We start from the raw sequence: 40,689 nt of genomic DNA, 5'->3' as shown, positions 1-40,689 counted from the left end.
CAAGAAGGTCGACCAGTTGTTCGTGCTGACGATGGCCGCCTACAACCTCGTGCGCATGCGGACCTTGGCAGAAGTCCGTCCGTTGGCCCCGTAGAGGGGAAACGAGAGCCGAGAACGGGCCCTCGAAGCGGGATAACGGCGACGGCAGCGAGCCTGAAACGTCGAAATCCGCAACCGCCCACTTCAGGACGCCGGATGACTGCCGCGCGCCTGGTACTTCAGCAGCCTGCTAGTGCGCGAACGGCTGCCGCCGCGTCATCGGCCATGTCCTCGATGCGGGTGCGAGGGGTGCCGCTGGAGGACGCGATGCCACGGCCGTTGTAGAGGATGACCTCGCGGCCCTCGGCAAGACCGTCCGTCATCAACGGGTCCCAGTGGTCCATGCCGCCACGGAAGTGCTGCACGAGCAGCAAAGGCGGCTGCGAGGTGTTGGCGTTGCCCCAGCGGCGGTAGGCGAATCGAGTGCCACCGACCTCCACAAACTGGGTGGGTGCGGTCAGATGCGTGACAGACATCGGGGTGTCCTTGAATGGGAGAGTTGAGATGCAGCCCGGTGCAGAAAAGCCGGCTCCGAATCACTTCGCCAGGAAGGCCAGCGCCTTGGGCACGAAGTCCTCGTGGTACTGGAAGATGCCCCCGTGGCCCGCATCGGGGTAGACGATCAGTTCGCTGTTCGGCAGGCGCTTAGCCAGGTCGTACGTATTGCTGGTCGGCACCATCCGGTCGTCGTCACCATTGGCCACCAAGACCGGCTGCTTGACCACCGACAGGTCGGCCGGGCGTTTCTGCCCCCACGCACTCAGCGCCTGAAGCTGGGCCACATAGGCACCTACGGCGATCTCCTTGTCCCGGTTCTCGGTGCGCTCCTGCAGGCGCTTCAGGAAGGCCTTCCCGGCCTCGATACCGGTTGGCGTGCGCGTGAAGAACAGGTACTGCTTCGGGTCCTGGCCGGTGAACGTCGCGCGCAACAAGTCGTAGTTCGACACGCCCGCCACGGTGCTGATACCCGGGCCGCCCGCAGGTCCCGTCCCCGTGAGGATCAGCTTGCGCACGAGTTGCGGCTCCTTGAGCACGATCTCCTGGGCGATCATCCCGCCCATCGAGAAGCCGAAGAGATCCACCTGCTTGAACCCCTTGGCCTTGATGAAGGTGATGGCGTCGTCCGCCATCTGTTCGATGGTGTTGGCCGGCGAGCCGGTGGAAGCGCCGACGCCGCGGTTGTCGAACGCGACAACGTGATGTTTCGCGGCGATGCCATCCACCACGCGGGGATCCCAGTTGTCCAACACGGCGGCCAGGTGGACGAGGAAGATCACCGGCGTGCCGCCGCTCTTCTGGCCCAGCTCGCGGTAGGCGAAGTCAACGCCGCCCGCGGAGATGAGCTGCGTCGGCACCCCCCTCCATACCGTGCTCTGCGCTGTGGCGATCTTGGTAGGGGCACCCCAGGCCACCGGCGGTCTGTCGGCCGCGGCGCAGACCGACAACAGGATGGCAGAAAGTACGAGCAGGCACAAGCCGACTCGTGATAGGTGAAGCATGAGGTCTCCGTTTGGATTTGTGAGGGATCGGTGAGGAACTGGCCGCAATCAGAGTTGCGATTGATAGCGCTCGGCTGCGTGGGCTTGCCGGATGTCCGACAGCAGCGCCTGGCGCGCAGCGTCCAGTGCATCCCAGCGCCCGGCCTCGTGCAGCGGCGGGATCGTGACCAGCTCACGGCGATCGAAACCGACGAGGGCCGCATCGACCAGTTCGCCGACGTCCATCACGTCGGTGAGCGTGTTGACGTCGATGCCAGCGCGGCCCCAGATCTCCGTGCGGGTGGCCGCGGGCAACACGGCCTGCACGTAGACCCCCTTGGCAGCCAGCTCCAGGTTCAGACCCTGCGACAAGAACAGCACGAACGCCTTGGTGGCGCCGTAGATCGACATGCCAAACTCGGGTGCGAAACCTACCACCGAGCCGATGTTGACGATCGCACCAGTGCCCGACTGCACGAAGCGAGGAGCGGCTGCTGCGGCCAATCGGGTGAGCGCCGTGGTGTTGAGCGCGACCAACTGGTCGATGCTCTGTGCGGACTGCTGCAGGAAGCCGCCCGATTGCGCCATGCCGGCGTTGTTGATCAGGATGCCGATGCGGGCGTCGTCGCGCAGGCGCGCCTCGACCACCGCGAGTTCAACCTGCTGGGTGAGATCGGCTTGCAGCACGTCAATGGCGACCTTGGCCTCATCACGCAGGCGCGCCGCCAGTGCTTCCAGTCGCACCTTGTCGCGCGCGACCAGCGCCAGGTCGTGGCCCCGGCGGGCGAAGCGCTCGGCGTAGGTGGCTCCGATGCCGCTGGAGGCGCCGGTGATGAGGACGGTGGGCAGTGTGCTCATGGATTCTTTCTCTGCAGGTCGTTGGTTGCTGCGGTCAGGAGGCGGTGTCGATTTAGTCCAGGAACAGCCCCGTGTGGGCGACGAACAGCTCTGGGTACTGGAATTGCGAGCCGTGACCCGAGTCCGGGTACAGGATCAACTGCGCGTTGGGGATGTGCTGCTGCAGCGTGAACGAGTTGATGCTCGGCACCATGATGTCGTCGTGACCGTTGACGACCAGCGTGGGCTGCTTGATCTCCTTGAGGTAGGCATAGCGCTCACCGCGCGGCTGCGTCCACTCGACGATGGATGCGAACTGGGCCTTCAGGACCTCGACGGAGGACGCCGGATCTGAGTCCTTGCGCTCCGTGCGTCGCTTCCAGAACGCGCGGCCAGCAGCTTGACCGGTCTCGGACGGCGAGAAGAATAGGTACAGGAAGTCTTCTTCTGTGGGAACGGGATTGCCCGCGACCTGCATCACGCGCGGATTGGGGTTGGACTCGCCGTTACGCGGTCCGGTGCCCACCAGCACCAGCCGCCGCACGAGTTCGGGGTGGCGGTGCGCGAGGCTCTGGGCGACGAAGCCGCCGATCGAGAAACCCAGCACGTCCACCGCAGTCAACAGGCCCAAAGCCTGCACGAAACTTGCGATGCCGTCAGCCATGCCATCGACGGTGGTGGCCGGCTCTCCGCCAGAACTGGCCACGCCGGCATAGTTGACCAGGATGACCGGGCGGCCCTGCGCCAGGCCGTCGGTGACGAGCGGGTCCCAGTTGTCCATGCCGCCACGGAAATGTTGAAGGAACACTAGCGGCGTGCCGGTCTCGGCGCCAAAGCGCCGGTAAGCGAAGCGAACACCATTCGCGTCAACGAACTGGGTGGGCGCGGTGAGATGGATATGAGTCGTCATGTGAACCTCGTTCTAGATAAGCCGCAATGGGGACCCACCGTCGAGTCCCACGTGAATCGCCCGATCTCAGTCAGCAAGCGCCGGGTAGTCCGTGTAGCCCGCAGCCCCTCCGCCATAGAGCGTGGCCGGATTGAGCTGCGCCAACGGTGCGCCGGTCTTCAGGCGTTCGACCAGATCGGGGTTGCTGATGAACGGGCGGCCGAAGGCGAACAGGTCCCCCTTGCCCTCGTTGAGCCGGGCAGTGGCGAATTCCAGGTCGTAGCCGTTGTTGGCCAGGTAGGTCTGCTTGAACCGGCGGCGCAGCGCGTCGTAGTCGAACGGGGCGACATCGCGCGGGCCGCCGGTCGCGCCCTCGACCACGTGCAGGTAGACGATGCCCAGCGCGCTGAGTTGCTCGGCGATGTAGTCGTATTGCGCCTGCGGGTCGCTGCTGGAGATGCCGTTGGCCGGTGACACGGGAGAGATGCGCACCCCGGTGCGATCGGCACCGATTTCTTTCACCACGGCGCCGACGACTTCCAGCAACAGGCGCGCACGGTTCTCGATGGAGTCGCCGTAGGCGTCCGTGCGCTGGTTGGCGCCCTCCTTGATGAACTGCTCCAAGAGGTAACCATTGGCGCCGTGGATTTCCACGCCATCGAAGCCGGCAGCAATGGCGTTGGCCGCGGCTTGGCGAAAGTCGTTGACGATGCCCGGCAGCTCGCTGATTTCGAGGGCGCGTGGCTCGGACACATCGGCAAATCCGTTGTTGACGAAGGTCTTCGTCGCCGCGCGGATGGCCGAGGGCGCGACCGGCGCAGCGCCGCCAGGCTGCACGTCGACGTGCGAAACGCGGCCCACATGCCAGAGCTGCACGAAGATGCGCCCACCCTTGGCATGCACGGCTTCCGTGACCTGGCGCCAGCCCGCGATTTGCTCGGCCGTATACAGACCCGGGGTGTCCTGGTAGCCCTGGGCTTGCGCCGAGATCTGGGTGGCTTCCGTGATGATCAGGCCGGCCGAAGCGCGCTGGGCATAGTAGGTCGCGGCCAGTTCGCCGGGCACCAGCCCGGCGCCAGCCCGGTTGCGGGTGAGCGGGGCCATGACGATGCGATTGGCGAGCGTGAGGCTGCCCAGGGCATACGGTTCGAAGAGCGTGTTCTCGGTCATGTTGGTTCAGCGTCCGTTGTTGGGAGAAGCAGCAATGATGACGAACATAATCTAAAATGTCAAGACTTTGATTATGGTCGACATCAATGTATAGTGAAACCTTCAAGCAGGCATAAACCCACCGTCGACGAGAAATGAAGATCACCAAGGCACAGGCACAGGCCAATCGGGCGCACGTGATCGAGACGGCGTCCACACTGTTTCGGGAGCGTGGCTACGATGGGATTGGTGTTGCCGATCTGATGGCTGCTGCTGGCTTCACCCACGGCGGCTTCTACAAGCAGTTCCGCTCCAAGGCCGACCTCGTGGCCGAATCGGCAGCCTGCGGCATTGCTCAGACAGCGGCGCTGACCGCCGGCGTGGACATTCCGGAGTTCGTGAATGTGTACCTCTCGCGCGAGCACCGCGACGCCCGCGCGAGCGGCTGCACGATGGCTGCGCTGGGCGGGGATGCTGCGCGTCAACCGGAAGCGGTCCGGACCACGTTTGCGACCGGCATCGAGAGCCTGCTGGCTGCGCTGAGCCGCGAGGGGCTTGCGTTGGACGATGCAGCCTCAGGCAAGGCGAGAGCCAAGTCTCTCGACATACTGGCGCGCGCGGTCGGCGCCATCGTCATGTCGCGCGCCTGTCCGGACGATTCACCGCTGGCTGACGAGATCCTTGAGGTTTGCCGCGACGAGATCCTCGCGTCGCTGAGGCTTGCTGTGAGTCCGTCTGTGGCAGCGCGCGTACCTGTGCGCAAGCGGCGCACGGGTTGATCTTCGGCCTTTAGCGAGCGGCAACTGGTCGAGCAGATCCAATGGCCAAGGGTGCGGGGGCCACGACCTTGCAGGGCAACCTGACAGCACGGCTGGAGCGCGGTGAGTTCGATCTGGTCGCCCTGAGCCGCGTACTGATTTCAGACGTGCAATGAGCGGACAGAGTTCGCGAAGGGCGCACGCAGGAACTGAAAGGCTTTGATGCCGCCAATCTGGCCGCGCTGGCCTGACCGGACGGCGCTGGATGGCACTGCCCAGCGCGTGTTCCCACGGTCTCATGACCGCAGATGCGCACTTCGCTGCTGCGAAAGCCGGGCTGCGGGTTCTGGTGCAATCTGTGTCTCGGGATAGGCTACCCGTTTTGTGAACTACGGGCAGGTCGATGGCGAAGAAGCTCCAGAGCATGGACGATCTGTTCAAGGGACGGCTCTTCGAGCGAGAGATCATCGTTCTATGCGTCCGCTGGTATCTGCGCTACAAACTGGGCCTGCGTGACCTGGTGGAAATGATGGCCGAGCGCGGCCTTGCCCTGGCCCATACGACGATCATGCGCTGGGTCCAGCGTTTCGTGCCTGAGTTCGAGAGGCGCAGGAATCGCTTCGCCCGCAAGGCCGGTCGCTCGTGGCGCGTGGGTGAGACCTACGTCAAGATCCGAGGCAAGTGGACCTATCTTTACAGGGCTGTCGATCGAGACGGCCAGACCGTGGACTTCCGCTTGAGCGCGAACCGCGATGTCAAGGCGGCCAAGGTGTTCTTCTGCAAGGCGCTGGCGACTCAAAACGACCTCCAGTGACCATCACGCTGGACGGCTACGCTGCCTCGCATCGCGCCGTGCGGGAACTGTCCGCGCAAAGCACCCTTTGGAAGCGCACACGACTGCGGTCGTCCAAGTATCTCAACAACATGGTCGAGCAGGACCATCGGGGCGTGAAGTCGCGCATCAACCCCATGCTCGGCTTCAAGGTCTTCGATCGAGCGGGCCGTGACGATCGCCGGCGTCGAGCTGCTGAATCGCATTCGCAAAGGCCAGTTCAGTCTCCGCCGGCTGCGCGTCAAAGGCCAAGCCGCGCCCGCGGTCTGGAATGCAGTGCTCTCAGCATGATCAGCGCATCGCGCTCACGAAATTGTTCGGCCGCGCGGAAGATTTGCACCAGAACCGTCGTCAACCCATCGCGCGCCAATCCTTAACGCGTGCCAGCAGGTCTAAACCGGTTTTCAAGAAAATCAAGCAGTGCACGGTGCACCGCCGTGCTGTGTCGACGCTGCAGGTAGACGGCGGAAAGCCACATGTCGCTGCGCACGAAGTCCGACAAGACGGGTACCAGTCGTCCGCTCTCGACGTAGGGTTCGAGCATGACAGAAGGCAGATAGACGACGCCAGCCCCCAGCAGTGCGGCCTGGATCAGTGGGCCGGCTTCCGTTGCATCCAGCCTTCCGTGAACCGCGACCTCGACTGGCTGCCCGTCTGCTTCGAACCGCCACTTCGGCAGAGGATTCAGATGGGTACTGATCAGCGCGACGTGGTGAGCGAGGTCGCTGGGATGAGCTGGCACGCCGTGCTTGCGCCAGTAAATGGGCGCGGCGCAGACACTGAGCTCCATTGCCACCAGCTTTCTGACGATCAGGTTCTCGTTGGCCGAAGCGCCAAATCGGAGAGCGATGTCGACGCCATCCTCCGCAAGATCGACCATTCGGTTCGTGAGAACCAGACTGATGCTGACTTCGGGGTAGTGGCCAAGGAAGGCGTTGATCAGTGCCGGCAACTCCGTCAGGTCCATGCCGTGCGGCGCCGAGATGCGCAGGCGCCCGCTGGGGACCCGCGCGCGGTTCTGCAGTTCGGCTTGCGTGACGTCGGCCAGCTCAAGCATCGGCTTGCTTCTTTCGAGAAGCAGGTGGCCGGCGTCCGTCAGGCTGACCGCACGGCTGGTGCGGTTCAGCAGCCTGACACCGAAACGGCGTTCGAGGGTTGCGATGTACTTGCTGATGGTGCCCCTCGACAGCGACAGATGCTTGGCGGTGCGGGAGAAGCTCCCGGAAGAGGCGACTTCGCTGAATGTGCGCAGGAGGTCCAGGCTGTCCACGATGTTCTCCGTCTTTGATGGGCGATGTTCGTCAAGACGCTTGAGCGCCCGGCCCTCAGGCGAGCCCGAGTTTTCTTCGCAGGCTCGCATCCACGGGTCCGGACGGCAGGAAGCGGCGCAACTTAGTTAGAAGCGACGCTTGCCCGGGGGGGGTGTAACGCATGCGCCACGGGCCGAGGCCCGCTTCGACGACGGTGCTCGCCACCCTGTGCGGTTCGGGCGCATTGTTGACGCTGTCGGACACCGAGACTGTCACCAGGTCCCGTTCGCGGTCGTAGCCCGCGATCCGTGTCTTGGCTCGGGGCGCATTGGCGTCGAGGTTGGTCCGCGTGAAAGCCGGCTGCACCAGGGCGGCGCGAATGCCGAACTGGCGCACTTCGTGATCGAGCGATTCAGACAGCCCTTCCACCGCATGCTTGGTGGCCGCGTAGATCCCCATGTACGGCGCGGGCAATACGCCGAGTACCGAGCTGACGTTGACGATTCGCCCACGACGATGCGCACGCATGTGAGGGAGTACGGCGCGCGTCATGCGGAGCATGCCGAAGACGTTGGTGTCGAAGAGCGCCACGGCCTCGGCCGTCGAAGTCTCCTCGACCGCGCCCATCATCATCATCCCCGCGTTGTTGACCAGCACGTCGATGCGCATGGCACGGTCAATCACGGATTCGACGCCGAGTTGAACCGAGCGTTCTTCCCGAACGTCGATCTCGACGAACTCGACACCGGCCAGTGCGGGCGCATGGCGAAGGTCGCGCACGGTGCCGAACACGCGGCAGCCCCGCGCGACGAACATCTCCGCGGCTACGCGCCCGATGCCCGAGGACACTCCCGTTACGACGACAACTGATGAAACTGACATGGTGGTTCTTTCGGTCTTGAACGAATGGTGAGGAAGCGCCATCAATGCGTGGCCGGGTTGCCCTTGCCGGGCCGGATCCTGAACCAGATGGCATACATGGCCGGCAGGAATACCAGCGTCAGGATCGTCCCCGCGAGCGTCCCGCCGATCAGCGTGTAGGCGAGCGCCCCCCAGAACACCGAGTGCGTCAGTGGGATGAACGCGAGGATCGCCGCGAGCGCCGTCAGGATCACGGGGCGGGCACGTTGCACGGTCGCCTCTACGACAGCATGGAACGGGTCGAGCCCTTGCTCCTGATTGTGGTGGATCTGCCCGAGCAGAATCAGCGTGTTGCGCATCAAGATGCCCGACAGCGCGATGAGCCCCACGAGCGCATTGATGCCGAAGGGCTGCTGGAACAGCAGCAAGGTCGGCACGACGCCGATCAACCCCAGCGGGCTCGTGAGGAACACCATGACCATCGCGGATATCGAGCGCACCTGGAAGATGATGATCAATAGCGTGATCGCCAGCATGATCGGGAACAGAGGCAGCATCGCCTTGGTCGCCTTCTCCGATTCCTCGATGGAGCCGGCCTGGATGATGTGGTAGCCGGCCGGCAGCTTCTGCATCAGGGGCTGCAGCTTCGCGGTGATCGCGGTCGACACATCGGGGGGCTGCAGCCCGTCGGCGATGTCGCCCTGCACCGTGATCGTGGGCATGCGGTCGCGTCGCCTCATGACAGGTTCTTCCATGCGCACCTCGACCTCGCCGACCTGCGACAGCGGAATGCGCTGGCCGCCAGTTCCGGCGAGCGTGAAGTCCACGACCTTCGCGGGATCGAGCCGGGTGCCGCCGGCGGAACGGGCCACCACCTGCACCGTGCGGATGTCTTCACGTACGGTGGTCACCGGCACGCCGCTCAGCAGGAATTGCAGTTGTTGCGCCACCGCGCTGGAGGTCAGCCCGACGGCCTGAAGGCGGTCCTGGTCCAGGGTGAAATGCAATGTCGGCGTACGGGTGCCCCAGTCGGTACTGACGGTGCGCATCATCGGGCTGGCATCCATGACTTGGCGCACTTCGTCCGCGATCTTGCGCAGCTCGTTCGCATCGGGCCCGGTGACACGGTAGGCGACAGGAAACGGCGAGTACGGGCCGAACACGAGCTGGGTCACGCGCACCCGCGCCTCGGACGCGAGGCCGTCGGCAATGGCATGACGCAACCGGTACTTCAAGGACTCGCGTTCCTCCTGGCTGGCCGTGCGCACCACGATCTTGGCGAACGACGGATCGGGCAGTTCGGGCCCCATCGCAAAATAGAAGCGGGGCGCGCCCTGTCCTATGTATGACGTGACGATCTGTGCCTCCGGCTGCGTGGAAAGCCAGGCCTCGACCTTGGCCGTGGCGTCGCTGGTCTGGGTGATCGAAGTGCCGTAGGGCATCTGCACTTCGACGAGCACTTCGGGCCGGTCGGAGATCGGAAAGAACTGCTTCTTGACCACGCCCATGCCGAGAATCGACACGATGAAGAGGCCCACCATGGCGCCCGCCACCAGCCACTTGCGCGCAATGACGCGTGCCAGAACACGACGCAGCCGGTTGTAGCGTGGTGTGTCATAGATCGCGGCGTGGCCGCCTTCGATCTTCTTGAAGTTCGGCAGCAGCTTGATGCCCAGGTAGGGTGTGAACACCACGGCGACCACCCAGGATGCGATGAGCGCGATTCCGACGATCCAGAACATATTGCTGGTGTACTCACCCGCGGTCGACGGCGCGAATCCGTTGGGCATGAAGCCGACGGCGGTGACTAGCGTGCCCGATAGCATGGGCGCCGCCGTGTGGCTCCAGGCGTATGCAGAAGCGGCCACATGGCTGTAGCCCTCCTCGATCTTCACGACCATCATTTCGATGGCGATGATGGCGTCGTCCACCAGCAAGCCGAGCGCGAGGATGAGCGAGCCGAGCGTGATCCGGTCGAAATTCTTGCCGGTCGCGGCCATCACCACGAAGACCACCGCTAGCGTCAGCGGCACTGCCGCGGCCACCACGAGGCCAGCACGCCAGCCCATGCTTAGAAAGCTCACCAGCATCACGACCAGCAAGGCCGCGAAAAACTTGATCATGAACTCGTCGACCGATGCGCTGATGTTCACCGACTGGTCCGTGACCTTGGTCAGACTCAGGCCCAGGGGCAACTCCGCGTTGATGGCACGGGCCTCCATGTCCAGCGCCTTGCCCAGATCGAGGCCGTTCCAGCCTTCCCGCATGACCACGCCGATCAGCAAGGCAGGTTCGCCGCCGTTGCGGATCATGAATGTGGCCGGGTCTTCGTACCCGCGCTTGACCGTGGCAACGTCCGATAGCTTCAAGGTACGGCCTTGCGCGATCACCGGCGTATCGCGGATCTTCTGTAGCGTGTCGAATGCGCCGTCCAGTCGAATGAAGACCTGCGGGCCGCTGGTTTCCACCGACCCAGCCGGGCTCAGCGCGTTCTGGTTGTTGAGTGCGGCGAACACGTCCTGCGGGCCGATGCCCAACGTCGCCAGCCGGTCGTGCGCGAACTCGACATAGATTCGTTCCGACTGCTCCCCGGCGATGTTGACCTTCTTCACGCCCGGCACGTGCAGCAACCGTTGGCGCAGCGTTTCCGCATCGCGCACCAGCACGCGCTGCGGTTCTCCCTTGGCCTTGAGCGCGAAGAGGGCGAAGGTGACGTCGGCGTACTCGTCGTTGATCATCGGCCCGATCACGCCGGAGGGGAGGGTGCCCGCTTCGTCAGCGACCTTCTTGCGCGCCTGATAGAACTCTTCCTGCACCTGCGCTGGCGGGGTGCTGTCGAGCAATGTCAGGGTCGTGAACGCCAGGCCGGGGCGTGTGTAGGTCTCCGAGCGGTCGTAGTAGCGCAACTCCTGCAGGCGCTTCTCGAGCTTCTCGGCGACCTGGTCCTGCATCTCCTGCGCCGTGGCGCCGGGCCAGGCCGTAATGATGGTCATCACCTTGACGGTGAAAGCGGGATCCTCCGCGCGGCCGAGCTTGAAGAACGCGACCAAGCCCGCCAGCGAGACCAGGCAGATCAGGAACAACGTGATGGAGCGTTCGCGTACAGCCAGCGCCGACAGGTTGAAGCGGCCTTCGCTCATGGGCGGGCTCCGCCCGCGGCCGGCGTCGCGGCCGGGGTCGCGATACGCACCTGCTCGCCTTCGCGCAGCAGGTGCGCCCCAAGCGCGACGACCCGATCTCCCTGTTTGAGTTGACCGGTCACCCGCGCACGGTCGTCGTCAAGATGCTCGACCGCCACCGGCTGCCAGCGCACCGTCGACGGATCTCCGCCAATGACCCACACGCCCGTTGCCTTGCCTGTGTCGAACAGGGCGCCGATGGGCACCTGCGCACTGCTTTCTCGCGCGGGCCTGCCGTCCGCGATGTGGACCGTGACCGTGGCACCCAGGGGCGCGTTGGCCAGTTCGCCCTCGAGCACGTATCGCGCCTCGAACGTGCGCGTGAGCCGGTCGGCCGCATCCGAGAGCTGCCTGAGCTTTACTGCCACTGCAACGCCTTCCTTGCCGAAGAGCGTGGCCTGCCCGCCCGAGCCGACGACAGGGCGCATCGTTTCGGGCAACTGGACCACCGCCTCCCTGCGCCCAGCCTGCGCCAAGCGGACCACCGGCTGCCCGGCGTTGACCACCTGGCCGGGCTCGGCCAGCGTCTCCAGCACCGTGCCGTCCGCATCGGCGGCAAGTTCTGAATAGCGGTTGGAGTTGCGCGCGACTTCCGACTGTGCTTCGGCCGCACCGAGCTGGGCTTGAGCGGCATCCGCCGCAGCCTTGATCTGGTCGTAGGCCGAGGCGGAAATGGCCCCGGTGCCTCTCAGGTCGCGGTAGCGAAGTTCTTCGTCGCTCGCCTGCTTGGCACGCGCCCGGGCAGCGGCCACGGCCTCCTGCTGTGCGCGCGCAGCCAACCTCAGGTCGACCGGGTCGATGCGCATGAGCAGTTGCCCGCGCTTGACAGTCTGACCAGCGTCCACGAAGCGCTCCAGCACTTTTCCTGAGACACGGAAGCCCAGGTCGCTTTGAACCCGCGCGGCTACGGTGCCTGTGAAAGAGCGCGATGCGGAGTCGGCTGCTTGGACGGTGGCAGCGCGCACCAGCGGTGTCTGGGTGCGCGGATCTGGCGGCGCTTTGTCGTCGCAGGCGACCAACGCGAATGGCAAGGCGCAAAAGAGTGCGGATGTAGCGAAGCGGCGCGAAAGCATACGGGTCCCATTGACGAATCGATCAGGACCCAAATTCTGATACTAGTGACCATATTAGTCAATGGTCACAAGAAATATTTAGTTTTTATGGCGACAAGCTGCGCAGCACCAGGCCGGACAGCTGCGCCGGCGCCTGGTCGGTGTGATCGAAGCTGTGCCGCAGGATCAGGGGGTTGATATAGGGGTGAACGACCAGATAGATCGCCGCCGCCGTCTCGTCGATCGGTGTCTTGCGCTCGAAGTCGCCGGACTCGCGCCCTTGCTTCAGCACCTCGACGAGCAACTGCTGGATGCACTCTTCGTGTGCGATGGCCGACTGCCAGCGTTCGCTGGCCGCCGAGATGGCGATCTCGTAGAGCTTGCGGTCCTGGAAGAACAGACGAAGGCCCGAATCAACGATGGCCTTGAACATGCGGCGCAGTTTCTCGGGTGGACGGTCGGTGCCATCGACCGCAGCGCGGATGTCCACTTCGATCTCCCGCAAGCAGTTCGAGCAGATCATTTCCCCGATCGCCTGCTTGGACTCGAAGAACTTGTAGATGTATGCCTTGGAGAAGCCGATGGCCTTGGCGAGGTCGGAAACCGTGGTCTTCTCGTAACCGTACCGGCTGAAGTGCTCGGTTGCCGCAAGGACAATCTGCGCGCGCACATCGTGATCTGCCGGCCCCCGTGTGGCAGGGGAAGAGGAAGTTGCATTGCTCATGGCGACAGCTTAACGCTCCCGGAAAAAGGCCACAACAAGTGACCACATTGAATTATAGTCACAACTTCGTTTGATGGTCTCGTCCCACTCGTTCCAGAAATCGCCCATGTTCCAACGCACCCTTGTCATTCCCCTGCTTCTCAGCCTTCTCGCAGGTTGCGCTGTCGGTCCTGACTATGTCCGACCCGCCACCACTCTGCCGGACCAATTCATCGGCGAAGCAGCCCTCGACCGGCGCGCCGCTACCGCGAACGCCGAGTTGGTCGCCTGGTGGACTGCGTTTGGCGATGCACACCTGGCCCGCTACGTCGAACTCGCGCTGACGCAGAACCTCGATCTTGCGCAAGCATCTGCCCGCGTGGCGCAGGCCCGTGCTGGACTCGGTGCTGCGAACGCAGCGATGCTGCCCGCGGGCAACCTCAGCGGACAAGCTGCCCGGGCCTACCAGTCGGTCGAGACGCAGTTGGGCCAGGTTATGAACTCGCAACCAGGTTTCGATCGCTACGGCAACGCCTATGAAGCCAACCTTGGCGCAAGTTGGGAACTGGACATCTTCGGCGGCCTGCGTCGGGGCCGTGAGGCTGCGCTGGCCGACTACCAGGCATCGGAGGCCGGCGCAGCCGCCACGCGCCTGACCGTGGCTGCGCAGACGGCAGACATCTATATCACGCTACGCGGACTGCAGGCCCGCCTCGACGTGGCACGCCGGCAAGTCGGCACGCAACAAGAACTGCTCTCGAAGGTCGACTTGCTCTACGGCAAGGGGCTGGCAGCCGAACTTCAGTTGAGGCAGGCCGAAGGTGCGCTGGCGCAGGTTCGTGCGGTGCTTCCAGTGCTGGAGGCGGGCGAAGCTGCGGCCATGAACGCGCTCGACGTGATGCTGGGTGCGGCGCCGGGCGCTCACCGTGCGGAACTGGCCGCACCGGTTGCCATTCCCGTCGCACCGCGCATCGGCGCCACCGGATCACCCGGCGAGTTGCTGCGACGGCGGCCCGACCTGATCGCCGCCGAGAGGCGACTTGAAGCGTCTAACGCTCGCACCGGGGTGGCCATGGCCGAGTACTACCCGAAGCTGTCCTTGGGGGGGGTAATCGGCAGCGCCACGTCCGTGGCCAGCGGTAACGTGTTCACCGGCGGGGCCAGCCAGGCCGCGGTCTTGCTCGGCCTGCGCTGGCGCCTGTTCGACTTCGGGCGCATCGATGCGCAGATCGAACTCGCAAAAGGGCAGGAGGCGGAGTTGCTCGCGGCCTATCGTCTCGCGGCACTGCGCGCGACCGAAGACGTGGAAAATGCTTTCTCCGCCCTGGTCAAGCGTGAAGAACAAGCCACCTTGCTCGCGCAGGGCGAGGCAGCGCTCGGTCGTGCACGAGGCGCCTCGTTCACGGCCTATCAGCGAGGTGTCGTCAGCCTGATCGAAGTGTTGCAAGCGGACGAGAGCCTCCTGCGCGTTGCTGATGCGAAAGTGCAGGCGCAAACGGAGGCGGCGCGCGCGGCGGTCAGTGCGTTCAAGGCGCTGGGCGGCGGCTGGCAAGCCGAGACCGCTGACGCGGTGGCAATCCGCGCAGACGTACAACGATGACGGAGAAGCTCCTCTGTCAGCGCACGACGTACGACCTCGAGTTGTCGATCAAAGGGCTCTTGGTTTCGACCGACTGGGAGGAGTTCATGCGCTGCTGAAATCGGGGTCGGCCCACCTGCCTATCATGCACCGGACTCTGTCGATGGATCTCGAGCAGGTTCAGGCAACGCACCGTCGCCAATGGGCAGTGACCATGTCCCGACTCAATCCTGGCGGACGGCCTTAGAGCGCAGGCCAAATCCGTGGCGACCGATCGAAGCAATCCAACGCGGCCCTTCGCTCCCACGCGATCTAGCGAATACCCCACCTCACCCGGGCGAAGCCACACGCCGTTACCGCGGAACCGACGATGGCCCCCACGGCCACCAGCAGGAAGGCGGACTCAAGACTGAGCTTTCCCGCGAACACCAGCGCTGCGGCGGACAGCGCGCACATGAAGCGGAAGCTACCCGCAGCGAGCGGCCAGCCGACGCGCCGCGCGCCTTGCCCCGCGAAGTACAACGCCATCGCGATCGCGATGAAGCCGAAAATCGGGCCCATCACCCTCAGATAGTGGCCGCCGACGGCCCATATGTCGGGGTCGTTCGTGAAGTGAGACATCCACAGCAGGCTGGGCAGGAACGCCACGCTGAGGCCCAGCACTTCGAGCAGGCCACCGACGAACAGTGCATTCACCAGCGCAGCGCGGCGCGCTCGCGGGATGTCGTCGGCGCCGATGCAGGTTCCGACTACGGTGATGGCGGCGGTACCGAAGCCGAACATCACGGGCACCAGCAGCATTTCGAGCCGGGACGCGATCCCGTAGCCCGCGATCGTTGCCACGCTAAGGGTACCCGCAGCGGCAGTGATCGCGCCGATCGAAAGCGTCGACATCGCCGCGTTGAAGGTTGACAGCAAGCCCACGCCAAGGATGGCACCAAAGTGGTCACGCCGCAGCGGGTGCCGGCGAAGTCGAAGTTTCGAGCCCCCCAAACGCATATAGACAAAGATCGCTGCCAGCGAGCCCGCGGTGCACAGCACCTGTGCGATGCCCGCACCGGCCACGCCCATTCTCGGAAGCCCCAGTCCGCCCAGAATCAGGATTGGGGAAATGAGGAGTCCGGCTCCGACGCTGCCGAGCATGATCAGTGCGGGCGTCCTGACGTTGCCCGCGCCTCGCAACGCCGATTGCAGCAAGGTTGGAACCCAGAACAGGACCGCGCCGTCGAAGAGAATGTTCGAGTACTGAAGCGCTTGCTGCCAGGACGTGCCAGTGCCGCCCAATCCGCGATAGAGCATCGGAGCCGCGGCGATCGCAGCCACGGTGAAGAGTCCGCCTGCGACGATCGCGATCACGACGCTGTGCCAAACAAGGCTTTCGGCCTCGTCTTGCCGGCCAGCGCCGAGCGCGCGCGACTGCGGCGGAAACCCCACCCCCGACGCCGCCATTGGAGACCATGGTCATCAGCAGCATGACAGGCACGACCAGCGAAGCCGATGCCATCGCGTCGACACCCAGCCCGCTCACGAAGTAGGTTTCGGCCATGCTCAATACCGTCTGCATGAAAAGCACGGCCACCGTTGGCAGTGCGAGCCGAATCAGCAGCAGCAACAACGGCGCGTGCAGCAGGGGGTTCCGCGTCATCGGGTCGAACGTGAATCGCGCGGCTGAAACGGCCGACTCAGAAACTTCGCCGGCGCCGGCGTTGTGGGAAGTTGTCATCAGATTTCGACCAGCCGTTGGCGTCCAACGTAGCGACCCGCGGCTTGCCGCCTCTCAGCCACGGTTTTGTGCCTGCCTCACGCAGAGCGTGAGGCAGGGGTTGCTCAATTGGCTTTCGCGCGCAGGTCGGCGGGGTGCGGCAGCGTCGAGATGACCTTGCTGTTGAAGCGGGAGCCCGTGGCGACATTCTGGTCCGGCCTCAAGTTGTGGTGGATGGCTTCGGCCTCAACGAGCGAACGTGCCTTCGATTCAGCCAGGGTCTCGGTAACGCGTGAGCCTCTGACCACGTTCTGGTTCGGAGCCGTGGCAGTGCTCACCGCTTCGGCATTCACCTCCTCGCGCGTCTTGAAGGAGGTTGCGTTGTGTACACCGTCGTAGGCCTCTGCGTGGGCTCCGGCTGCGACCAGAAAGGTCAGTACCGGGACGGATACGATCTTCGTTGCTTTCGTGAATTTCATGGAACTTCCAGAGTGAAGGGTTGGCGCAAGCTTCCTGCGGTGCTCATCGCGAGTGCCTGCCGTTCAAGTCTTGCGCCGAATGCGAGTTCGACGATCACGCGATCGGGACACGCCACGTTTCCGTCGTCGAAACCTTATGCGGTGCAGCTGTCGGTTTCCCTTCAATCTGTCACTTTTGCTCTTTCATTCTGTCAGCGCCAGATCATGGAGAGCCTTGATGCACGGCGCTTTCAAGGCGAGCGCCTGCTCACAGTCGCGATTTGGCGTCGGCTCGGCCCGCCAGATTTTTGGCCCTTTCAATTGGCACAACCTTGCGTTTGACCCCTTCATGCACGACGGCAGCCTGGTCGCGCCGGGGCGCTGAGGCTGTCATGACAGTGCTCTACGAAACCCACGACCCGGCGCTGCGCAGCTGGGTCGAGTCGGCCAATGCGGCCGACACTGAGTTCCCCATCCAGAACCTGCCGCTGGCGGTATTCCGGCGTCGCGGCAGGAACGAGGCGTTCCGCGGCGGCGTAGCGATCGGCGAGCAGATCGTCGACCTGGCCGCCGCCGTCGCGCGCGGTGTCTTCGGCATCGACGCCGCCCGTCCGGCACAGGCGGCAGCCGGCGAGTCGCTCAACGCGTTGATGACCCTCGGCCTCGCTGCCTGGTCCGCGCTGCGGCTGGCGCGCGCCCGCGCAGAGATTGCTCGACGCGTGCCTGGTCGCGCAGGCAGATGCCGAATACACGCTGCCTGCGCGGATCGGCGACTACACCGACTTCTACACCGGCATTCACCATGCGACGACGGTGGGCAAGCTGTACCGGCCCGACAATCCGCTGCTGTCGAACTACAAGTGGGTGCCGATCGGCTACCACGGCCGCGCCTCGTCCATCGTGGTCAGCGGCACGCCGATCCGCCGGCCGCTGGGCCAGACCATGACTTTGATCAAGCAAGCGCCGGCCGGTGAACGCCGAAGCCACGGACGCTCCTCCCAGCCGAACCTATCGAGGTTGAAGTGGGTGCGTTTCTCGTGCATAATTCGTGCATACATCAATGGAGTGAGCACATGAGCGCCGCAATGGCCTTTGCCAGTGAGAGTTTGGCGGAGTCTTTCCGCGAGCCTGATCAAACGTACCTCTCGCCGCGTCGCATCGGCGAAGCCTTGGGCCTGCAAATCCAGGGCGTGGCCGAGCGAGCCCACGTCAGTCGAAACACGCCCACCGCCCGCCCTCAGAACGAGGGGCTGCAAAACTACCTGCGAGACGTCGTGCGCGTGCTCGCAGCGGCCTCAGATGTGGCCGGCGGAGACCGCGGGCGCGCCTTCTTCTGGTTCATGAACGAGCCGCTTGCCGAGTTCGACTATCAGACACCGGACGCATTGGTACGTGCGGGGAAGGCCCGCGTGGTCATCGACTATATCGAGTCGATCGCCGGCGGTGCGACAGGATGATCCTGCGCGATCTGGGGAATGACGAAGCCCAATACCGCATCCTGACGCCAAGTTGGGCGCACAGCCCCACCTCCGGCGCTGGTGCAGCCCGTAAGGGTGGGCGCTTCAACCGCGCCGGCCTCGAGGCGCTGTATCTCTCCCAGAGCGAAGAAACGGCACTCTGGCGGAATACCGGCAGCATGCGCTGCTGCTGAAGCCAGGCATCATCACTACGTTCCTCGTGAGCCGCCTGCGGGTCGTCGACTTTTCGGCCGGCTACACTGCCGACGTCTGGGATCCGCTATGGGCCGACTACGCATGCAATTGGCGGCAACTCGCATTCGATGAGGGCATCGAGCCGCCGAGCTGGGTGCTCGGCGACTTGGCGCTCGATGCAAGCGCAGCGGGGATCCTGTTCCCTTCGACCGTGCATGTAGGCGGAGTGAATCTCGTACTGTTCCACAGCAGCACGCTTTCCGCGGACGCGTTGCGCGTGCACGACCCAGACGGCCAGTTGCCCCGCGACAACAGATCCTGGAATCCCCCACAACGGCGTGACCTCGAGTCATAACTTCGAAGCCCGCGCGAGCGAAAGCAAAGGGCTCTGTCGCAACAAGCAGCGAATGGCGTCGGAAGGCGCGACGCCGGTCGAGGAGGGCGTGCTCATTGACCTGAGCTCTTGGTCGATTTCTTCGAGCGCGCGGCCTGTGGTCTTTCGTTGTCCTCCCGGTGGGCCTCAAGCTGGCGCAGCGCGGTGGCCGTCGCAGCCTGACTTTCTCGGAGTTGAGATACCTCGCGCTCAGATTGCTCCTGCTGGCGCTGCAGCTGCGCTGCGAGGTCGGTTGCCCGCTGCTCGGCGCCGGCGGCGCGCTCACGCAGGGTAGCAAGCTCGAGTTGCACCTCCTGGTGCTGGCGCGACCAGTTGGCTTCAGCATCGCGGTGCGCTGACTTCGCGGACTGGAGGGCCTGCTGCGCTGTTTCCTGGAAGTCGCGGGCAGCTTCCAGGTCGGCCGCGCGCGCCTTCTGTTCCTTCGCGAGCTCGACGTTGGCCTGGCGCGTGGCCATGCGCTCGCGATCGATCTCGGAGAGGAGACGACGCTCCTGCGCGAGATGGCGCTCCTCGGCTTCGTCCGCGGCGCGCTGCTTGGCGCCGAGTTCCATCGCAGCCTTCTCGCGCAGCGCTTCCCTGCTGACTACCGTCTCTTCAAAAGCCTTGCGCAGGCGCCGCACCTCAGCCTCCGACTCACTCAAAAGGCGCGCGGATTCCTGCCGCTGCGCGAGCGCCTGGGCCTCCATGGCTGCGACGGCCTGACGTGACGAGGCGAGGGCCTCTTCGTGCGCGATCCGGGTCTGCTCGTACGAGCTCTCACGCTGCTGCAGATCGGCTTCCTTCTGGGCCAGGGCACTAGCTCGAGCTCGCGCCGTGTGGCCTCGGTCTTCTGGACCTGCACCTGGGCGGCTTCGCGGCGTGCGACGTCCCAGAACTGCTGGGCGGCCTGGACGATGGCCAAGGGTAGCTTTTGTGCCTCGGCGTCGACCTGGCCGCCGATGCGGCCCTCCAGGCGCTTGCCGAGCGTGGCGAACCAGCGCTCCAACATCGGGCTCACGGTGTTGGGCGAGCCGCTGCCGATCTTCTGGCGCACGCGCTCGATCGTCGGGCGCAGACCTTCCTGCAGCAGCGCGTCGGCGGCCTCCCAGACTTGAGGCATCCTGGATGCCGCGGCTGGGTCGAATCGGGTATTGCAAGGTACCCACTGGCGACTCGGCCCCGACTGCGGGGGCACCGTCAAGCTAGTGTTGCTCGACATCGATGGGGATGAGGCGCGGCAAGCGGCCGAGGACGTTGGCACAGGCTCATCAATTGGTTTTGGCTGCGATGTGACATCCGCATCCGACTGCCAGTCGGCGGTGGAAAAAACGCTGGCTTGGGCTGGCAAGATCGACGTGTTGATCAACAACGCCGGCCTCACTCAAAAACGCGCACTGACTGACGTCACGGACGCCGACTACACGCTGATCACTGACGTGGTCTTACGGGGCACGTTGCAGATGTCGCAGGCGGTCAGCAATGCGATGTGACGCGACAGCCGCGCCGCCCGCGCGCAAGGTGGTGAGTCGCAGCATTCCATCGATGGTCTGAAACGTGTCGGTGCCAGTCAATGTGACGCGCCGACCAGTTTCCATGCGGTACTCGGTCGCGACTTCGCTCTGGTTGATCGCGCCTTCGTCGTCAGGAGATGCCTCGAGATATTCGGTGTACTTCAGGACCACGTGCCGCTTCCCGATCTGATCCGTGACCTCGATGTGCTCCGTGGCTGTTTTCCTTCGTTGCGGCATGCGCCTCCTTCGGACGTCCAACAGAAAATCACCGCGATCGTTTTGAGTGCAGCCTGTACGACGATGTGCGCGCCTCACGTCTGAATGTAGGCACGCAGTTGGTCGATCGTCTGCTCATGATCGGCAATGATGTCATCCATCAGATCCCGGATGGAGATCATGCCGATCACCTTGCCCGCGTCGACCACCGGAAGATGGCGAATCCGCTTGTGACTCATCAGGCCCATGCACTCGCGCGTGCGAGTGGTGGGCGTGACGGTCATGACGTTGGGCGTCATGATTTCAGATACCTGCACCGCCTTGGAGCTCTTGCCTTGGAGGTCGACCTTGCGCGCGCAGTCTCGTTCGGAGACCACGCCGACGAGCGTGCCGTCGGCGATCACCATCAGTGCCCCTACCTCGTAGCGAGCCAACAATCCAAGCGCATCCAGTACGGTGGCCTCCGGTACGGTGCGCCAGGCGGACGAGTCGCGACGTTTGAGCAGTTCCGAGACTGATTTCATGGGCACTCCTCTGGTTGGTTGGAAACACCCCGCAAGAACTGCGCCCAAGCGTCTTTCGTTACGCTCGCGTCGGTTCGTTACCCAGCAGGCGCAGTTTCGGGGTCCTGCGGCAGCCGCAACCCCAACTGCCCCATGACGGCATGCTCCTCCGCGATGGTCGACGAAGTTTCGCCATCAAGTCGGACGACGAATGCCTCGGCAGGGTTTGCCGTTCCGTGCAGCAAGCTGAAATAGGCTTGCTCGGGTTCTGTCGCAATAGCAGCGCCGGCTCGGGCAAGTGCACGTCGCTCGTGTCGCTCAGAAAGCCAGAGAGTAGAACTTTTCTGCCGGGGACGAGGCTTGGCCTTTGACGCAATCCAACAACTGGCCCTTCCTGATCATATGCATGGTCTCGATGCCGAAAATCACCGCTCGCGCGGATCGAAATGACTTGAATCCAAGCATCGGTCGCACGATGCGCTTGATAGAGCGGTGGTCTTGTTCAACAATGTTAATGAGATATTTCGACTGGCGCATCTCGATGTCCGCACCGGAGTGGGATCGAATGCTCTGAATGGCTGCCGTGTTGGCGCCGCTCTTGTCAATCGTGATCTTCTCGGGCACACTGTGCAGACCGATGGCCTGCTCAAAGAAGCTTCGTGCAGCGGCATGATCTCGCTTGGCGCGCAACAGAAAGTCGACGGTGTCGCCGTCGCGGTCGACTGCCCGGTACAGGTACTTCCACTGGCCGGCGACCTTGATGTAAGTTTCGTCCATCCGCCAGCTCGTGCCAACGGGGCGTTTGCGCCGTCGGAACACGGTCGCCAGTACCGGCAAGATCTTGATCGCCCAGCGATGCACGGTGGCGTGATCAACGACAACGCCGCGCTCGGCCATCATCTCCTCAATGTGGCGCAGACTCAGCGGATAGGCTGCGTACCAGCGCACACACGTGAGCATCACCTCCAACGGGTAGTGCATGCGCTTGATCACCTTCTTCAGGGCTTTGACTATCGACGGGGTCTCGGATTTCATACAGCCGAAGATTACCGTGCACCGCTACTGCGACAGAGCCGTTCCGGGTGATCAAGCAGCAGTTCGGATTCACGAAGGTGCGCTATCGCGGCTTGGCGAAGAACACGGCGCAGATCGTCATGCTGTTCGCATAGTCGAACCTGTGGATGGCGCGGCGAAAGTTGATGGAGGGTCGAAGGATGAGTGCGTCTGCGAGGCCCGAAACGGGCCTGCAAGGCGGCCGGAGCGGCTGCCCCGCGCAGCAAATCGTTGCCGAGCTTGCTCGATCGAGTCATCTGGTTGCGTCGGCATCACCTTATTCTTTCAGCCGTGATTGCAGATCCTGTTCTGCAGAACATCCTTCGCGAATGGCAGTCGGGCCAGCAGGGCGCTGACGCTGCTTGCGCCAAGCACTCACCGCAGTGCCGATGCGCTGATGTCCATGCGATAGCGATACACGCGCGCGTCGATCAGTTCACCGTACTTCTGCACCGGCACTTGCAGCTCGGCCACGACGCGTTGGACGGCGGCCTCGCTGGTGCACTCGATGATCACGTAGCAGTCCTGGCCGCCCACATAGCTGGCATCCGCCGTCACGGGCCTGGAGAGATTCGCATCGGCTTCGACGAAGTGAACGGATGCCGTGCCTGGTTTGTCAAGCACGTCGACGATGCCCGCCAGCGCCGGCATCATGGCCGGATCGCCCGACGGACGCAGCCTCACGAGCGCAAGCGCAATACCTCGCGCGACCCCTTCGCTGCGCACCAGGCGCCCCACGACGCGGGTCGGCTCGATGAAGCGGGAGATGTGGTGGTTGGACCAATCTGTCTGTTTCGCCAGGGCCGCCCGGTAGGCGGCACCGTTCAGCACATCGAATTCGGTGGCGCTGTAGATCTGCAGGTAGCGGGTCGGCGCGCCGACCGATTCGTAGCGCCTCGCCTCGATGAAGCCCGGAATCGCCACGCGTTCGGCGAGATGCTCGCGGTCGAACCACACATTGAAGTCAGCCTCTTCGTTGGGCAGCACTTCCATGGACGAGATCAGGATTCCTTTTCCGGCGAAGACCATGTTGTTTCTCTGTTCAGTTGATGGGGTTGGCAGCTGCGTGGATCAGTCGACCCGAATGTTCGATTCAGCGATCACCTTCTCCCACTTGAGACGGTCGCGCGTGATGGTGTCGGCCAGTTTCTTCGGCGAGCCGCCTTCGAGTTCCATGCCCATGTCGATCAGCTTCTTCTTCACGTCCGGCTCCTGGAGGATCTCGTTCACGTTCTTGTTCAGCAGCGCGATGAATGGCTCTGGCGTGCGGGCGGGTGCCAGCAAGGCGAACCAGTGCAGCAATTCGAAGTTGGCGAAGCCCTTGGTCTGCGAGACGGGCGGCAGACCGGGGTAGGCCGGCGAGCTCTTCGCGGTGGTGACCGCGAGCGCCTTCAGCTTTCCGGCCTTGGCCATTGGCATCGACTCCGGACCGATGGCCATCATCACCGACACCTGACCCGACATCAGGTCTTGGAGCGCGGGCGCGCCACCCTTGTAGGGCACATGCGTCAAGTCGACGGAAGCCACGCGCTTGTACAGCTCCATGCCCAGGTGGCTGGGGTTGCCGGCGCCGCTCGAAGCGTAGTTGATCGGCATGGGCGAAGACCTTGCAAACGCCGTGAGTTCGTCGATCGAATTGACCGGCAGCGAAGGATGGACCATCACGACGCTGGGCAGGGTCACGGCCATCACGATCGGCGCGAGATCCTTCTCGGGGTCGTAGGCGAGACGTCCCTTGTAGAGGGTCGGGTTGACCGAAAGCCCCGCTGTGGAAGCCAGCAGGATGGTGTAGCCGTCCGGGGGCGCCTTGGCGACGAAACCGGCGCCGATCTGTTCGGTGGCGCCCGGCTTGTTGTCCACCAGCACCGGCTGCTTGAGTCGCTGTGACAGCTGCTGCCCAATGAGTCTCGCCACCGTGTCGGATGCGCCGCCGGGCGGGTACGGAACCACGAGGCGGATGGGCTTGTCGGGGTAGTCCGCTGCTGCCGATGCAAGGCCGGTCATCACCAGCGAGAGGGCACACACCACACGAGTCAATGAGATCTTCATATGCATCCAATCAAAAGAACGAAGACTCATCGTATGAACTTGCCGACGTGCTAGATAGCGAGAAATTCGCATCAGGCAACATGACGAGAATCTATCAAGTCGAGGCGTCGCGCACGGCAATGATGCAGATCACTTCGGCGTGATCTTCGCGGCCTTCACCAGGCGTGCGTAGTTGTCCGCGTCCTTGCGGATGAACTCCCTGAAGGCATCGGGCGAGTCCCCCACCGGGATGAGCGAGGTCTCTTCGAGCTGCCGGCGCAAGTCGCCGCGCAGCGCGTTCTTGATCGCCGTGTTGATCCGGTCAATCACGGCACGGGGTGTGCCGGCCGGCGCGGCGATGCCGGTCCAGGTGACGACTTCGAACTCGGGCAACCCCGCCTCCTTCATCGTGGGGACGTCCGGAAGCAGCGGCGAGCGCTGGCTGCTGGTGATGGCCAGCGCTCGCAGCTTGCCGCTCCTGGCATAAGGCAAGGCCGTCGGCGAGGTGTCGAACAGCATGTCGATCTGCCCGCCCATGAGATCCACCAGGGCCGGGGCGCCGCCCTTGTACGGTACATGCAGCAGATCGACGCCGGCCTGCTGCATGAAGATCTCGGTGGAGAAGTGCTGGGCAGAGCCGACGCTGGCGCTGCCGAAACTCAGCTTTCCCGGACGCGCCTTGGCCATCGCGATCAGCTCCTTGACGCTGTGGGCGGGCGACTGGCTGCCCACGACCAGGATGTTGGGCTGATCGACGATCCGCATGATCGGCGCAAAGGCCTGCAACGGATCGAAGGGTGGATTGGCATACAGGAACTGGTTGGCGGCGAAGACACCGGCGCTGCCGACGAGCAGCGTGTAGCCGTCCGGAAGTGCCTTGGCGACATAAGCGGCACCGACATTGCCCGAGGCGCCCGGCTTGTTGTCGACCACGAAGGGCTGCTGCAGGGCGTCCTGCAGGCTCTTGCCGATCAGGCGCGCGACCAGATCCACGCTGCCGCCCGGAGGAAACGGAACGATCAGATGCACTGGCTTCGTCGGGTAGTCCTGGGCGGTCGCACACTGGACGACGAACGCCAACAGCACGGCGAGCAGCTTGCTAGGCATTGCAGGGCTCCGCCGACGGGGCGCGAGACGGATGCAGTGCCGCGCTGACTTCGGACGCGATGCCGAGCAATGCGTGATCGTCGCCCGCACGGCCGACCAGTTGCAGCCCGATGGGCCGCTCGTCGTTGTCCTGATCCGTCGGCAGCGCGATGCCGCACAGCGCGAGCAGGTTGATCGGGCGGGTGAAGTGGACCGGAGCCAGGTTGTGGTCGATGTCCTCGAGTCGCGGCGCGGTCATGGCCGTGGTGGGCATGGCGATGGCGGACAAACCGAGCCGGTCCATCTCGCCAGCGAAGGCCTGTTGCCAGCGCTTCGCGGTGGCCTGGGCCTTCAGGTACTGCACAACCGTGGTCTCCCGAGCGGCGATAAGCCGGGGCCGCACTGACGGGTCCATCGGCGCGTCCGGGTCGTCGAGCAGGCGGTCGTTCACCCATGCACCCTCGGCGATCATGATGGCGTTGGTGGGCTCCTTGAACGCAGCCAGGGGTGCCGGGAAGCGGAACGGCACCAGGGTGAAGCCCGCCGCTTCGAGGCGTTGCAGGTTCTGTGCGTAGCTGCGAGCGACCGCTTGCGCGAGGGGCGCGAGCTCATCCGCTTCGAGGACGCCGATCCGCTGTGGAGCATCGGCGTTCGCAGCGGGCGCGCCGACCAGTGCCTCGAAGCACAGCCGCGCATCCTGCACCGACGACGCGAGCAGGCCCAGGCTGTCGAGGCTGTCGCTGAGCGGGTAGACGCCGCCGCGCGGCAGCGCATCGATGGTCGGCTTGAAGCCCACGATGCCGCAGAACGCGGCGGGCACGCGAACCGAGCCGCCGGTGTCGGAGCCGATCGCCCACGGTACCAGGTGGGCGGCCACGGCGACCGCCGAGCCGCTGCTGGAGCCGCCAGGTGCCAGGGTGTCGGTGGCGCGGCCGGCCGGATTGCGCGGCGTGGCCATGTGCGAATTGGTGCCCCAGGCGCCCAGCGCGAGCTGCACCATGTGGGTCTTGCCGACGATGACGCCGCCGGCGTCGACGATGCGCCGGACGATCTCCGCGTCCTGCTGCGCGATGTTGTCCGACAGCATCGGGGAGCCGGCCGTCGTGGGCTTGCCCTGGATGTTCACCAGGTCCTTCAGCGCCACCGGGATGCCGTGCAGCGGGCCGCGGTCGCGGCCGGCGCGGAGCTCCTGGTCGGCCAGGGCCGCGGCGGCCAGGGCCTCGTCCTCGTAGACCGCCAGGAAGCTCTTGAAGTGGCCGTCATGCGCGGCGATGCGGCGTAGGCACTCGCGCGTGAGCGCCACCGAAGTCGTCGTGCCGTTTCGCAAGTCGCGTGAAAGCTCCGCGATCGGTGCGAAGGCGGGCGGTCGGGTCGGGTCGGGATTCGTCATGCGGCTGCTTCCTGAAAAAAGAGTTGTGTGTCCAGAATCTGGGGATAGGTCTCGCCTGCGCGCAGCCGAGCCAGCGTCCGCTGTTCGGCCTGCTGCAGGGCGATCGCGCGGTCGGCCAGGGCCCGCGCCTCGTCGGGCGCCATCACCAGGATGCCGTTCTCGTCCGCCAGCACGGCGTCGCCGGGATACACGCGCACGCCGCCGCAGTCCACCGGCAGGCAGAAGCTGCCCGACCGCCCGCCGGCGCGGGTGGTGCGGGCGCTCAGGCCGCGCGCCCACACCGGCACGCCGAGTTGGCGCAGATCCTCGATGTCCGTGACGCAGCCATCCACCACCACGCCCGCGACCCCGCGAAGACGCGCGGCCAGCACGCTGGCGCCGCCGATGCACGCGATGGTCTCGTCGCCCGCCCGGTCGACGAACAGGAGGTCGCCGGCCCTGAGCTGCCCGAGCGCGTGATGCAGGATGGAGCCGTCGGAGCCTTCGCAGCGCACGGTGACGGCGGTGCCGACGCTGCGCGTCACGGCCGCCATGGCGCGGATGCGGCCGTGCAGGAAGCCGAGTTCGTGAAAATGGCCGATGGTGGCCGGTTCGGCCTCCTTCAGCAGGGACAGCAGCTGCGGCGCGCAGGGTGGCGGCAGCTCTCCTATTTGGATGCCAGTCATTTCGGATATCGTCGTTGTCGAATGATGGCCATCCTAAGTACACGCCCCCGACACAGATACTGATCAATTCTCAAGATGGTTAATACAGGTTCCTTATCAACGAGGTTCACCCTGCACCAGTTGCAGGCCTTCGTGTGGACCGCGCGTCTGGGCACGGTGCACGCGGCGGCGCGGCACCTGCACCTGACTCAGCCCGCGATCTCGCACCGCATCCGCGACCTGGAGGAGGAACTGGGCGTCCAGCTTTTCGAGCGTCAGAACCAGCGCCTGCAGGTGACGGACCTCGGGCGCAACGTGCTGGTCTATGCCGAGCGCGTGCTGGCCTCGGCGCAGGACATGGCGCGGCTCGACCTGCGGCGCACCATCACGGGGCTGGTGCGCATGGGGGTGGACGAATCCTGCGCCATCATCGGAATGCCGCAGATCCTCAAGGACATCAAGGACGGCTATCCGGCGCTTCGCGTGGACCTGACGGTGGGCGGAGGCGCCCAGTTGCTGCAGAAGATCAACAACCACGAACTCGACATCGCGCTGCACACCGGGCAGAGCAGCCAGCCCGACGTGACCAGCCAGTTCATTGGGCTGACCCAGCACCAGTGGGTGGCGGCGCACGACCTGATGGTGGCCGATGAAGACTTCGTGCCGGCCCACGCGCTGAATCACCGCATCGTCTGCAATGCGCCGCCGTCGACGCTGCATGAATCGGCGTCGCGCTGGCTGGCCTCGGACGGTTATGCCTTCGAGGAGTACAGCAGCTGCAATTCGCTGTCGCTGATGGTGGCGTTGGTCGCCTCCGGCCACGCGATCGCCATGCTGCCCGCATCGATCACGCGCCGGCAGATCGCCGAAAAATCCCTGCGGGTCTTGCGCGCCAAGCCGGCCGTGCCGCACGTGCCCTATTACTTCTCTTACCTGGCGCATCACCGCAGCGAGACGACGGCGAGGATCCTGGATATTGCGCTGCGCAACCTCAAGGAGGCGGGTTTCTTCCCAGCCGACGATGCAGCTGAAGGTGTCGATGAGCGTGGGTAAGGGATGAGTTGAAGAAGCGCGAGAAAGTGAGACGGTGCGGATTGCGGTCGGTATCATCGCCCTAATAATTAATTAATCAGCCAATCATGAACAGCAGGAAGAGCCAGCCCGAGGGGGACAAGACGGCGACCAAGCACAAGGGACCGGGACGCCCGGAGGGCGCGAGCGTCGTCCGGGAGGAGATCCTCGACGCCGCCGAACAGATGTTCGCGAACCTCGGCTATGCCGGCACCACACTGCGCGAGGTCGCGACGCACGCCAATGTGACGCAGGCGCTGATCAGCTACTACTTCGGCTCGAAGTTCGGGCTCTTCGAGGAAGTGTTCCTGCGGCGCGGCCAGGTGATCTCGCAACAGCGCATCGAGAACCTCGAGGCGATGTGCGCTGCGGGCAAGCCCAACGTGCGCGGCATCGTGCGCGCCTTCCTGCTGCCGACCCTGACGCTGCGCGACACGCCGCAGGGCCGTGCCTTTCTGCGGCTGCAGGCCCGGCTGCACACCGAGCCGCCTGAGATCTCGTACAAGCTGCGCACCGATGCCTATGGCGGCTCGACCCGGCGCTACGTAGAGGTGTTGCGCGAGGCGCTTCCGAAGCTGGGCGAGCTCGATGCCTACTGGCGCGTGACGCTGATGATCGGCACCTACCTCTATGCCTTCTCCGACACCCACAGGATGGAGGAGATGACGCCCAAGGGCCTCTACGACCCCGAGGACACCGAGGGGCTGATCGAGCAGGTGACGCGGTTCGTGGTCGGCGGTTTCGAGGCGAAGTGACGGCAGGCTAGGCGGCGGCCGCCAGACTTTCGCGCAGCGCATCCGAGCTCATCACGTCGCCATACTTCTGCTGGATGTCGAACAGGCTCGCATCGTGTGGCGCGATGGCGCGGTCGCCCACGCAGTCCGATAGCACGATCGGTGCGAAGCCCCAGCACATGGCATCGACCACGCTCGCGCGCACGCAGCCGCTGGTGACGCAGCCCGCCACCAGCAGGGTGCGCACGCCGCGCTGCGTGAGCCAGGGTGCGAGCGAGGTGCCGAAGAAGGCCGAAGGCACGTTCTTTCGCACCACCAGTTCGCCCTCCCGAGGCGCAAGCTCGGCGACGATGGCGCTGGCGGGCGAGGCTTCCTTCAGCGTCAGCACGCCGGGCACCTTCGCGCTGAAGATGTTGGCGTCGCCATTGTCGTCGGCATAGACGATGCGGCTGTGCGCCACCGGCCAGCCGCGCTCGCGCGCCAGCGCCAGCAGCGGCACCGTGCGCGCGATCGCGGGCGCGATGTTGCCGCCGCCGAACACGGCCGGGTCGGCGAAGCCGTTGACGAAGTCGACGATCAGGAGCCCCAGCGGCGGCCGCACGCCCAGGCCGGCACCGAAGCCCTGGCGCTGGTAGACCCGCGCCTCCTCATGCATGCGCGGCTCCTGCTGTCTCGTTCATGAGTTCCTCGACCACCTTGCCGTCGCGCACCACCTGCAGGTCGTCGACGAAGACGTCGCAGCGGCGCATCGGAATGTCGATGTGGCAGGCGGTGGTGCGGCTGCCGCCGGCCTCGTTGTTGGGGCCGAGCGAGAACAGGAAGTTTCCGCTCACCGCGCGCGCGTCCATGCCCAGCGTGGCCTCGCGGTCGTAGAGGCCAAGCGTCGACCAGTAGGCGCGCTTCTGAAGCCCCCAGCCGATGTGCGAGATCGCGTAGGCCTCCGGATCCGCGAAGGACTCGATGTACTCGCGCAGCAGCTCGGCCTCGGTGCCGCCCTCGATGCGGATCACGAAGCCTTCCTGCACCGTGAGCTCGATCGGCTCGCCCACGTAGGACTTCATCGGCAGCAGCACGTCGCTCTTGGCGAGCACGATTCGCCCGTGCGCGCCGCCTTCGTTGGGCCAGGTGAAGGCGAAGCCGCTGGGCCAGTGGTCCCAGCGCCCCGGCTGGTCGACGAAGCCGTATTCGGCGGTCACCGGGTATTCGCCCAGCGGGCAATGCAGGTCGGTGCCGCCGGGCGACCTCACGCGCATCGACTTGCGGCCCTTGAGCAGGGCCACGCCGGCCTGAACGCGATGGTAGTCGGACATGGTCGGCACCATGCGCAGCAGCACCTCGGGCGGCTCGACCGCGAGCAGGATCTTGGTGCCGCTCGCGAGGATCTCGTGCTGCTCGGGCGAGAACAGCAGCGTCATCAGGTCGAGCACCAGGTCGCTGGCCTTGAGCGCCGCGATGGCGGCGCGGTTGCCCGTGAGCGGCGTGGTGCCGAGGTAGGCCAGCGTGTCGCGGCTCAACGATTTCTCCGCGTTGACCGGCGGCAGGTCGAGACGGCTCACGCAGGCACCCAGCATGGTGGCGGCGGTGATCGCGCAGCGCAGGGTCTGCGGATGGGTGTGGTCGCTGGTGAGCACGGTGACGGCGTCGCCGGCGCCCAGCTTCGAAAGGGTCAGGACCTGGGTCCAGGCGCGGATCAGGTCGGTGTCGCTGACAGCCATGGGTTCTCCTTGGAATGCGATCGGTGATGGGGTGAAGGCGGAATCAGTCCAGCGGATGACCGAGGAAGTCGCCGAAGGCGCGGTGAAAGCCCTGCTCGTTGTCCCAGGGGATCATGTGGCCGGCGCCGGCCACACGAGCCTCGCGCAGCGAGGGCGCGAGCGAGCGCATCTCGTCCACGTCCGTCTCGCGGACCACGTCGCCGCGCTCGGCGGTCATGAGCAGCAGCGGCACGTCGATGCGCAGAAGGTCCGCATGGATGTCGTCGCGCTGGAAGTCCTCGAAGCTCTGCACGATCGCGCGCTCGTCGCAGGTGTGGAGCCATTGCGCGCGCAGGCGCAACTGCTCGTCGCTCCAGGTCGGGCAGAAGTCGCGCATCTGCTCGAGCGTGATGCCGTGGCGCGCGAGCCGGATCGAATCCACGTACCAAGGCAACTTTGCGGGATAGGCGCGGCGGCCCGGGCCGGACACCGGCGGGTCGACCGCCACCAGCCGCGTGAGCCCGGCCGGGCGGCGCCCCGCGGCGCGGATGCCGATGCGCCCACCCATCGAATGGCCGACCAGCGCGTAGCGCTGCAGTTCGAGCGCCTGCGCGAACGCGATCACGTCGGAGGCCTGGGCGTCGAGCCCGTAGTCGAGCGCGTCCGATGACTCGCTCAGGCCGCGGCCTCGGATGTCGAGCACGTAGGTGTCGAAGTGACGGCCGAAGCGTTCGGCGACGAAGCCCCAGGTCACGGCCGGGCTGGTGATGCCGGGCAAGAAGATCACCGCGTCGCGCGTCGCGCGCTCGCCCTGCGAGCCGCCATGGCGCAGGTAGTGCTGGCGGATGCCGTTGGCGTGCACCTGCGCGCCATAGAGGAATGTGGAATCGCTCATCCCGTGACTGCCTTGCGCAATGTCGAATAGGCGCCCGACAGCAGCGCCCCCGCGCCCGGCACCACCTGCTCCAGGCCGAGCGCGCCGAGCATGGCGTAGGTGGTGGCCACCGCGGCCGTGACCACCGGCTTGCCGGTCGCGGCCTCGACTTCCGCGATGGCCGCGAGCGATGGCATCTGCACGCAGGCCGACAGCACGATCGCATCCACGTCGTCGGTCCTCATGCCGGCGACGATGGCCGGCAGCTTGCGCGGGTCGTGCCGGCCCACCTCCAGGTTGTCGGGAATCTCGAGCGCGCGCCAGTCGACCACCTCGAAGCCTTCGTGCTCGATGTAGTCGATCACCATCTTCGTGAGCGGCAGCATGTAGGGCGCCACCAGCGCGATTCGCCTGGCGCTGATCACGCGCAGCGCATCGACCAGCGCGCCCGCGCTGGTGACCACCGGCGCACTGCCTTGGTTGCCTTCGGTGGCGGCCCGCAGGCGGGTTTCGGATTCGCGGTGGTAGCCGCGCCCCATCGCCATGATCGCCACCAGGCAGGCATAGCCGAGCACGTCGACGCGGGCATCGCTGAGTTCGAGCGCGCAGCGGTCGGACTGCGCGTCCATCGCTGCGAGTTCGTCTTTGTTGACGTGCTTCATGCGCATGCGCGCCGAGTGGAAGGTGAAGCGTTCAGGCCGAATCTGCTCGCGCAGCCGAAGCATCGCCGGGATCTCGGTCTCCATGGTGGTGTTCGAGCTCGGCACGATCTGGCCGATGCGGAAGTTCCTGTTGCTCATATGCAGTTGCTCCGGTTCAGGCCAGCGAGGCTTCGGTATCGAAGCGCTCGATGCAGCGCGTCGCGTCGTATTCGTAGACCCACTCGGCCTTGATGCCGACCGCATTCGGATTGCTCGCCTGCTGCTGCTGGAAGGCCAGGTCGCGCTGCCGCTGCTCCTCGGGCGTCGACAGGTGGTAGGTGCGGCCGCGCTCGCGGGCCTCGAGTTGCACCCGCGCGGTGCGCGGCAGCCGTTCGGCCTCGTAGGCGCGCAGCGCGGTGTCCTGGTCGGTGCCGAAGTGCGCCAGCGCGGCGGCCAACACGTAGGCATCCTCGATCGCCATCGCCGCGCCCTGCGACAGGAAGGGCAGCATCGGGTGCGCCGCATCGCCCAGCAGCGTCACCCGGCCTTGCGACCACTGCGCCATCGGGTCGCGGTCGAACAGGCCCCACTTGAAGATCTGCGAGGTGTCGGTGCGCTCGAAGAGCCGGATGATGTTCGGATGCCAGCCCGCGTAGGCGGCCAGCAGTTCCTCGCGCGTGCTGGGCTCGGTCCAGGACTCGGCCACCCAGTCGGCGCTCTCGTTGACCGCCACGATGTTGACGGCCGCGCCGCCCTTGACGTAGTAGGTCACGATGTGCGCCTTCGGGCCCATCCAGAAGGAGGCATCTGGGCTCACGAAGGGCAGCGGATGCTGCTCGACGGGCACCAGCGCGCGCCAGCACATGTGGCCGGTGAAGCGCGCATCGGTCTTGCCCCACAGCGCATCGCGCACGGGCGAGTGGATACCGTCGGCACCGACGATCAGGTCGGCCTCGAAGCTCGACCCATCGGCGAAGTGGGCAACAGCCCCATCTTCGTCCTGCGTGACGCCGGTGCACTGCACGTTGAAACGCACGCGATCGGCCGGGATGCCCTCGCACAGGATCGCGTGCAGGTCGGCGCGGTGTACGTGATAGAAACCGGCGCCGAAGAGCCGCGGGCAGGCCTCCTTCAGCGGCGTGCGGAAGAGTTCGCGCGCGTCCTCCCAGTTGCGTCCCACCATCGCCTCGGGCAGGAAGCCGATGCGCTCCAGCCCGTCGCTGACGCCGAGGGCCTGCAACACCTTGGCCGCGTTCGGCGTCATCTGCACGCCGGCGCCGATCTCGCCAAAGGCCGACGCGCGCTCGAACAGATGGGCATCGATGCCGCGCAGGCGCAGCGCGCGCGCCAGTGCCACGCCGCCGATGCCGGCACCGACGATGCCGACGCGAATTGCTCTACTCATACTCGAATCTCCTGGTTGACGATGCCGCAGCACGGGCCGCGGCATGTGGATAAATAAACGTTCAATTAATTAATGAATTGCCGACGAGCCCTTGGCACGGCGCAGTACGCCGCCCGCCCGCCCGCCTCAGCCGCCCAGGTAGGCGCTCAGAAGCCCCGGGTCCTCGAGCAGTCCCGCGGCATCGCGCTCGGCGACCACGCGGCCGGTCTCGAACACATAGGCGCGCGAGGCCACCGACAGCGCGTTGTGCACGTTCTGTTCGACCAGCAGTACGGTCACGCCGTGTTGGTTGATCTCGCGCACGAACTCGAACACCTCTTCGGCCATGCGCGGGCTCAGGCCCAGGCTGGGCTCGTCGAGCAGCAGCAGCCGCGGCTCGGACATCAACGCCCGGCCGATCGCCAGCATCTGCTGCTCGCCACCGCTCAGGGTGCCGGCCAGCTGGCGATGCCGCTCCTTGAGCCGCGGAAAGCGGTGGTAGACCACGCCGACGCGCTTCTCGACCTCGGCCTTCTCCTTGCACAGGTAGGCGCCAAGCGTGAGGTTCTCGTACACGCTCATCGCTGGCCACACGTGCCGCTCTTCTGGCGACTGCGCGATGCCCAGTCCGACGATGCGGTCGGCCGCCATACCGCCGATGGTCCGGCCGTCGAACAGGATGTCGCCGCGCGTCGGCCGCAGCAGGCCGGAGATCGCGCGCAGCGTGGTGCTCTTGCCCGCGCCGTTGGCGCCGATCAGCGCGACCACCTCGCCGGCGCGCACCGTCATGTTGACGCCGTGCAGCGCGGCGGTCTTGCCGTAGCTCACGTGCAGGTCGTTGAGTTCGAGCAGTTTGCTCATGATTTCTTCCCCCCGCCCAGATAGGCCTCGATGACGCGCGGATCGCCCTGCACCTGCGCCGGTGTGCCCTCGGCGAGCTTCTCGCCGAAGTGCATCACGACCACGCGGTCCGAGACGCCCATGACCAGGCCCATGTTGTGCTCGACGATCAGGATCGATTTCACGAAACGCCCGCGCAGTTGCTTCAGGATCTCGCCGAAGCGCCGGGCCTCCTGGCTGTTGAGGCCGGCGGCTGGCTCGTCGAGCATCAGGATCTCGGGCTTGGCCGACAGGGCGAGCGCGACTTCGAGCAGCCGCAGCTCGCCGCAGGACAGCATGTAGGCCGGCACGTCCATGCGCTCTGCGAGGCCCATGGTGTGGACGATCTGCTCGGCGCTCTCGCGCACCGCGCGTTCGGTCGCGCGCACCTTCGACGTCGGGAAGAAGGTGCTCCACAGCGACTGCTTCGCTTCGAGGTAGTGCCCGGTCAGCACGTTCTCGAACACGGTCAGCGACTTCAGGATGTTGGTCTTCTGGAAGCTGCGCACGATGCCGCGCCGCGCCATGCGGAAGGGCTTCTCGCCGGTCACTTCCTGGCCGCTGTAGCGCACGCTGCCGCCGGTCGGCGTGTAGAAGCCCGTGATCAGATTGAAGCAGGTAGTCTTGCCCGCGCCGTTGGGCCCGATCAGCCCCACGATCTCGCCGGCACGAACGTCGAAGCTGATGTCCTTGACGGCCTTGATGCCGCCGAAGGACTTGCTGAGTGCGCGCACTTCGAGCGAGCCTCCGTTGGCGGCCAGTGTTGCGGCGTTCATGCGGGCCTCCCTGCCGTGCGTTGCGCCGGCGCGGCGGGGGCTGCAGCCTGCTTCGCGCGGGTCTCGCGGCGCTGCGTGATGAAGCCCATCAGCCCGCGCGGCAGGAACAGCACGATCGCGATCACGGCCAAGCCGAACAGCGACAGCCGCAGCTCCTTCGCCTCGCGCAGGTACTCCTCGAGAAAGGTCACCAGCAGCGCCCCGATCAGGGGCCCCACCAGCGTGCCCTTGCCGCCGATCAGCACCATGATGATCATGCTCACCATGAAGGCGAAGCGGAACACCTCGGGTCCGACGAAAGAGATGTAGTGCGCGTAGAAGCCGCCCGCCATGCCCGACAGGAAGGCGCCGAGCACCAGCGCCAGCATCGAGTAGGTCAGCGGGCGGATGCCGATCGACTGCGCGACGTAGCGGTTCTCGCGCACGGCGACCGCGGCCCGGCCGGCATTCGAGTTCACGAAGCGGAACGACAGATACAGCGCCAGTGCCAGCAGCAGCCACGCCGCCACGTAGTAGAACTGCTTCGCGCCGAGGTTGCCGACGTCGGCCAGCAGCGCGGGCTGCGGCACGCCGGCAATGCCCATCGGTCCGTTGGTCAGCGCGATCCAGTTGTCGGCCACCAGGCGCAGCACCTCGGAGAACGACAAGGTCACGATCACGAAGAACGGCCCCTGCAGCCGCAGCGTGATGCCGCCGATGATGACGCCCATGACCGCAGCGAGCAGCCCGGCCACGGGGATGGTGGCCCAGATCGGCCAGCCGTAGGTGGTCGAGAGGATGGCGGCGGCGTAAGCGCCGGTGCCCAGGAAGGCTGTGTGGCCGAGCGAGAACTCGCCGACGTAACCGACCACCAGGTTGAGGCTGGTGGCCAGCACCGCGTAGAACAGCACCATGATCGCGATGTGCAGCACGTACTGGTCGCGCACCAGGAGCGGCACCAGGGCAGCCAGCGCCATCAGCGCCAGGAGGCAACGTTTTTCGAATCTCATGCACGCTCCGCACGTTTGGCAAACAGGCCGTAGGGCCGAAAGACCAGCGTCAGGATCACCAGCACGAAGCCGATGATGTCGACCCAGCCGGTCGCGACGTAGCCGCCCCACAAGGCCTCCGAGACGCCGAGCAGCAGGCCCCCCGCGATGGCGCCGGGGAAGCTCCCCATGCCGCCGAGGATCACGACCACGAAGGCCTTCATGCTCACCAGCCCGCCCACCGATACCTGCGCCGAATAGATCGAGCCGAGCAGCATGCCGGCCAGCGAGGCGATCACGGTGCCCATCGCGAAAGTGCTGGCGTAGACGTTGGCGGTGCGGATGCCGACCAGCCGGGCCGCCATCGGGTCCTGGAAGGTGGCGCGCATCGAGCGGCCGAGCCGGGTCTTCTGGATCGTCAGGTAGGCGGCCAGGATCAGCAGCGCGCAGACCGCAACCGCGAACAACCGCAGCTTGGTCAGCACGATCGGACCGAGAAACACCGGGCCCGCGGAGATCGGCGCCTCGACCTTGAGCGGAGAGGTGCCGACCATCAGCAGGGCCGTGTTGGCGAGGAAGATCGACAGGCCGATGGTCAGCAGGATGCCGGGCTCTTCGCCCTGGTCGCGGATGCGCTCGATCAGGAAGCGGTCGATCAACCAGCCGAATGCGCCCATCACAACGGCGACCAGCAGCAGGCCCGTGAAGAGTCGAGTCCGAGCCGCGTGGTGGCCCACCAGCCCATGACGCCGCCGAGCATGTAGAGCTCGCCGTGGGCGAAATTGACGACCCGCATGAGGCCGAGGATCAGGGTCAGTCCCAGCGCCGACAGGGCGTAGAACGAACCCGTGACCAGGCCGTTGACGAGGTACTGTGGCAACAGTTCCATGTTGGGTTTCCTTGTGCCGCTATGCGTTGCGCGAGCGTCGGCCGCTCATGGCTTCTCGGTCGCGGCTTCGGCGACCACGCGCGGTTCCTTGTTGGCGATCTGCACCAGCACGACGTCGAAGCCATAGCCCTCGCCCTTCTCGGTGAAGCGGAAGCGGCCGTTGGGCGCGGTGTAGTCGGTCTTGCGCAGTGCGTCGCGCACCGCTTCGGGCTCTGCCTTGCCGGCGCGCGCGATGGCTTCCATCATGATGTTCATCGCGTTGTAGCCGGCGGCGCCGTACTTGCCGGGCTTCTCCTTGTAGCTGGCGGTGTAGCGCTCGACGAAGGCCTTGTTGGCTTCGCCCGGCAGGCTCGACGCGTAGGGCACCGCGGCGTAGATGCCTTCGGACGCATCGCCGGTCAGCCCGACGAAGTCGGCCGTGGCCCAGGAGCCGACGCCGAAGATCTTGGTCTTGAGGCCGAACTCCTTGAACTGCTTGACGAGGATGGCGCCGTCCTGCGTCTCGGCGGCAACGAAGACGCCGTCGGCATTGCTCGCGCGCAGCTTGGTCAGGAGCGTGTAGAAATCGGTCGCGCCATGGTCGAAGTACTCCTTCATCACGGTCTTGACGCCGAGCGCGCTCAGGTCCTTCGAGAAATCTTCGACGCCGCCGCGGCCCCAGTCGTCGTTGACGCCGATGTAGGCGACGGTCTTGAGCTGCAGCTTCTCGGCCAGGATCTTGCTGAAAGTCTTCGACATCAGGCGGTCGGTCTCGGCCGAGCGGAAGAAGTACTGCATGCCCTTCTCGGTCAGGTCGGCCTTGGAAGACACGCCGGTCAAAAGCGGCACCTTGTACTTCTCGGCCACCGGCATCACGGCGGCGGTCGCCGAGCTGCAGAAGGCGCCGGCCAGCGCCACCACCTTGTCGCGCTGGATCAGCTTCTCGGCGGCGTTGACCGAGTTCGCCGGACGGCACTGGCCGTCTTCGATCACCAGTTCGATCTTGCGGCCGAGCACGCCGCCGGCCGCGTTGCGGCGCTCGACCGCGAGCTTGGCACCGCTCACGAAGGCCTGGCCGTTGTAGGCGACCGAGCCGGTGAGGGGTTCGATGACCCCGACCTTGATGGCCTCCTGGGCCGTTGCGGCGGACCCCAGGCCGAGTGCCAGGCTGGCGGCGCAGGCTGACTTGAACAACTTGAACATCGACGATCTCCTTCGAAGAAATGAAGTGATGGCGCCGCCGGCCGTGCCGTCGGCGAAGACATAATTAAACGATCAATTAATTTATGGGCCGAGAATAGCATCCGATGGGATGCACCATTTCAGGGTTACTACGGAGTCCGCCAATTAATTAAACGACTAGCAAGCAAGCTTGATGCCAGCCAAGAGCCTTGCGCCCTTGCATTGGATCCAGTCTGGCCACAGCCACGCCGGAGTTTCGGTTGACGGCTGCGCAGGATAGATCGTTGCCTCCCCGCCGCGGCGGGCGGTTCGTCTTCCGCCCAGATCTATGGCGCGGGGCAGGGCGGGAAACGGCGCCGTCGTTGTTGGATTATCTAGTCGTTTATTGACAAATGACTAGCTATTGCAACATACTCCCAGCATGACCTCTGGCTCCAACCTCACGGTCGAACAAGCCGTCCTCGTCCTCGCAGAAAGACAGCCACTGCTTCGCGCGCGGGACCTGGCCGGGCAGAGCCTGCCTACGGTGGCGCTCACCAGACTGGTCGCGGCAGGCAAGCTCGAGCGCGTCGCCCGCGGCGTCTACAGCCTGCCAGGGCGCGCACTCAGCGAGCACCGATCACTGGCTGAAGTGGCGTTACGCGTGCCGCGTGGTGTGGTGTGCCTGCTATCTGCGCTGCGCGTCCACGGCATCGGTACACAGGCGCCGTTCGAAGTCTGGGTGGCAATTCCTCGCCACTCCCCCACGCCCCGCCTGGACCAACCAACGCTGCGCGCAGTGCGCATGTCAGGGCCCGCGTTGACCGAAGGAATCGAGCCGGTCGTGATCGATGGCGTGAAGGTACCCGTGTTCAACGCAGCCAAGACGGTGGCCGACTGTTTCAAGTATCGCAACAAGATCGGCCTCGATGTGGCTCTGGAAGCGCTGCGCGATGGATGGTCGAAACGCAAACTGTCGATGGATGCGCTATGGCACTACGCCACGGTGGATCGCGTAGCCAATGTGATGCGCCCCTATCTTGAAAGCGTCACGGCATGAGCCGCAACCTGGCTGCATCCATCCGAGCACGCTTGAAGCAACGCGCCGATGCGACGAAACAGGATTTCAATCTGACCCTCACCCACTACGGGCTTGAAAGGCTACTGTACCGACTGTCAATCTCGCCGCATGCCGCGAACTACCTGCTTAAGGGCGCCCTGCTGTTTTCTCTTTGGTACGACCAGCCGCATCGGCCGACGCGTGATGTCGACCTGCTCGGATTCGGACCGGACGACGTCGACACCGCAGTCTCGGCTTTCCGCGCGATCTGCCAGATCGCGGCGGAGGATGGCATCACGTTCGACCCAGCCTCCGTCAAGGCCTCGGTCATCCGCAAGGACGCGGGCTACGGCGGCGTGCGGATCGACCTACAGGCGAAGCTGGATGGTGCGCGCATCGCATTGCAGGTAGACATCGGTTTCGGCGATGCAGTCACACCAACGCCGGAATCGGTGAACTACCCGGTCCTGCTCGAGGACCTGCCTGGCCCCGCGACTGCGCGCCTATCCGAAGTACACCGTGGTGGCGGAGAAGTTCCACGCGATTTGCGTGCTGGGCTTGGCCAACACCCGTATGAAGGACTATTTTGATCTCTGGGTCCTGCTGACCGAAGGCGCTTTGGATCCCGACGAACTGCGCCGCGCGGTCGAGGCCACGTTCGCGCGGCGCAAACTCGCAATGCCCACCACAGTACCGTCTGGCCTGAGCGGTGCATTCGCAGGGGATGCAACGAAGCAAACCCAGTGGGCTGCGTTCCTGAAGAAGAACCGGCTGGATGTCATGGACTTTCCCGAGGTCGTCGCGCTGTTGCGCAGCGAGTTCCAGGCACTCGGGTCCACGTGAACCGCCCAATCCAGAGAAGCCACAATACGCTGCACCGTGCTCCTCGTCGTCGCATGAAGACGAGCGCTCACATGGCAAAGAAGAAAGCGAATCCATCGTGGACCGACGTCAAGGCCAAGCTGGACGACCGCGCATGCTCCAGCACCCCATTCACACGTGCACCCATTGCCCAAGCGACAGCGTGACGTCGACACGAACAGGGCGCTGTGCTGATCGGAATGGTCTACCGGCCCCGTCGACGTCCTGTCTGGGGATGTCAACGCTGCTTTCAAATGTCGCAGCGCCAGCGAAGTTGAAATGTCGCATTTCTGGCCTCTTCTGATGGGATCCGACGAATGCCGTGACTGCCTTGCCTCTGCACTACAGGTCCTTGTCAGCCGAAGGCCGGAGCGATCGGTTAGTTTTGCCGCGTTGAACGAGCTGTTGCTTTCGGAGCACGTTGACGCGCCTCTGAGTTCGCAGCGTTCGGCGAAGGGTTCATTGATTTGCAAGCCTATTGATTTGCAAGCCTTGC

At 65.1% G+C, this 40,689-nt stretch carries 43 protein-coding genes and 5 pseudogenes; 15 read left to right on the top strand and 33 right to left on the bottom strand.

Going from position 1 to position 40,689, the window contains the following annotated elements:
- Nucleotides 1–230 precede the first annotated feature (230 nt).
- The 5 genes and pseudogenes from AC1D2O_RS34550 to AC1D2O_RS34530 all read right to left on the bottom strand — a co-directional run.
- Nucleotides 231–515: pseudogene (locus AC1D2O_RS34550) on the bottom strand (alpha/beta fold hydrolase); the annotation flags it as partial.
- A 60-nt stretch (nt 516–575) separates the two neighbouring features.
- Nucleotides 576–1,514, bottom strand: a complete 939-nt coding sequence (locus tag AC1D2O_RS34545) for an alpha/beta fold hydrolase (protein ID WP_478158675.1) — start codon at nt 1,512–1,514, stop codon at nt 576–578.
- A gap of 72 nt (nt 1,515–1,586) precedes the next feature.
- Nucleotides 1,587–2,375: an SDR family NAD(P)-dependent oxidoreductase gene (locus AC1D2O_RS34540; protein ID WP_477650190.1), complete on the bottom strand. Its 789-nt coding sequence runs from the start codon at nt 2,373–2,375 to the stop codon at nt 1,587–1,589.
- Nucleotides 2,376–2,427: 52 nt separating this feature from the next.
- Nucleotides 2,428–3,264 (bottom strand): alpha/beta fold hydrolase, encoded by an 837-nt coding sequence (locus tag AC1D2O_RS34535; protein ID WP_477650191.1) that lies wholly within the window; start codon nt 3,262–3,264, stop codon nt 2,428–2,430.
- A gap of 66 nt (nt 3,265–3,330) precedes the next feature.
- Nucleotides 3,331–4,413 (bottom strand): alkene reductase, encoded by a 1,083-nt coding sequence (locus AC1D2O_RS34530; RefSeq protein WP_477650192.1) that lies wholly within the window; start codon nt 4,411–4,413, stop codon nt 3,331–3,333.
- Between the two features lie 134 nt (nt 4,414–4,547).
- On the opposite strand from AC1D2O_RS34530, the gene AC1D2O_RS34525 reads away from it, so the two are divergent.
- Together AC1D2O_RS34525 and AC1D2O_RS34520 are read left to right on the top strand one after the other, a co-directional pair.
- On the top strand, nt 4,548–5,171 hold the full coding sequence (locus AC1D2O_RS34525) for a TetR/AcrR family transcriptional regulator (RefSeq protein ID WP_477650193.1): 624 nt from the start codon (nt 4,548–4,550) through the stop codon (nt 5,169–5,171).
- Between the two features lie 382 nt (nt 5,172–5,553).
- Nucleotides 5,554–6,273: pseudogene (locus AC1D2O_RS34520) on the top strand (IS6 family transposase).
- Nucleotides 6,274–6,355: 82 nt separating this feature from the next.
- Here the strand turns inward: AC1D2O_RS34520 and AC1D2O_RS34515 are convergent.
- From AC1D2O_RS34515 to AC1D2O_RS34495, 5 genes are all read right to left on the bottom strand, one after another.
- Nucleotides 6,356–7,252, bottom strand: coding sequence for a LysR family transcriptional regulator (locus tag AC1D2O_RS34515; protein WP_478090696.1), 897 nt, complete (start codon nt 7,250–7,252; stop codon nt 6,356–6,358).
- A 55-nt stretch (nt 7,253–7,307) separates the two neighbouring features.
- Nucleotides 7,308–8,114 carry an oxidoreductase gene (locus tag AC1D2O_RS34510; protein ID WP_478158674.1) on the bottom strand — a complete coding sequence of 269 codons (807 nt, stop codon included), beginning with the start codon at nt 8,112–8,114 and terminating at the stop codon, nt 7,308–7,310.
- A 41-nt stretch (nt 8,115–8,155) separates the two neighbouring features.
- Nucleotides 8,156–11,233: an efflux RND transporter permease subunit gene (locus tag AC1D2O_RS34505; RefSeq protein ID WP_478158673.1), complete on the bottom strand. Its 3,078-nt coding sequence runs from the start codon at nt 11,231–11,233 to the stop codon at nt 8,156–8,158.
- Nucleotides 11,230–12,345 carry an efflux RND transporter periplasmic adaptor subunit gene (locus AC1D2O_RS34500; RefSeq protein WP_478090693.1) on the bottom strand — a complete coding sequence of 372 codons (1,116 nt, stop codon included), beginning with the start codon at nt 12,343–12,345 and terminating at the stop codon, nt 11,230–11,232. The genes AC1D2O_RS34505 and AC1D2O_RS34500 overlap by 4 nt, the downstream gene beginning before the upstream one ends.
- An 85-nt stretch (nt 12,346–12,430) precedes the next feature.
- Complete coding sequence (locus AC1D2O_RS34495; RefSeq protein WP_478090692.1) at nt 12,431–13,048, bottom strand: TetR/AcrR family transcriptional regulator; 618 nt, start codon at nt 13,046–13,048, stop codon at nt 12,431–12,433.
- Between the two features lie 106 nt (nt 13,049–13,154).
- Between AC1D2O_RS34495 and AC1D2O_RS34490 the strand changes: the two genes are divergently transcribed.
- Entirely contained in the window at nt 13,155–14,627 is a 1,473-nt protein-coding gene (locus AC1D2O_RS34490; protein ID WP_478158672.1) for an efflux transporter outer membrane subunit, read from the top strand.
- Nucleotides 14,628–14,918: 291 nt separating this feature from the next.
- Here AC1D2O_RS34490 and AC1D2O_RS34485 read toward each other — a convergent pair whose 3' ends face one another.
- Nucleotides 14,919–16,055 (bottom strand): MATE family efflux transporter, encoded by a 1,137-nt coding sequence (locus tag AC1D2O_RS34485; RefSeq protein WP_478158671.1) that lies wholly within the window; start codon nt 16,053–16,055, stop codon nt 14,919–14,921.
- A gap of 378 nt (nt 16,056–16,433) precedes the next feature.
- Nucleotides 16,434–16,787 (bottom strand): DUF4148 domain-containing protein, encoded by a 354-nt coding sequence (locus AC1D2O_RS34480; protein ID WP_478158670.1) that lies wholly within the window; start codon nt 16,785–16,787, stop codon nt 16,434–16,436.
- A gap of 217 nt (nt 16,788–17,004) precedes the next feature.
- Between AC1D2O_RS34480 and AC1D2O_RS34475 the strand changes: the two genes are divergently transcribed.
- From AC1D2O_RS34475 to AC1D2O_RS34455, 5 genes and pseudogenes are all read left to right on the top strand, one after another.
- Nucleotides 17,005–17,151, top strand: coding sequence for a hypothetical protein (locus AC1D2O_RS34475; protein ID WP_478158669.1), 147 nt, complete (start codon nt 17,005–17,007; stop codon nt 17,149–17,151).
- A gap of 7 nt (nt 17,152–17,158) precedes the next feature.
- Nucleotides 17,159–17,741, top strand: a pseudogene (locus AC1D2O_RS34470) (fumarylacetoacetase); the annotation flags it as partial.
- Nucleotides 17,742–17,839: 98 nt separating this feature from the next.
- Nucleotides 17,840–18,223, top strand: a complete 384-nt coding sequence (locus AC1D2O_RS34465) for an antitoxin Xre/MbcA/ParS toxin-binding domain-containing protein (protein ID WP_478158668.1) — start codon at nt 17,840–17,842, stop codon at nt 18,221–18,223.
- On the top strand, nt 18,220–18,417 hold the full coding sequence (locus tag AC1D2O_RS34460; protein ID WP_478094469.1) for an RES family NAD+ phosphorylase: 198 nt from the start codon (nt 18,220–18,222) through the stop codon (nt 18,415–18,417). Before AC1D2O_RS34465 ends, AC1D2O_RS34460 begins: the two co-directional genes overlap by 4 nt.
- Before the next feature lie 26 nt (nt 18,418–18,443).
- A complete protein-coding gene (locus AC1D2O_RS34455) occupies nt 18,444–18,773 on the top strand; it encodes an RES domain-containing protein (protein ID WP_478094467.1) in 330 nt (109 codons plus the stop codon).
- Nucleotides 18,774–18,865: 92 nt separating this feature from the next.
- Here AC1D2O_RS34455 and AC1D2O_RS34450 read toward each other — a convergent pair whose 3' ends face one another.
- On the bottom strand, nt 18,866–19,498 hold the full coding sequence (locus tag AC1D2O_RS34450) for a hypothetical protein (RefSeq protein WP_478094465.1): 633 nt from the start codon (nt 19,496–19,498) through the stop codon (nt 18,866–18,868).
- Nucleotides 19,450–19,911: a DNA-binding protein gene (locus AC1D2O_RS34445; RefSeq protein ID WP_478094463.1), complete on the bottom strand. Its 462-nt coding sequence runs from the start codon at nt 19,909–19,911 to the stop codon at nt 19,450–19,452. The genes AC1D2O_RS34450 and AC1D2O_RS34445 overlap by 49 nt, the downstream gene beginning before the upstream one ends.
- 88 nt (nt 19,912–19,999) lie before the next feature.
- Between AC1D2O_RS34445 and AC1D2O_RS34440 the strand changes: the two genes are divergently transcribed.
- Nucleotides 20,000–20,281, top strand: coding sequence for an SDR family oxidoreductase (locus AC1D2O_RS34440; protein WP_478094461.1), 282 nt, complete (start codon nt 20,000–20,002; stop codon nt 20,279–20,281).
- Here AC1D2O_RS34440 and AC1D2O_RS34435 read toward each other — a convergent pair.
- From AC1D2O_RS34435 to AC1D2O_RS34425, 3 genes are all read right to left on the bottom strand, one after another.
- Nucleotides 20,234–20,539, bottom strand: coding sequence for a hypothetical protein (locus AC1D2O_RS34435; protein WP_478094460.1), 306 nt, complete (start codon nt 20,537–20,539; stop codon nt 20,234–20,236). The two genes, AC1D2O_RS34440 and AC1D2O_RS34435, sit on opposite strands and share 48 nt — an antisense overlap.
- Before the next feature lie 74 nt (nt 20,540–20,613).
- Complete coding sequence (locus AC1D2O_RS34430; protein WP_478158667.1) at nt 20,614–21,042, bottom strand: CBS domain-containing protein; 429 nt, start codon at nt 21,040–21,042, stop codon at nt 20,614–20,616.
- A gap of 297 nt (nt 21,043–21,339) precedes the next feature.
- Nucleotides 21,340–22,056: an IS6 family transposase gene (locus AC1D2O_RS34425; protein ID WP_478158666.1), complete on the bottom strand. Its 717-nt coding sequence runs from the start codon at nt 22,054–22,056 to the stop codon at nt 21,340–21,342.
- 23 nt (nt 22,057–22,079) lie between these two features.
- Here AC1D2O_RS34425 and AC1D2O_RS34420 point away from each other — a divergent pair.
- Nucleotides 22,080–22,190: pseudogene (locus tag AC1D2O_RS34420) on the top strand (transposase); the annotation flags it as partial.
- A gap of 259 nt (nt 22,191–22,449) precedes the next feature.
- Here the strand turns inward: AC1D2O_RS34420 and AC1D2O_RS34415 are convergent.
- From AC1D2O_RS34415 to AC1D2O_RS34395, 5 genes are all read right to left on the bottom strand, one after another.
- A complete protein-coding gene (locus AC1D2O_RS34415; RefSeq protein WP_478158665.1) occupies nt 22,450–23,103 on the bottom strand; it encodes a hypothetical protein in 654 nt (217 codons plus the stop codon).
- 42 nt (nt 23,104–23,145) lie between these two features.
- Nucleotides 23,146–24,123, bottom strand: a complete 978-nt coding sequence (locus tag AC1D2O_RS34410; protein WP_478090735.1) for a Bug family tripartite tricarboxylate transporter substrate binding protein — start codon at nt 24,121–24,123, stop codon at nt 23,146–23,148.
- Between the two features lie 129 nt (nt 24,124–24,252).
- Nucleotides 24,253–25,209 (bottom strand): Bug family tripartite tricarboxylate transporter substrate binding protein, encoded by a 957-nt coding sequence (locus tag AC1D2O_RS34405; protein ID WP_478090736.1) that lies wholly within the window; start codon nt 25,207–25,209, stop codon nt 24,253–24,255.
- A complete protein-coding gene (locus AC1D2O_RS34400) occupies nt 25,202–26,578 on the bottom strand; it encodes an amidase (protein ID WP_478158664.1) in 1,377 nt (458 codons plus the stop codon). The genes AC1D2O_RS34405 and AC1D2O_RS34400 overlap by 8 nt, the downstream gene beginning before the upstream one ends.
- Nucleotides 26,575–27,243, bottom strand: a complete 669-nt coding sequence (locus tag AC1D2O_RS34395) for an RraA family protein (protein ID WP_478090738.1) — start codon at nt 27,241–27,243, stop codon at nt 26,575–26,577. The genes AC1D2O_RS34400 and AC1D2O_RS34395 overlap by 4 nt, the downstream gene beginning before the upstream one ends.
- 75 nt (nt 27,244–27,318) lie before the next feature.
- On the opposite strand from AC1D2O_RS34395, the gene AC1D2O_RS34390 reads away from it, so the two are divergent.
- A complete protein-coding gene (locus tag AC1D2O_RS34390; protein WP_478090739.1) occupies nt 27,319–28,275 on the top strand; it encodes a LysR family transcriptional regulator in 957 nt (318 codons plus the stop codon).
- Between the two features lie 86 nt (nt 28,276–28,361).
- Nucleotides 28,362–29,048 carry a TetR/AcrR family transcriptional regulator gene (locus AC1D2O_RS34385; protein ID WP_478090740.1) on the top strand — a complete coding sequence of 229 codons (687 nt, stop codon included), beginning with the start codon at nt 28,362–28,364 and terminating at the stop codon, nt 29,046–29,048.
- 7 nt (nt 29,049–29,055) lie between these two features.
- Here AC1D2O_RS34385 and AC1D2O_RS34380 read toward each other — a convergent pair whose 3' ends face one another.
- From AC1D2O_RS34380 to AC1D2O_RS34330, 11 genes are all read right to left on the bottom strand, one after another.
- The gene (locus AC1D2O_RS34380; RefSeq protein WP_478090741.1) at nt 29,056–29,682 is read right to left on the bottom strand and encodes an isochorismatase family protein; all 627 of its coding nucleotides are present in this window, start codon (nt 29,680–29,682) and stop codon (nt 29,056–29,058) included.
- On the bottom strand, nt 29,675–30,742 hold the full coding sequence (locus AC1D2O_RS34375; protein ID WP_478090742.1) for a 2,5-dihydroxypyridine 5,6-dioxygenase NicX family protein: 1,068 nt from the start codon (nt 30,740–30,742) through the stop codon (nt 29,675–29,677). The genes AC1D2O_RS34380 and AC1D2O_RS34375 overlap by 8 nt, the downstream gene beginning before the upstream one ends.
- Nucleotides 30,743–30,785: 43 nt before the next feature.
- Nucleotides 30,786–31,616: an alpha/beta fold hydrolase gene (locus AC1D2O_RS34370; protein ID WP_478090743.1), complete on the bottom strand. Its 831-nt coding sequence runs from the start codon at nt 31,614–31,616 to the stop codon at nt 30,786–30,788.
- Nucleotides 31,613–32,395 carry a maleate cis-trans isomerase family protein gene (locus AC1D2O_RS34365; RefSeq protein ID WP_478090744.1) on the bottom strand — a complete coding sequence of 261 codons (783 nt, stop codon included), beginning with the start codon at nt 32,393–32,395 and terminating at the stop codon, nt 31,613–31,615. The genes AC1D2O_RS34370 and AC1D2O_RS34365 overlap by 4 nt, the downstream gene beginning before the upstream one ends.
- A gap of 16 nt (nt 32,396–32,411) precedes the next feature.
- A complete protein-coding gene (locus AC1D2O_RS34360) occupies nt 32,412–33,641 on the bottom strand; it encodes an FAD-dependent monooxygenase (RefSeq protein WP_478158663.1) in 1,230 nt (409 codons plus the stop codon).
- 126 nt (nt 33,642–33,767) lie between these two features.
- Nucleotides 33,768–34,481, bottom strand: a complete 714-nt coding sequence (locus tag AC1D2O_RS34355; RefSeq protein ID WP_478093562.1) for an ABC transporter ATP-binding protein — start codon at nt 34,479–34,481, stop codon at nt 33,768–33,770.
- On the bottom strand, nt 34,478–35,275 hold the full coding sequence (locus tag AC1D2O_RS34350; protein ID WP_478158662.1) for an ABC transporter ATP-binding protein: 798 nt from the start codon (nt 35,273–35,275) through the stop codon (nt 34,478–34,480). Before AC1D2O_RS34350 ends, AC1D2O_RS34355 begins: the two co-directional genes overlap by 4 nt.
- Complete coding sequence (locus AC1D2O_RS34345; RefSeq protein ID WP_478093559.1) at nt 35,272–36,264, bottom strand: branched-chain amino acid ABC transporter permease; 993 nt, start codon at nt 36,262–36,264, stop codon at nt 35,272–35,274. Before AC1D2O_RS34345 ends, AC1D2O_RS34350 begins: the two co-directional genes overlap by 4 nt.
- Entirely contained in the window at nt 36,261–36,920 is a 660-nt protein-coding gene (locus AC1D2O_RS34340) for a branched-chain amino acid ABC transporter permease (RefSeq protein WP_478093557.1), read from the bottom strand. Before AC1D2O_RS34340 ends, AC1D2O_RS34345 begins: the two co-directional genes overlap by 4 nt.
- Nucleotides 36,920–37,132 (bottom strand): ABC transporter permease subunit, encoded by a 213-nt coding sequence (locus AC1D2O_RS34335; protein WP_478093555.1) that lies wholly within the window; start codon nt 37,130–37,132, stop codon nt 36,920–36,922. The genes AC1D2O_RS34340 and AC1D2O_RS34335 overlap by 1 nt, the downstream gene beginning before the upstream one ends.
- 45 nt (nt 37,133–37,177) lie before the next feature.
- Nucleotides 37,178–38,314 carry an ABC transporter substrate-binding protein gene (locus tag AC1D2O_RS34330; protein ID WP_478158661.1) on the bottom strand — a complete coding sequence of 379 codons (1,137 nt, stop codon included), beginning with the start codon at nt 38,312–38,314 and terminating at the stop codon, nt 37,178–37,180.
- Between the two features lie 400 nt (nt 38,315–38,714).
- Here AC1D2O_RS34330 and AC1D2O_RS34325 point away from each other — a divergent pair, with 400 nt between their 5' ends.
- From AC1D2O_RS34325 to AC1D2O_RS34315, 3 genes and pseudogenes are all read left to right on the top strand, one after another.
- Nucleotides 38,715–39,332 (top strand): type IV toxin-antitoxin system AbiEi family antitoxin domain-containing protein, encoded by a 618-nt coding sequence (locus AC1D2O_RS34325; RefSeq protein ID WP_477650111.1) that lies wholly within the window; start codon nt 38,715–38,717, stop codon nt 39,330–39,332.
- Nucleotides 39,329–40,175: pseudogene (locus AC1D2O_RS34320) on the top strand (nucleotidyl transferase AbiEii/AbiGii toxin family protein). Before AC1D2O_RS34325 ends, AC1D2O_RS34320 begins: the two are co-directional and overlap by 4 nt.
- 321 nt (nt 40,176–40,496) lie before the next feature.
- On the top strand, nt 40,497–40,689 hold a 193-nt coding region (locus AC1D2O_RS34315; protein WP_478158660.1), incomplete at its 3' end, for a hypothetical protein.

The sequence above is a fragment of the Variovorax sp. P1_G12 genome, from assembly GCF_056405555.1.
This window is presented reverse-complemented; position numbering and strand designations above follow the sequence as displayed.

Coding starts and splice junctions, on each gene's coding strand:
- AC1D2O_RS34415 (WP_478158665.1), bottom strand. CDS start 23,103: ATGGTCTTCGCCGGAAAAGGAATCCTGATCTCGTCCATGGAAGTGCTG.
- AC1D2O_RS34475 (WP_478158669.1), top strand. CDS start 17,005: ATGCACGGCGCTTTCAAGGCGAGCGCCTGCTCACAGTCGCGATTTGGC.
- AC1D2O_RS34375 (WP_478090742.1), bottom strand. CDS start 30,742: ATGGCTGTCAGCGACACCGACCTGATCCGCGCCTGGACCCAGGTCCTG.
- AC1D2O_RS34510 (WP_478158674.1), bottom strand. CDS start 8,114: ATGTCAGTTTCATCAGTTGTCGTCGTAACGGGAGTGTCCTCGGGCATC.
- AC1D2O_RS34380 (WP_478090741.1), bottom strand. CDS start 29,682: ATGCATGAGGAGGCGCGGGTCTACCAGCGCCAGGGCTTCGGTGCCGGC.
- AC1D2O_RS34480 (WP_478158670.1), bottom strand. CDS start 16,787: ATGAAATTCACGAAAGCAACGAAGATCGTATCCGTCCCGGTACTGACC.
- AC1D2O_RS34425 (WP_478158666.1), bottom strand. CDS start 22,056: ATGAAATCCGAGACCCCGTCGATAGTCAAAGCCCTGAAGAAGGTGATC.
- AC1D2O_RS34445 (WP_478094463.1), bottom strand. CDS start 19,911: ATGCCTCAAGTCTGGGAGGCCGCCGACGCGCTGCTGCAGGAAGGTCTG.
- AC1D2O_RS34365 (WP_478090744.1), bottom strand. CDS start 32,395: ATGAGCAACAGGAACTTCCGCATCGGCCAGATCGTGCCGAGCTCGAAC.
- AC1D2O_RS34350 (WP_478158662.1), bottom strand. CDS start 35,275: ATGAACGCCGCAACACTGGCCGCCAACGGAGGCTCGCTCGAAGTGCGC.
- AC1D2O_RS34525 (WP_477650193.1), top strand. CDS start 4,548: ATGAAGATCACCAAGGCACAGGCACAGGCCAATCGGGCGCACGTGATC.
- AC1D2O_RS34530 (WP_477650192.1), bottom strand. CDS start 4,413: ATGACCGAGAACACGCTCTTCGAACCGTATGCCCTGGGCAGCCTCACG.
- AC1D2O_RS34435 (WP_478094460.1), bottom strand. CDS start 20,539: ATGCCGCAACGAAGGAAAACAGCCACGGAGCACATCGAGGTCACGGAT.
- AC1D2O_RS34485 (WP_478158671.1), bottom strand. CDS start 16,055: ATGGCGGCGTCGGGGGTGGGGTTTCCGCCGCAGTCGCGCGCGCTCGGC.
- AC1D2O_RS34330 (WP_478158661.1), bottom strand. CDS start 38,314: ATGTTCAAGTTGTTCAAGTCAGCCTGCGCCGCCAGCCTGGCACTCGGC.
- AC1D2O_RS34450 (WP_478094465.1), bottom strand. CDS start 19,498: ATGGAGGCCCAGGCGCTCGCGCAGCGGCAGGAATCCGCGCGCCTTTTG.
- AC1D2O_RS34505 (WP_478158673.1), bottom strand. CDS start 11,233: ATGAGCGAAGGCCGCTTCAACCTGTCGGCGCTGGCTGTACGCGAACGC.
- AC1D2O_RS34490 (WP_478158672.1), top strand. CDS start 13,155: ATGTTCCAACGCACCCTTGTCATTCCCCTGCTTCTCAGCCTTCTCGCA.
- AC1D2O_RS34340 (WP_478093557.1), bottom strand. CDS start 36,920: ATGGGCGCATTCGGCTGGTTGATCGACCGCTTCCTGATCGAGCGCATC.
- AC1D2O_RS34360 (WP_478158663.1), bottom strand. CDS start 33,641: ATGAGTAGAGCAATTCGCGTCGGCATCGTCGGTGCCGGCATCGGCGGC.
- AC1D2O_RS34325 (WP_477650111.1), top strand. CDS start 38,715: ATGACCTCTGGCTCCAACCTCACGGTCGAACAAGCCGTCCTCGTCCTC.
- AC1D2O_RS34355 (WP_478093562.1), bottom strand. CDS start 34,481: ATGAGCAAACTGCTCGAACTCAACGACCTGCACGTGAGCTACGGCAAG.
- AC1D2O_RS34400 (WP_478158664.1), bottom strand. CDS start 26,578: ATGACGAATCCCGACCCGACCCGACCGCCCGCCTTCGCACCGATCGCG.
- AC1D2O_RS34370 (WP_478090743.1), bottom strand. CDS start 31,616: ATGAGCGATTCCACATTCCTCTATGGCGCGCAGGTGCACGCCAACGGC.
- AC1D2O_RS34460 (WP_478094469.1), top strand. CDS start 18,220: ATGATCCTGCGCGATCTGGGGAATGACGAAGCCCAATACCGCATCCTG.
- AC1D2O_RS34540 (WP_477650190.1), bottom strand. CDS start 2,375: ATGAGCACACTGCCCACCGTCCTCATCACCGGCGCCTCCAGCGGCATC.
- AC1D2O_RS34345 (WP_478093559.1), bottom strand. CDS start 36,264: ATGAGATTCGAAAAACGTTGCCTCCTGGCGCTGATGGCGCTGGCTGCC.
- AC1D2O_RS34410 (WP_478090735.1), bottom strand. CDS start 24,123: ATGAAGATCTCATTGACTCGTGTGGTGTGTGCCCTCTCGCTGGTGATG.
- AC1D2O_RS34465 (WP_478158668.1), top strand. CDS start 17,840: ATGAGCGCCGCAATGGCCTTTGCCAGTGAGAGTTTGGCGGAGTCTTTC.
- AC1D2O_RS34535 (WP_477650191.1), bottom strand. CDS start 3,264: ATGACGACTCATATCCATCTCACCGCGCCCACCCAGTTCGTTGACGCG.
- AC1D2O_RS34395 (WP_478090738.1), bottom strand. CDS start 27,243: ATGACTGGCATCCAAATAGGAGAGCTGCCGCCACCCTGCGCGCCGCAG.
- AC1D2O_RS34495 (WP_478090692.1), bottom strand. CDS start 13,048: ATGAGCAATGCAACTTCCTCTTCCCCTGCCACACGGGGGCCGGCAGAT.
- AC1D2O_RS34500 (WP_478090693.1), bottom strand. CDS start 12,345: ATGCTTTCGCGCCGCTTCGCTACATCCGCACTCTTTTGCGCCTTGCCA.
- AC1D2O_RS34430 (WP_478158667.1), bottom strand. CDS start 21,042: ATGAAATCAGTCTCGGAACTGCTCAAACGTCGCGACTCGTCCGCCTGG.
- AC1D2O_RS34405 (WP_478090736.1), bottom strand. CDS start 25,209: ATGCCTAGCAAGCTGCTCGCCGTGCTGTTGGCGTTCGTCGTCCAGTGT.
- AC1D2O_RS34335 (WP_478093555.1), bottom strand. CDS start 37,132: ATGGAACTGTTGCCACAGTACCTCGTCAACGGCCTGGTCACGGGTTCG.
- AC1D2O_RS34385 (WP_478090740.1), top strand. CDS start 28,362: ATGAACAGCAGGAAGAGCCAGCCCGAGGGGGACAAGACGGCGACCAAG.
- AC1D2O_RS34390 (WP_478090739.1), top strand. CDS start 27,319: ATGGTTAATACAGGTTCCTTATCAACGAGGTTCACCCTGCACCAGTTG.